This is a genomic window from Paraburkholderia sp. J94 (genome assembly GCF_905220285.1).
In the GTDB taxonomy this organism is placed as follows: Bacteria; Pseudomonadota; Gammaproteobacteria; order Burkholderiales; family Burkholderiaceae; genus Paraburkholderia; species Paraburkholderia tropica_A.
The window spans coordinates 173015-230685 of sequence record NZ_CAJMZH010000012.1 but is presented as its reverse complement, the minus strand read 5'-3'; the positions used below and the strand labels follow the sequence as shown (position 1 = coordinate 230685).

Annotated in this window: 50 protein-coding genes (2 of these 50 running past the window's edge); 18 read left to right on the top strand and 32 right to left on the bottom strand. The window is 66.7% G+C overall.

Annotated elements, in window-relative coordinates:
* Both U4Y88_RS25600 and U4Y88_RS25595 read left to right on the top strand, forming a co-directional pair.
* On the top strand, positions 1–378 hold the 3' end of the coding sequence (locus U4Y88_RS25600; protein ID WP_321787238.1) for an ABC transporter ATP-binding protein. It extends 549 nt beyond the left edge of the window; 378 of the gene's 927 nt are visible here — the last part of the coding sequence; its start codon lies beyond the left edge, outside the window; it ends in the stop codon at positions 376–378.
* Entirely contained in the window at positions 371–1159 is a 789-nt protein-coding gene (locus tag U4Y88_RS25595) for a metal ABC transporter permease (protein ID WP_205997702.1), read from the top strand. Before U4Y88_RS25600 ends, U4Y88_RS25595 begins: the two co-directional genes overlap by 8 nt.
* A 103-nt stretch (positions 1160–1262) precedes the next feature.
* Here the strand turns inward: U4Y88_RS25595 and U4Y88_RS25590 are convergent, their stop codons facing one another.
* The 5 genes from U4Y88_RS25590 to U4Y88_RS25570 all read right to left on the bottom strand — a co-directional run bounded on the left by U4Y88_RS25590 (position 1263) and on the right by U4Y88_RS25570 (position 5800).
* The gene (locus U4Y88_RS25590) at positions 1263–2264 is read right to left on the bottom strand and encodes a CBASS cGAMP-activated phospholipase (RefSeq protein ID WP_321787236.1); all 1002 of its coding nucleotides are present in this window, start codon (positions 2262–2264) and stop codon (positions 1263–1265) included.
* Positions 2265–2268: 4 nt separating this feature from the next.
* Positions 2269–2727: a hypothetical protein gene (locus tag U4Y88_RS25585; protein WP_224016392.1), complete on the bottom strand. Its 459-nt coding sequence runs from the start codon at positions 2725–2727 to the stop codon at positions 2269–2271.
* Positions 2728–2827: 100 nt separating this feature from the next.
* Complete coding sequence (locus U4Y88_RS25580) at positions 2828–3211, bottom strand: hypothetical protein (protein ID WP_224016394.1); 384 nt, start codon at positions 3209–3211, stop codon at positions 2828–2830.
* Between the two features lie 188 nt (positions 3212–3399).
* Complete coding sequence (gene fghA / locus U4Y88_RS25575; protein WP_321787234.1) at positions 3400–4245, bottom strand: S-formylglutathione hydrolase; 846 nt, start codon at positions 4243–4245, stop codon at positions 3400–3402.
* A 70-nt stretch (positions 4246–4315) separates the two neighbouring features.
* The gene (locus U4Y88_RS25570; RefSeq protein WP_321787232.1) at positions 4316–5800 is read right to left on the bottom strand and encodes a xylulokinase; all 1485 of its coding nucleotides are present in this window, start codon (positions 5798–5800) and stop codon (positions 4316–4318) included.
* Positions 5801–6398: 598 nt separating this feature from the next.
* Here U4Y88_RS25570 and U4Y88_RS25565 point away from each other — a divergent pair.
* Together U4Y88_RS25565 and yiaA are read left to right on the top strand one after the other, a co-directional pair.
* A complete protein-coding gene (locus U4Y88_RS25565) occupies positions 6399–7865 on the top strand; it encodes a nucleobase:cation symporter-2 family protein (protein WP_224016400.1) in 1467 nt (488 codons plus the stop codon).
* 373 nt (positions 7866–8238) lie between these two features.
* Complete coding sequence (gene yiaA, locus U4Y88_RS25560; protein WP_321787230.1) at positions 8239–8697, top strand: inner membrane protein YiaA; 459 nt, start codon at positions 8239–8241, stop codon at positions 8695–8697.
* A 107-nt stretch (positions 8698–8804) separates the two neighbouring features.
* On the opposite strand, the gene U4Y88_RS25555 is transcribed toward yiaA, so the two are convergent.
* Genes U4Y88_RS25555 through U4Y88_RS25545 form a run of 3 tightly spaced genes read right to left on the bottom strand, consistent with a single transcriptional unit; the run spans position 8805 to position 14886 of the window.
* Positions 8805–10367, bottom strand: coding sequence for an efflux transporter outer membrane subunit (locus U4Y88_RS25555; RefSeq protein WP_224016406.1), 1563 nt, complete (start codon positions 10365–10367; stop codon positions 8805–8807).
* A 1-nt stretch (position 10368) separates the two neighbouring features.
* Positions 10369–13614, bottom strand: coding sequence for an efflux RND transporter permease subunit (locus U4Y88_RS25550; protein ID WP_224016408.1), 3246 nt, complete (start codon positions 13612–13614; stop codon positions 10369–10371).
* Between the two features lie 15 nt (positions 13615–13629).
* Entirely contained in the window at positions 13630–14886 is a 1257-nt protein-coding gene (locus tag U4Y88_RS25545) for an efflux RND transporter periplasmic adaptor subunit (RefSeq protein ID WP_224016410.1), read from the bottom strand.
* A 504-nt stretch (positions 14887–15390) separates the two neighbouring features.
* Between U4Y88_RS25545 and U4Y88_RS25540 the strand changes: the two genes are divergently transcribed.
* The gene (locus U4Y88_RS25540; protein ID WP_310630194.1) at positions 15391–16056 is read left to right on the top strand and encodes a TetR family transcriptional regulator; all 666 of its coding nucleotides are present in this window, start codon (positions 15391–15393) and stop codon (positions 16054–16056) included.
* A 111-nt stretch (positions 16057–16167) separates the two neighbouring features.
* Here U4Y88_RS25540 and U4Y88_RS25535 read toward each other — a convergent pair whose 3' ends face one another.
* A complete protein-coding gene (locus tag U4Y88_RS25535; protein ID WP_321787228.1) occupies positions 16168–16803 on the bottom strand; it encodes a cysteine hydrolase family protein in 636 nt (211 codons plus the stop codon).
* A gap of 232 nt (positions 16804–17035) precedes the next feature.
* Between U4Y88_RS25535 and U4Y88_RS25530 the strand changes: the two genes are divergently transcribed.
* Positions 17036–18067, top strand: coding sequence for a helix-turn-helix domain-containing protein (locus U4Y88_RS25530; RefSeq protein ID WP_321787226.1), 1032 nt, complete (start codon positions 17036–17038; stop codon positions 18065–18067).
* 63 nt (positions 18068–18130) lie between these two features.
* On the opposite strand, the gene U4Y88_RS25525 is transcribed toward U4Y88_RS25530, so the two are convergent.
* The 6 genes from U4Y88_RS25525 to U4Y88_RS25500 all read right to left on the bottom strand — a co-directional run bounded on the left by U4Y88_RS25525 (position 18131) and on the right by U4Y88_RS25500 (position 24344).
* Positions 18131–18850 carry a CoxG family protein gene (locus U4Y88_RS25525; protein ID WP_224016418.1) on the bottom strand — a complete coding sequence of 240 codons (720 nt, stop codon included), beginning with the start codon at positions 18848–18850 and terminating at the stop codon, positions 18131–18133.
* A gap of 93 nt (positions 18851–18943) precedes the next feature.
* Complete coding sequence (locus tag U4Y88_RS25520; protein ID WP_310630197.1) at positions 18944–19309, bottom strand: DUF427 domain-containing protein; 366 nt, start codon at positions 19307–19309, stop codon at positions 18944–18946.
* 387 nt (positions 19310–19696) lie between these two features.
* Positions 19697–20239, bottom strand: coding sequence for a carboxypeptidase regulatory-like domain-containing protein (locus U4Y88_RS25515; RefSeq protein WP_224016422.1), 543 nt, complete (start codon positions 20237–20239; stop codon positions 19697–19699).
* A gap of 322 nt (positions 20240–20561) precedes the next feature.
* Complete coding sequence (locus tag U4Y88_RS25510; RefSeq protein ID WP_321787224.1) at positions 20562–22082, bottom strand: DegQ family serine endoprotease; 1521 nt, start codon at positions 22080–22082, stop codon at positions 20562–20564.
* 281 nt (positions 22083–22363) lie between these two features.
* Positions 22364–23665, bottom strand: coding sequence for an ATP-binding protein (locus tag U4Y88_RS25505; RefSeq protein ID WP_224016426.1), 1302 nt, complete (start codon positions 23663–23665; stop codon positions 22364–22366).
* Between the two features lie 16 nt (positions 23666–23681).
* Positions 23682–24344: a response regulator gene (locus tag U4Y88_RS25500; RefSeq protein ID WP_224016428.1), complete on the bottom strand. Its 663-nt coding sequence runs from the start codon at positions 24342–24344 to the stop codon at positions 23682–23684.
* Between the two features lie 88 nt (positions 24345–24432).
* On the opposite strand from U4Y88_RS25500, the gene U4Y88_RS25495 reads away from it, so the two are divergent.
* The 4 genes from U4Y88_RS25495 (at position 24433) to U4Y88_RS25480 (ending at position 29510) form a co-directional block, all read left to right on the top strand.
* Positions 24433–24738: a hypothetical protein gene (locus U4Y88_RS25495; RefSeq protein WP_321787222.1), complete on the top strand. Its 306-nt coding sequence runs from the start codon at positions 24433–24435 to the stop codon at positions 24736–24738.
* Positions 24739–24892: 154 nt separating this feature from the next.
* Positions 24893–26713: a D-alanyl-D-alanine carboxypeptidase/D-alanyl-D-alanine-endopeptidase gene (gene dacB, locus U4Y88_RS25490; protein ID WP_321787220.1), complete on the top strand. Its 1821-nt coding sequence runs from the start codon at positions 24893–24895 to the stop codon at positions 26711–26713.
* A gap of 505 nt (positions 26714–27218) precedes the next feature.
* Positions 27219–28136 (top strand): sterol desaturase family protein, encoded by a 918-nt coding sequence (locus tag U4Y88_RS25485; protein WP_321787218.1) that lies wholly within the window; start codon positions 27219–27221, stop codon positions 28134–28136.
* Positions 28137–28253: 117 nt separating this feature from the next.
* Positions 28254–29510, top strand: coding sequence for an SGNH/GDSL hydrolase family protein (locus U4Y88_RS25480; RefSeq protein ID WP_224016434.1), 1257 nt, complete (start codon positions 28254–28256; stop codon positions 29508–29510).
* Between the two features lie 91 nt (positions 29511–29601).
* Here U4Y88_RS25480 and U4Y88_RS25475 read toward each other — a convergent pair whose 3' ends face one another.
* From U4Y88_RS25475 to pyk, 7 genes are all read right to left on the bottom strand, one after another.
* On the bottom strand, positions 29602–30831 hold the full coding sequence (locus U4Y88_RS25475; RefSeq protein ID WP_321787216.1) for a Fic family protein: 1230 nt from the start codon (positions 30829–30831) through the stop codon (positions 29602–29604).
* Between the two features lie 139 nt (positions 30832–30970).
* Positions 30971–32032, bottom strand: coding sequence for an L-threonylcarbamoyladenylate synthase (locus U4Y88_RS25470; RefSeq protein ID WP_321787214.1), 1062 nt, complete (start codon positions 32030–32032; stop codon positions 30971–30973).
* Positions 32033–32046: 14 nt separating this feature from the next.
* On the bottom strand, positions 32047–33264 hold the full coding sequence (locus U4Y88_RS25465; protein ID WP_321787212.1) for a 5-(carboxyamino)imidazole ribonucleotide synthase: 1218 nt from the start codon (positions 33262–33264) through the stop codon (positions 32047–32049).
* 196 nt (positions 33265–33460) lie between these two features.
* Positions 33461–33979, bottom strand: coding sequence for a 5-(carboxyamino)imidazole ribonucleotide mutase (gene purE, locus U4Y88_RS25460; protein WP_224016444.1), 519 nt, complete (start codon positions 33977–33979; stop codon positions 33461–33463).
* A gap of 76 nt (positions 33980–34055) precedes the next feature.
* The gene (locus U4Y88_RS25455) at positions 34056–34946 is read right to left on the bottom strand and encodes a phosphoribosylaminoimidazolesuccinocarboxamide synthase (RefSeq protein ID WP_224016447.1); all 891 of its coding nucleotides are present in this window, start codon (positions 34944–34946) and stop codon (positions 34056–34058) included.
* 198 nt (positions 34947–35144) lie between these two features.
* Entirely contained in the window at positions 35145–36209 is a 1065-nt protein-coding gene (gene fba / locus U4Y88_RS25450) for a class II fructose-bisphosphate aldolase (protein WP_224016449.1), read from the bottom strand.
* Positions 36210–36676: 467 nt separating this feature from the next.
* Positions 36677–38113, bottom strand: coding sequence for a pyruvate kinase (gene pyk / locus U4Y88_RS25445; protein WP_224016454.1), 1437 nt, complete (start codon positions 38111–38113; stop codon positions 36677–36679).
* Here pyk and U4Y88_RS25440 point away from each other — a divergent pair.
* Positions 38112–38555, top strand: a complete 444-nt coding sequence (locus tag U4Y88_RS25440) for a hypothetical protein (RefSeq protein ID WP_321787210.1) — start codon at positions 38112–38114, stop codon at positions 38553–38555. The two genes, pyk and U4Y88_RS25440, sit on opposite strands and share 2 nt — an antisense overlap.
* Here U4Y88_RS25440 and U4Y88_RS25435 read toward each other — a convergent pair.
* Complete coding sequence (locus U4Y88_RS25435) at positions 38552–39751, bottom strand: phosphoglycerate kinase (RefSeq protein WP_321787208.1); 1200 nt, start codon at positions 39749–39751, stop codon at positions 38552–38554. The two genes, U4Y88_RS25440 and U4Y88_RS25435, sit on opposite strands and share 4 nt — an antisense overlap.
* 720 nt (positions 39752–40471) lie before the next feature.
* Here U4Y88_RS25435 and U4Y88_RS25430 point away from each other — a divergent pair.
* The 5 genes from U4Y88_RS25430 to U4Y88_RS25410 all read left to right on the top strand — a co-directional run bounded on the left by U4Y88_RS25430 (position 40472) and on the right by U4Y88_RS25410 (position 44687).
* A complete protein-coding gene (locus U4Y88_RS25430; RefSeq protein ID WP_224016465.1) occupies positions 40472–40666 on the top strand; it encodes a zinc-finger domain-containing protein in 195 nt (64 codons plus the stop codon).
* 359 nt (positions 40667–41025) lie between these two features.
* Positions 41026–42051, top strand: coding sequence for a lipopolysaccharide heptosyltransferase II (waaF, locus tag U4Y88_RS25425; protein ID WP_224016467.1), 1026 nt, complete (start codon positions 41026–41028; stop codon positions 42049–42051).
* A 230-nt stretch (positions 42052–42281) separates the two neighbouring features.
* Positions 42282–42728 carry a nuclear transport factor 2 family protein gene (locus U4Y88_RS25420; protein ID WP_224016470.1) on the top strand — a complete coding sequence of 149 codons (447 nt, stop codon included), beginning with the start codon at positions 42282–42284 and terminating at the stop codon, positions 42726–42728.
* 215 nt (positions 42729–42943) lie between these two features.
* Complete coding sequence (locus tag U4Y88_RS25415; RefSeq protein WP_405044949.1) at positions 42944–44059, top strand: hydrolase; 1116 nt, start codon at positions 42944–42946, stop codon at positions 44057–44059.
* A complete protein-coding gene (locus U4Y88_RS25410; protein ID WP_321787206.1) occupies positions 44052–44687 on the top strand; it encodes a DUF2946 family protein in 636 nt (211 codons plus the stop codon). The genes U4Y88_RS25415 and U4Y88_RS25410 overlap by 8 nt, the downstream gene beginning before the upstream one ends.
* A 10-nt stretch (positions 44688–44697) precedes the next feature.
* Here the strand turns inward: U4Y88_RS25410 and U4Y88_RS25405 are convergent, their stop codons facing one another.
* A complete protein-coding gene (locus U4Y88_RS25405; protein WP_415774498.1) occupies positions 44698–46734 on the bottom strand; it encodes a M48 family metalloprotease in 2037 nt (678 codons plus the stop codon).
* A gap of 280 nt (positions 46735–47014) precedes the next feature.
* Between U4Y88_RS25405 and moaC the strand changes: the two genes are divergently transcribed.
* Positions 47015–47503, top strand: a complete 489-nt coding sequence (gene moaC / locus U4Y88_RS25400) for a cyclic pyranopterin monophosphate synthase MoaC (protein ID WP_224016474.1) — start codon at positions 47015–47017, stop codon at positions 47501–47503.
* A 147-nt stretch (positions 47504–47650) separates the two neighbouring features.
* Here the strand turns inward: moaC and U4Y88_RS25395 are convergent, their stop codons facing one another.
* From U4Y88_RS25395 to recA, 8 genes are all read right to left on the bottom strand, one after another.
* Positions 47651–49453: a PglL family O-oligosaccharyltransferase gene (locus tag U4Y88_RS25395; RefSeq protein WP_321787204.1), complete on the bottom strand. Its 1803-nt coding sequence runs from the start codon at positions 49451–49453 to the stop codon at positions 47651–47653.
* Between the two features lie 229 nt (positions 49454–49682).
* Positions 49683–50168, bottom strand: coding sequence for a pilin (locus U4Y88_RS25390; RefSeq protein WP_253074438.1), 486 nt, complete (start codon positions 50166–50168; stop codon positions 49683–49685).
* A gap of 322 nt (positions 50169–50490) precedes the next feature.
* Entirely contained in the window at positions 50491–51201 is a 711-nt protein-coding gene (locus tag U4Y88_RS25385) for a TerC family protein (RefSeq protein WP_321787201.1), read from the bottom strand.
* A gap of 179 nt (positions 51202–51380) precedes the next feature.
* Positions 51381–52262, bottom strand: a complete 882-nt coding sequence (gene sucD, locus U4Y88_RS25380) for a succinate--CoA ligase subunit alpha (protein WP_065059314.1) — start codon at positions 52260–52262, stop codon at positions 51381–51383.
* A gap of 94 nt (positions 52263–52356) precedes the next feature.
* On the bottom strand, positions 52357–53523 hold the full coding sequence (sucC, locus tag U4Y88_RS25375) for an ADP-forming succinate--CoA ligase subunit beta (protein WP_224016485.1): 1167 nt from the start codon (positions 53521–53523) through the stop codon (positions 52357–52359).
* 51 nt (positions 53524–53574) lie between these two features.
* Complete coding sequence (locus U4Y88_RS25370) at positions 53575–54267, bottom strand: DUF2889 domain-containing protein (RefSeq protein WP_224016487.1); 693 nt, start codon at positions 54265–54267, stop codon at positions 53575–53577.
* Positions 54268–54406: 139 nt separating this feature from the next.
* Positions 54407–55321, bottom strand: coding sequence for a recombination regulator RecX (gene recX, locus U4Y88_RS25365; protein ID WP_321787199.1), 915 nt, complete (start codon positions 55319–55321; stop codon positions 54407–54409).
* Between the two features lie 341 nt (positions 55322–55662).
* On the bottom strand, positions 55663–56739 hold the full coding sequence (gene recA, locus U4Y88_RS25360) for a recombinase RecA (protein WP_224016492.1): 1077 nt from the start codon (positions 56737–56739) through the stop codon (positions 55663–55665).
* A gap of 283 nt (positions 56740–57022) precedes the next feature.
* Between recA and U4Y88_RS25355 the strand changes: the two genes are divergently transcribed.
* Positions 57023–57671, top strand: the 5' portion of a protein-coding gene (locus U4Y88_RS25355) for a response regulator transcription factor (protein WP_321787197.1). Its footprint extends 122 nt past the window's final position; only the first 649 of its 771 coding nucleotides appear in the window; the start codon lies at positions 57023–57025; the stop codon falls past the right edge of the window.

Sequence of the window (57671 nt, the reverse complement as noted above, 5' to 3'; positions counted from 1 at the left end):
CTCATCAGCCTCGATCCGCACCATCAGCGCGGCGTGGTCGAACTCGTGCGGCGCGTGCAGCGCGAACTCGGCATCGCCGTGCTGTTCTCGGCGCACGAACTCAATCCGCTCCTCAATGCACTCGACCGCGTGCTGTATCTCGGCAACGGCGTGGCGGCGCTCGGCAGCGTGGACGAAGTGATCACCGCGCCCGTGCTTTCGCGCCTCTACGGCTCGCCGATCGAGGTGATGCGCATGAAGGGCCGCATTTTCGTGATGTCCGGCGACGTGGAAGTCGAAAAGCACGATCACGAACACGAGCACGATCATGGCCACGACCACGGTCATTCGCACGCCCATAACAACAACGACGCACACGGCCACTCGCACGATGCTTGAATACGATTTCATGGTGAACGCCTTCGCGGCGTCGGGCATCGTCGCGGTGCTCGCGGGCATCGTCGGCTATTTTCTGGTGATGCGCGGACAGACCTTCGCGGGCCACGCGCTCTCGCACGTCGGCTTCACGGGCGCGACCGGCGCCGTGCTGCTGGGCGTCTCGCCGATGTGGGGCATGGTCGGCTTCACGCTCGCGGCAGGCGTCTCGATGGGCGCGCTCGGCGAAAAGCTCGCGGGCCGCGACGTGGCGATCGGCGTGATCCTCTCGCTCGCGCTCGGTTTCGGCCTGTTGTTCCTGCACTTCTTCACGTCCTACGCCACGCAGGTCACGGCGCTGCTGTTCGGCAACGTGCTCGGCGTGAACCGCGACACGCTCGGCGTGCTCGCCGCGCTCGCGGTGGCGAGCCTTGCAGCGCTCGCGGCGATCATGCGTCCGCTGCTGTTCGCCTCGCTGCAGCCGGAACTGGCCGAAGCGAAAGGCGTGTCGCTGCGCCTCGTGTCGGTGCTGTTTCTCGGCATCGCCGCGCTCGCGGTGGCCGCGTGCACGCAGATCGTCGGCGTGCTGCTGGTGTTCACGCTGATGGTCGGCCCGGCCGCCGCCGCGCAGAACCTCACGACGCGGCTCTCGGCGGGCCTCGTGCTGGCCGCGCTGCTCGCGCTCGCGCAGGCGTGGATCGGCGTCGCGCTCGCCTACTACACCGACTGGCCGACGAGCTTCTGGATCACCGCGCTCGCTGCGTTCGTCTACGGCGCGAGCCTGATCGGCAAGCGGCAGTCGTAAGCCGCTGTCGTCGGCGCTTCACGGCGCGTCGCCAACGAAAAAGGCGTTGTTCCCGCACGGGACAACGCCTTTTTTATCGCCTTCTTGCGCCCGCACGACGCGGTTAAACGCCCTCGCCGTCGCCCATGATGAAACGCAGCCGCCGCGACTCCTCGGCATCGGCGATCAGCGCCTCGAAACGCTGATCCGCGAGCCGCGTGAGCGCCGCGCTGGCGTCGGGCGTGGCGACATCGAGATCGCGCAGGATCTGCTGATCGCCGCCCGCCTCGCTGTTCAGATGCAGATAGCGCTCGCGCAGCTCGCGCGCGCAGGTCGCCCGCGCCATCCGCTCCTGCGCCTCCATGCTCAGATCGAGCGCGGGCTGCGCCCACGCGAAGCCGCGCAGCGGCAAGCGGCTCGGCACGCTCTTGTGGCGCACGCCCGTGGTGCCGACGCTCAGCATGCGCACCGGCGCGCCGCGACGCTGGGCCTGGACGAGCGCGTGCGCGTCGGGACAATTGGCGGCGAGGCCGCCGTCCACGTGCCAGTCGTCGTCGAGCATCACGGCGGGGAAATGCGCGGGCGCCGCCGAGGTCGCGCGCGCGGCGGCCAGCAGCGAGCAGGTATCGGCCTCGTCGCCCGCGAGACCACGGCTGCGCAGCAGACGGATCTCGCCGAGCGACCAGCTCACGGTCGTGAGCATCAGCGGCTTGTCGAGTTCGGAAAGCGGCGTGTGCGCGTGGCCGTCGAGACACGCGACGATCGCGCGTTCGAGCGGCTCGGCCGCGTACACCTTCTTGCTGAAGAGTTTCTGGAGCGTGCGCAGCGAGAGCTTCGGAAAGATCGACGGCCCCCACTGCGCGAGCATCGCGTGCAGCTCGCGCGCGCTCACGCCCGCCGCGAGGCCCGCCGCGAGAATGCCGCCCACCGAGGTACCCGCGATCAGGTCGAAACGCGCGCCGATCGGCCCGTCGCCGAACTTGCCGCTTTCCTCGATACGCGCGAGCAGGCGCGCCGTGTAGAGGCCGCGAAAGCCGCCGCCCGAGAGGCTCAGCACGCGGCAGCAGGCGGGCGCGGGCGTGAGGCGCCCGCCTGGCACGCGGAACTGGTCGTCCAGCGGGTCCAAGGGCTTATTCCTCGAGCAGCGACACCACGCTCAGCTGCAGCTTGCGCAGCTCGCGGTGGTACGCCTCTTCGGGCTCGACGAGCGTGCAGCCGTTCGCGACGGCCGTGGCGATCACCATGCGCGTATCCTGGCCGACCGCATGACGCTTGCCGCCCTTCTCGATTTCGAGCGGCTGATGGCCGCGCCACTGCTCCCACTCGGCGGCTTCGGCTTCGTCGAACGGCAGCAGCACCGAACCGTCGTCGACGAGCGCCGCCAGCCGCGCTTCGAGCGCCTTCCTGAAGGCGGCGCGGCGCGGCTCGCTGGTCTTGTGCTGCGCGATCACCTGGCGCGCGGCGGCCACGCTGATCACGCTGAGGTTGATGTCGCGCGCCTTCACGCCGCTTTCCATCCATTTGCGCGACGCGGTGTCTTCGATGCACATGTCGATGAGCGTATTCGTGCCCAGCAGGAATCTCGGCATGGACGGCCTTTGTCTTGTAATGCCCCGAATGTCGATCGGTTGTTGTTATGTGGCGCGGCCTGGTGCGATGCGCTGCGCTGCGATGAGAAACCGCGGCCGCTCAGCGCGGCACGCGGTAGTGATCCTCGGCGTCGATCGACGCGTCGCGCGGCAGCTTGCCCGTGGCCGGCACCGAAGGCAATCCGGCGAACACCTCGGCGACGGTGCGGTCGCTGACCGTGTTGGACATCAGCGCGACTGCCTGATCGAGACCGAGGATGATGAACGGCTCCTGGCCCTGGTTGACGATCTCCACCGAGCCCGACTTCACGCGCTTGAGCACGCTCGAATAATTGGTCTTGAACGCGGAGATGGGCGTGCCGGCCGCGTTGACGTCGGTGGCCCCGACGCGCGCGGCGATCGCCTTCACCGCCGCCTGGAAATCGACCATGCGTCGCTCGACGGTTTCCTTGCCGGCTTCCGGTTCGACTCGCAGTGCTCGCATGATGGTGACTCCCGATAACGATCAATAAGATCAACCTGACCAGATTCTAGTACCAACCTGACCAGATTTTCAAATTTCACGATGGGGTCGAATCCTCAGATGCCCACGCGTGAAAAAGGGCCGCGACGCGCTGCGTGACGGCCCTTCTGCCCTACGGCGAGTACGGCGACCAGGCGATGCCGCGCGGCTTACTTCAGCAGCACACGCGCGTGATGCGCGAGATGGTCCTCGATAAAGCTCTGGATGAAGAAGTAGCCGTGATCGTAGCCTTCGTGACGGCGCAGCGTGAGCGGCTGGCCCGCCGCCGCGCAGGCGGCTTCGAACACGTCCGGGTTCAACTGGTTCGCCAGAAACTGATCGGCGAGCCCCTGATCGACGAGAATGCCCGCCTCGAACTTGTGCGCGGCCTTCGCCACGAGTTCGCTCGCGTCGTACTGCTTCCACGCTTCGCGGTCGTCGCCGAGATAGCCGCTGAAGGCCTTCTCGCCCCACGGGCAGCGCGTGGGCGCGGCGATCGGCGCGAACGCCGACACCGAGCGATAGATCTCGGGATTGCGCAGCGCGAGCGTCAGCGCGCCGTGGCCGCCCATCGAGTGGCCGAAGATGCCGAGGCGCTCGCCGTCGATCGGCAGATGTTCCGTGACCGCCGCGCGCAACTCGTCGCGCACATACGAACCCATGCGCCAGTGTTTAGACCACGGCTCGCGCGTGGCGTCGAGATAGAAACCCGCGCCCACGCCGAAATCCCACGCATCGGCTTCGCCGGGCACGTTCGCGCCGCGCGGGCTCGTGTCGGGCGAAATCAGCGCGATGCCGTGCTGCGCGGCAAAGCGCTGCGCGCCCGCCTTGATCGGGAAGGTTTCCTCGGTGCAGGTCAGGCCCGCGAGATAGAACAGCGCGGGCACCTTCGCGTTGCGCGCCTGCGGCGGCAGATAGACGGAAAAGCGCATCGGCAGGCCGATGGTTTTCGAGTCGTGCTTGTAGATGCGTTGCACGCCGCCGTAGCAGGCGTGTTCTTCAATCAGGATCAGCATCCCGTTTTCCTCCGCTCTCAGTTCAGCCAATTCACTCAGCTAATTCACTCAGCCAATTCATTCAGCTCATTCAAGCAACGGGCGCGAACCAGCTTCGCACCCGGCCATATAAATCGATGAAGCGCGCGTAGCGCTGTGCGAGCGCGGCGTCCTCGCGCGGCTGCGCCACGCGCGTCGATGCGGGCGCGAGCGCCGCGAGTTCGTCCATGCGCCAGTGCCCGCAGGCCACGCCGCCGAGCAGCGCGGCGCCGCGCGTCGCCGCGTTCGGACAGTCGATGGCGTGCAGTTCGGCGCCGAGCGCATCGGCGAGCAGCTGCCGCCAGCGCGGATCGACCGACCCGCCGCCCGCGAGTTTGAGCGACGTGATCGGCGCGGGCGTCATCGCATCGTGCGGCGCCTGCGCTTCGCGCAAGGCGTCGAGCCCCGCACGCAACGCGAACGCCACGCCTTCGAACGCGGCGCGCATGAGCGTGCCGCGCGTGTCGCCGAGACCCGCGCCGAGCCAGCCGCCGCGCGCCGACGGATCGAGCCACGGCGAGCGCTCGCCGCTCAGATATGGCAGGAACGCGAGCGCGGACGACGCGGGCGCGGCAAACGCCTCGTCGTACGCGAGGCGCCAATCGTAGACCAGCCAGCCGCGCGCCGCTTCGAGCGCCACACCCACGTTCTGCATCGCGGCCATCGCATACCAGCCGCCCGTGGCCGACCGATAGCGATGAATGCCGCGCCGCGCGGGCGGCTCGCTGCGCGCGGTGACGAGAATCTGGCCGCCCGTGCCGGTGGTGACGAGCGCGTCGCCATCCTCGTGCAGGCCGCTGCCGAGCGCCGCGCACGGCGTGTCGCCCGCGCCGGTCGCGAGCACAATGCCTGCGGGCAGGCCGAGCACGCGCGCCGCGTCGGCGCTGAGCGTACCGCTCGCCGCGCCCGACGCCGCGAGCGGCGCGAACCAGCGCTGCGGCAAGCCCAGACGCTCGATCAGCGCGATGTCCCACTGGCCGTCGGGCGCGGCGAGCGCGGTCGCGCAGGCATCGGACGGATCGGCGACGAAGGCTTGCGGCGCGCCGCCCGCGAGCGCCGCGCGCAGCCAGTCCTTCGGCTGAAGCGCCCAGCGCGCGGCATCCGCGACGGCGCGCTCATGGCGCATCGTCCAGCGCAGCAGCGGACCCGCCATGCCGGGCGCGACGGGGTTCGGCTGCGGATGCGCTTCACTGTCCGGCCAAGCATCGAGCAGATCGTGCGCGCGCGTGTCGGGCCACAGCATCGCGGGACGCAGCGCCTGACCGCGCGCATCGGTGAGCACGACGCCGTGCATCTGCCCGGAAAACCCGATCGCCCGCACCGCCGCGCGCTCCGCTTCGGGCAGCTTCGCGCAGGCCTGCACGAGCGCGTCCCACCAGCGCGTCACGTCGATTTCGGCCCAGCCGGGCTGCGGCGTATCGAGCGCATACGCGACGCTCGCGACGCAACGCTCCGCGCCTTCGTCATCGACGATCGCGACTTTGAGGGAACCCGTGCCGAGGTCGATGCCGAGAAAACGCGCGGACGAAGCGTGCATGCGTAGCGTCTGGAAAGAAGAGGAAGGATGGGCGGCGAGACACGAAAACGACAAAAACACGGCCCGTGGAACTGGCCATGATACCGGCGCGATGGGCGCGCGGCGAGCCGCCGCGACATCCTGCGAAGTCATGCAAAACGCACGCGCTCGCGGGTTAACCCACCCGTGCGCGACGCGATGCAAAACGGCTCACATGTGAACAGCGAAATATAGATCATAACGACGCCGCCATGCGCCTGCGCACCCGACTGGCGTCTGCCGCGTCGCGACATCGCCGCTTATTGGGGGCGTGACCGCTCGCGGCACCGCGTGCGCCACACGCCTCACACACGCCGCCAAACGCCGCAAACCTCCTGAAATATGGGACGAACGGCATCTGCGCGCCTTCGCGACGACCGTTCGCGACGCGCCGCAGCATCGCCGAGCGAGCGCTCGCGTTCATGCGCCGCGCACGATCGCGCCCTCGTGGCGCGCGCCGCGCGGCCCGCGCGCATATCGTCACCGGAAAGCGCGGAATAGTCCCCAGTGGTCTTGTTGCATATTTTCGGCGCGCATACCTTGGAGGCCATATTCCTAAACGAAGACGGAGAGAGACGACATGCATCCCCAGGGTATGGAACGGGAGCAGGCCCAGTCCCGACAGCGTGGCGGCAACCAGGTTCATCCGTGCGACGAACGTCTGCCGTTCGGCCAGTTGCTCACGCTCGGCATCCAGCACGTGCTCGTGATGTACGCGGGCGCGGTGGCCGTGCCGCTCATCATCGGCGGCGCCATCGGTCTGCCGAAAGACCAGGTCGCGTTTCTGATCAGCGCCGACCTGTTCGCCTGCGGCATCGCCACGCTGATCCAGACGCTCGGCCTCTGGATCTTCGGCATCCGCCTGCCCGTCATCATGGGCTGCACGTTCGCCTCGGTCGGACCGATGATCGCCATCGGCACGAATCCGTCGCTCGGCATTCTCGATATCTTCGGCTCGACCATCGCGGCGGGCGCCATCGGCATCGTCATCTCACCGATGATCGGCAAGCTGCTGCGCTTCTTCCCGCCCGTCGTGGTGGGCACCGTGATCGCGGTGATCGGCCTCTCGCTGATGGAAGTGGGCATCAACTGGGCCGCCGGCGGCGTGGGCAATCCGCACTACGGCGACCCGGTCTATCTCGGCCTCTCGCTGCTCGTGCTGATGCTGATCCTGCTCATCAACAAGTTCGGCCGCGGCTTCATCGCCAATATCTCGGTGCTGCTCGGCATCGTGGCGGGCTTCTCGATCGCACTGGCGCTCGGCCGCGTGAACCTCGACGGCATCACGCACGCGCCGTGGGTCGGTTTCGTGATGCCGTTCCACTTCGGCATGCCGAAATTCCACGTGCTGCCGATCGCGACGATGGTCATCGTGATGTTCGTCACCTTCATCGAATCGACCGGCATGTTCCTCGCGGTCGGCGACATGGTCGAGCGTCCCGTCGATCAGGCGACGCTCGTGCGCGGCCTGCGCGTGGACGGCCTGGGCACGATGATCGGCGGCATCTTCAACTCGTTTCCGCACACGTCGTTCTCGCAGAACGTCGGGCTGATTGGCGTGACGGGCGTGAAAAGCCGCTTCGTGTGCGCGATGGGCGGCGTGATCCTCGTGCTGCTCGGCCTGTTTCCGAAGATGGCGCAGATGGTCGCCTCGGTGCCCGCCTTCGTGCTGGGCGGCGCGGGCATCGTGATGTTCGGCATGGTCGCCGCGAACGGCATCAAGGTGCTGTCGAAGGTGGACTTCGTGAAGAACCAGCACAACCTGTTCATCGTCGCGGTGAGCGTGGGTTTCGGGCTCGTGCCGGTGGTCTCGCCGCACTTCTTCGCACAGCTTCCGCCCGCGCTTTCGCCGATCCTGCATAGCGGCATCCTGCTCGCCTCGGTGTGCGCGGTGGTGCTCAACCTGATCTTCAACGGCGTGAAAAGCGAACGCGCCGCCGAGCGCGACATCCGCCGCGCCGGTCACGATTTCGACGGCAGCCACGCGCACGACGCGCCTGGCGGCCCGGAAGCCGGACACGAAATGCCGCGCACGGCGGCACACTGAGTCGACGCGAGAGGTGCTCCGGCCGCTTGTGCGCAAGCATAGGCCGGGGTCTTTTGCTGGTTTGGCGCCACGGGAGACCGTGGCGTTTTTTTGTTTGGAGCGGGCGCTGGAGCGGGCTTCTTCGTCGCGGCCCGGCACCTTGTCTTGCATGTCTGCGAAGGCGGTGTTTTTTAAATCAGGATGTCTAAATGTGATGGACGAATAATGCATCGCTCGATCATCAAAACCCCTACATTTACGCCAGTTTTTTCAGATAAGCACCGGATTGCCAATCTCATTAACAAGATTCGCCCTGCGCTATATTTGGCACGCCCATGGCGCTACCGCCACGGACATTCCGCCTAGAAAACCGCTCTGAATACCAGGATATCCGATGACCGATCACACCGCTCAACAACCCTCGTTCGCTTTCGTCGCCGCTTCGTGGGCCGCCTTGATCGCCGGCTTTTGCGCCTATCTGATCGGCTTGTGGAACGCAGGCATGCAGCTCAACGAAAAAGGCTATTACTTCACCGTGCTGCTGTTCGGGCTGTATTCGGCGGTGTCCCTGCAAAAGAGCGTGCGCGATCGCGCTGAAGGCATTCCCGTCACGGGCCTCTACTACTTCCTGAGCTGGACCGCGCTGACGATCGCGATCGTGCTGCTCGCGGTCGGCCTCTTCAACGCGACGCTCGCGCTCAGCGAGAAGGGCTTCTATGCGATGTCGTTCATCCTCTCGCTGTTCGGTGCGGTGACCGTGCAAAAGAACACGCGCGATATTCAGATCGCCAAGCCGGCTTACGTCGAACCCGCGACGCCGCTGCGCGAGCAGGACGCGGGAAACTCGCTGTGACCCGATTACACCCCGAGCAACGCCCATAAAAAAACGCCACGGTCACCCGTGGCGTTTTTCACTTCACGACTCGCTGAAGCGTCGTTAAAGCGTCGCTGAACCGTCGCTCAACCCGCCGACGCAGCCGGCGCCGAAGCCGCAGCCGGCGCGCTCGCCGAGCCGTAATCGGCCGGTGCATCCGGCTCGCGCGGCGTTTCGCCCGCGTGCTGGATCCAGCCGCCGCCGAGCGCGCGATACAGATCGACCAGGTTGGTCAAGCGTGCGAGGCGCGCGTTGATCAGCGTCTGCTGCGAGGTGTACAGGCTCGTCTGCGCGGTCAGGACCGGCAGATAGCTGTCCACGCCGTTCCGGTAGCGCAGCTCCGAGAGCGTCAGCGTACGCTGGTTCGCGAAGGCGTTGCGTTCGAGCGCCGCGATCTGCTGATCGTAGGTGCCGCGCGCGGCCAGCCCGTCCGCCACTTCGCGGAACGCCGACTGGATCGACTTCTCGTAGTTCGCGATCTCGATGCGCTTCTGCACGTTCGCGAGTTGCAGGTTCGCGATGTTCGAACCGCCCTCGAAGATCGGCAGCGTGACCTGCGGCACGAAACTCCATGCCGCCGTGCCCGCCTTGAACAGACCGCCGAGCGACAGGCTTTCGGTACCGAACGCCGCCGTCAGCGAGATCTTCGGGAAGAAGGCCGCGCGCGCCGCGCCGATGTTGGCGTTCGCGGCGAGCAGCGTCTGCTCCGCTTCCATGATGTCGGGACGGCGCGTGAGCATGTCCGAAGGCAGCCCCTCCGGGATGTCGGCGAGCAGATCCTGGCTGTCGAGCGGCAGGCCTTGCGGCATGTCCGCCGGCAGCGGCTCGCCGAGCAGCAGCACGAGCGCGTTCTCGGCCTGCGCGCGGGCGCGCAGTTGCGCCTGCAGGTTGGCCTGCGCCGACTCGACCACGGTCTGCGCCTGACGCAGATCGAGTTCGGTGCCGGTGCCGGTGTCGAACTGCGCCTTCGTGATGTTGTACGAGTCCTGCGCCGTCTTCAGCGTCTCCTGCGTGACCTTCAGCAGGTCGTCGTCGGAGAGCATCGTCAGGTACTGGTCCGCGACTTCCGACACCAGCGTGATTTCCGCCGCCTTGCGCGCATACGCCGTCGACAGATACTGCGCGAGCGCCTGGTCCTTCAGGCTGCGAATGCGGCCCCAGAAGTCGATTTCCCAGGACGCCTGCAGGCCCACGTTGTAGACGCTGTACGGATTGGTCGGATAGCTCGTCGCCAGTTGCTGCGGCAGGCGCGTGCGCGTGTCCGTGCCCACGGCGTTGACCGCCGGGAACAGCTCGGCGCGCGTGATCTGATACTGCGCGCGCGCCGCGTCCACGTTGAGCACCGAAACGCGCAGGTCGCGGTTGTTCTTCAGCGCGATCTCGACGAGCTGCTGCAGACGCGGATCGACGAAGAAGTCGCGCCAGCCAATGTCGGCCGCCGTCGCGCCATTGGCGCTGTGGCTGCTCTTTGCACTGGTGCCCTCGCCGCCTTCGCCGACCTGGCCGGCTTCGGTGCCGGGCTGCGTCGCGTAGACGCCGCCCTGCGGGAAGGTCTGCGACACCGGCGCGTCCGGCCGGTGGTACCACGGCGCCATCGTGCAACCTGCCAGTAGCGCAGCGGCCCCTGCAATTACGGATAGTTTATGCATCTCAATGTCCTTCCTTACCCGGGCCGCCGTTGTCGCCACCGCCGTTGCCACCCGTGCCGCCGGCGTTGCCGCCGTTGTCGTCGTCGTGGTCGTGCGCGTGGTGCTCCTCGTAGTGCTGGAGCGCGACGTCGGCGTCTTCCTTCTCGCCTGCGAACTTCGCGCGGATCACGACGAAGAACATCGGGATCATGAAGATCGCGAGGAACGTGGCCGTGACCATGCCGCCGATCACGCCCGTGCCGATCGCGTGCTGCGATGCCGAACCCGCGCCGTTACTGATCGCGAGCGGCAGCACGCCGAGAATGAACGCCATCGACGTCATCAGAATCGGACGCAGACGCAGTCGGGAGGCTTCGAGCGCCGCCTCGATCGGTCCCATCTTCCCGTCGGCCTGGAGGTCGCGGGCGAATTCCACGATCAGAATCGCGTTCTTCGCCGACAGACCCACGGTGGTCAACAGACCCACCTGGAAGAACACGTCGTTTTCCAGACCGCGCAGCGTGACCGCCAGCAGCGCGCCGAGCACGCCGAGCGGCACCACCATGATGACCGCGAACGGAATCGACCAGCTTTCGTACAGTGCCGCGAGACACAGGAACACGACGAGGATCGAGATGCCGTACAGGATCGGCGCCTGCGAACCCGACTGGCGTTCCTGGAACGACAGACCGGTCCACTCGTAGCCGATGCCCGCGGGCAGCTTCGCCGCGATCTGTTCCATGGCCGTCATGGCCTGGCCCGTCGACTTGCCCGTGCTCGCCTGACCCTGGATTTCCACCGCCGAGATGCCGTTGTAGCGTTCGAGCTTCGGCGAACCGTAGGTCCACTCACCGCTCGCGAACGAGTTGAACGGCACCATCCCGCCCGCGCTGTTACGCACGTACCAGGTGTTCAGATCGTTCGGCGTCATGCGGAACGGCGCGTCGGCCATCACGTAGACCTTCTTGATCCGGCCATCGATGTCGAGGAAGTTGTTCACGTACGACGAAGCCCAGCCGATCGAGAACGTCTGGTCGACCGATGCCGCCGTCACACCGAGCGCCTCAGCCTTCTCGCGGTCGATGTTGATCTTGTACTGCGGCGTGTCGTTCAGGCCGTTCGGACGCACGAGCGCCAGCGACGGATCCTTCGCGGCCATGCCGAGCAGCATGTTGCGCGCTTCGATCAGCTTTTCGTGGCCCACGCCGCCGCGATCCTGGAGTTCGAAGTCGAAGCCCGAGGCCGTGCCGAGTTCAGGAATCGACGGCGGATTCACCGGAATCACCATCGCGTCCTTGTAGCCCGCGTAGTGCGCGAACACGCGGCCCACCAGCGCCTGGACCTTCTGGTCCGCGTGCTGACGTTCCTTGTAGTCCTTCATGCGCACGAACACGAGACCCGAGTTCTGGCCGCGGCCCGCGAAGCTGAAGCCGTTCACCGTGAACGTCGACTCGACGATCGACTTCTCGTCGTTGAGCAGATAGTTCTGGATGTTGGCCAGCGTGCGTGCCGTGGTTTCCTGGGTCGAGCCCGACGGCGTCTGCACGATCACGAACATCGTGCCCTGATCTTCATCGGGCAGGAACGACTTCGGCAGGCGCACGAACAGCAGGCCGACCGCGACGATCACCGCGAGATAGATGATGAGCCAGCGGCCCGAGCGCTTGATGACGTGATAGACGCCGCTGTGGTACTTGTCGCGGCTCTTCTCGAACGTGCGGTTGAACCAGCCGAAGAAGCCCTTCTTCTCTTCGTGATGGCCCTTCGGGATCGGCTTGAGGATGGTCGCGCACAGTGCGGGCGTCAGAATCAACGCCACCAGCACGGACAGCACCATCGCGGCCACGATCGTCAGCGAGAACTGACGATAGATCGCGCCCACCGAACCGCCCGAGAACGCCACCGGCACGAACACGGCCGACAGCACGAGCGCCACGCCCACGAGTGCGCCGGTGATCTGGCCCATCGCCTTGCGGGTGGCTTCCTTCGGCCCGAGGCCCTCTTCCACCATCACCCGTTCGACGTTTTCCACCACCACGATCGCATCGTCCACCAGCAGACCGATTGCGAGCACGAGGCCGAACATCGACAGCGTGTTGATCGAGAAGCCCACCGCCGCCATGATCGCGAACGTACCCAGCAGCACCACCGGCACCGCGATCGTCGGAATCAACGTCGCGCGCAGGTTCTGCAGGAACAGGTACATCACGAGGAACACCAGCACGATGCCTTCCAGCAGCGTCTTGATCACTTCCTCGATCGACAGGCGCACGAACGGCGTCGTGTCGTACGGGTACTTCACGACGAGACCGTGCGGGAAGTACTTCGAGAGGTCGTCGATCTTCTGGCGCACCAGCTTCGCGGTTTGCAGCGCGTTGGCGCCCGTCGCGAGCTGAATACCCAGACCGGCGGTCGGCGCACCGTTGTACTTCGTGTCGAAGTTGTAGTTTTCGCCGCCCAGACCGATACGCGCCACGTCCTTCAGACGCACCTGCGAGCCGTCCTGGTTCACCTTCAGCAGGATGTTGCCGAACTCTTCAGGCGTGTGCAGCAGCGTCGATTCGGTGATGGTCGCCTGGAACGACTGACCCGCCACCGACGGCGTGCCGCCCAGCTGGCCGCCCGCGATCTGCACGTTCTGCGCGGTGATCGCGGCCGTCACGTCGCTTGGCGTGAGGCTGTAGTTGGTGAGCTTGTTCGGATCGAGCCAGACGCGCATCGCGTACTGCGAGCCGAACAGCGTGACCGTACCCACGCCGTCGATACGGCTGATCGGGTCCTGCACGTTCGACGCCACGTAGTTCGCGAGGTCGTACTTGGTCATGCTGCCGTCTTCGGAGACGAACGCCATCACCAGCAGGAAGCTGCTGCTCGACTTCGTGACCTTGATGCCGAGCTGCTGCACCACCTGCGGCAGAATCGGCGTGGCGAGCTGCAGCTTGTTCTGCACCTGCACCTGCGCGATGTCCGGGTTGGTGCCCGCCGCGAACGTCAGCGTGATCGTGGCCGTGCCCGAGTCATCGGACGTGGACGACAGATACAGCAAGTGGTCGAGACCGCTCATCTGCTGCTCGATCACCTGGGTGACCGTGTCTTCCACCGTCTTGGCCGACGCGCCCGGGTAGGTCGCGCTGATCTGGATGGACGGCGGCGCGATGGTCGGATACTGCGCGACCGGCAGCGTGAACACCGACGCCACACCCGCCAGCATCAGGATGATGGCGACCACCCAAGCAAAGATTGGGCGGTCGATAAAGAACTTTGCCATGAAGCAGGCTCCCTGTTATTGCGCGGCGGAAGCAGCGGGTGCGGAGGCAGCCGACGCGCCCGAAGCGGCGCTTGCGCTTCCATAGCCCGATGCCGTCGCCTGGTCGGCCGAAGGCGCGCCCGGCGGCGGCGGCGGCGGCAGATGCGCGTCGACCGGCTTGACCTCGGCGCCCGGCTTGACCTTCTCGGTGCCTTGCACGACCACGCGGTCGCCCGCGTTGATGCCGCTTTCGACGATCCAGTCCTGGCCCTGCGAGCCCGACGTGACGATCGGATGCAGTTCGACCTTGTTGTCCTTGTTGACGACGAGCACCGTCGCCTGACCCTTCTGGTCGTGCTGAACGCCGATCTGCGGCACGAGGAAGGCGCGCTCGTTGGTGCCTTCGTCGATGCGCGCGCGCACGAACATGCCCGGCAGCAGCACGCGGTCCGGGTTCGGGAACAGCGCGCGGATCGTGACCGAGCCCGTGGTCTGGTCGACCGTGACGTCGGTGAACTGGAGCTTGCCCTGCTGCGCGTAGGTGCGGCCGTCTTCGAGGACGAGCGAAACCTTGGCGGCGTCGGGGCCGTTGGTCTTCAGGCGGCCTTCCTGGATTTCGCGGCGCAGCTTCAGGCCGTCGAGGCTCGACTGCGTGAGGTCGACGTACATCGGGTCCATCTGCTGCACGGTCGACAGCAGCGTGGCGGCGCTCGCCTGCACGTACGCACCCGGCGTGACCTGCGAGATGCCGACCTTGCCGGTGATGGGCGAAACCACGTCCGTATAGCCGAGGTTGATCTGCGCGGTGTCGACCGCGGCCTTGCCCGCCGCGACGTCGGCGGCGGCCTGGCCCTGCGCGGACACGGCGTTGTCGTAATCCTGCTTGCTCACGGCGTTGGCCTGCACCAGCACCTTGTAGCGCGTGACGAGGGCGTTCTGCGTGACGAGGTTCGCCTGCGCCTTCGCGAGCGTGGCCTTGGCGTTATTGAGCGTGGCGATGTACGGCGCCGGATCGATCTTGTACAGGCGTTGACCCGCCTTCACGACGCTGCCTTCGGTGAACTCGCGGCGCAGCACGATGCCGTCGACCCGTGCGCGCACTTGCGCGACGAGGAAGGCATTGGTGCGGCCCGGCAGTTCGGACACGACCGGCACAGCGGTGGGCTGGAGGGTGACAACACCCACTTCGGGGGTTTGCGGCGGCGGCGCCGACTGCTTTTGCCCGCACGCTGCAAGCACGATGGCAGCCGTCGCGAAGCTGATTAGGCGGAATGGAACCCGTTCGACGCGCATGGAGCGACCTCTGTCTATAACTGACAATTAAAAGCGTGCGGCGTCCTCGCGAGCGGGAGCAAGCAGGAGGACGGCAGCGCACGCCAGCATCTGGCAATACCTGACGGATAACCGGGTACTTCAGGAAAAAGGCGCGATACCGGTCAGCTACATCCGTCCGGGCGATTCTTCGGCGCGCCGCCGCGTCGGGCGTCGTGCCTGGGGTTTCTACGACCACCAAAGGGCCAGTGACGGATATTACCGGACATCACCACTTGAGGTACCCAGGTGGTGGGGTGCTATTATAGATACATTCGCGAACGAATGTAAAAGAACGAATCATTCCCGATGAACGGTTCGTCAAGAGCGATTTACGCATGACATCCATATTACAAATCAATACGTTGCGGATCGCGCCCCTTTGTATCTCTTGCCGAATAGTCCTTCGCTTTTCGGGGCTTTTGTTCGCGTAAAGCGCCCTTATTAATCCCTTACCTCACTCCTTACGCCCGAATCCCACCGATCATGGCCCGACGCACGAAAGAGGAAGCGCTGGAGACGCGCAACCGCATTCTCGACGCCGCCGAACACGTCTTTTTTGACAAAGGCGTCTCGCGCACCTCGCTCGCTGACATAGCGCAAGCCGCTGGCGTGACGCGCGGCGCGATCTACTGGCACTTCGAGAACAAGGGCGATCTGTTCACGGCGATGTTCGACCGCGTGATCCTGCCGCTCGACGAACTCAAGGCCGCCTCGGTCGACCCCGGCGAGCCCGATCCGCTCGGCCGCATCAAGGATCTGTGCACGCTCTGCCTGTGCGACACGGCCACCGACGCGCGCCGCCGCCGCGTGTTCGAGATCCTGTTTCTGAAGTGCGAGTTCGTCGAGGAAATGGGCCCGGTGATGGCGCGCCATCAGGGCAATATGCGCGAGGGACTGATGCGCATCGAGGAAGGCTTGCGCAACGCGATGTCGAAAGGCCAGCTGCCCGCCGATCTCGACGCGGCGCGCGCCGCGCGCGTGCTGCATTCGTTCATCACGGGCGCGCTGCGCGACATGGCGATCCTGCCCGACGCGTTCGACGTGGCGAGCAACGCCGAGCGTCTCGTCGAAGCGGTGTTCGACGCGCTGCGCTTCAGCCCGGCGCTGCGGGTGGCGGCGGGTGTGGCCGGCGCGCCCGGCGAGGCGTGACGGCGCGCGGCTTTTTGCGCGATTTTCTACGCGGACGTTTTCGCTGAGATTGCATGGCGAGAGCGAACCGCGCCGCCCCCGCCCCCGCCCTCTTCTTCCCGTCTCAGAAACTCACGCGGCCACGCGCGCCTTGCGCGCCCGCTGATTCGACAGATAGATGTTGTCGCGCGGCAGCGGCGCACTTTCCGCCAGCGCCGCGAGCCACGCATCGGTGCTCGCGACGGCCGCGAAGCGCGACTGCATCACCACGCTGAACACGCGATGAATCTCCGCGGCGCTCGCCGCGCCCGCAGAATTCTCGTACGGCACCGAACCCGTCGCGTCCTCCAGAAACTCGACCGCGAGGCCCGCGTGCGTGGCGTCGAAGGCCGTCGAGGCGTCACAGTTGTGCGTCATATAGCCGACGATCGTGAGCGTGTCGATGCCGCGCGCGGCCAGCCACGCACCCAGATCGGTGCCCGCGAACGCGCTCGGCAGCGACTTCTCGACGTAGTGATCGCGCTCGCGCGAGGCCACCACGTCATGCAGTTCGGCGCCCACGCTGCCGCGTGCGAACAGCGGCGACTGCGCGGGCGCGAAGTTCTGCACGACGACGACCGGCACGCCCGCGGCGCGCGCGGCGTCCATGGCGCGCCCGATATTCGCGAGCGAGGTGTGGACATCGGGATATTCGATCGGCAGATCGCCGCTCACATATTCGTTCTGCACGTCGATGACGATGAGCGCGCGGCGCGGTTGTGCGGACATGGTGAGGCCTCCTGATTCGAGCAGGTTTCGGGATGGTTCGGAATGCTTTGGATACGGCGCAGGTGGAAATCGTCCGGCCTGGCGGCGTTCAGACGATGGCGCATTGTTGCGTGGCGGCGCGCACGCGCACAGTGGCCCAAATGACAAGTTTCGCTAGAATCGGGCCAAAACCTCACCCCGGGCCCCGCCCCGCCGCTAACTCCGAAACGCCCCCGAAAAAGCGAGTCCGCGAATGTCCACCGCCGCCGCCGTCCTGCCCGAGCCTTCCGCGCCATCCGCGCGTCCGCTCACACCCGCCACACCCGCCGCGCCCGCGCGCCGCATCGCCGTGATCGCCTTCGACCGCATCATTCCGTTCCACCTGTCGGTGCCCTGCATCGTGTTCGGCGAGGATCGCGCCGAAGGCGGCGTGCCGCCGTTCGAGTTGCGCGTGTGCGCGGCGGAAAGCGGTCCGCTCGCCACCACGGCGGGCTTCACGCTCGGCGCGACGCACGGCCTCGACGCGCTCGCCGACGCCGACGTCGTCATCGTGCCGAGCTGGCGCGACACCGAGGAAGCGCCGCCCGAGGCGCTCTGCGACGCCTTGCGCGACGCCCGCGCGCGCGGCGCGGTGCTGGTCGGCCTGTGCCTCGGCGCCTTCGTGCTCGCGCACGCGGGCCTGCTCGACGGCCGTCCGGCCACCACGCACTGGGCCGCCGCCGACGCCTTCGCGCGCCGCTTCCCGCGCGTGCGCTTCGACCCGCACGTGCTCTACGTCGACGACGGCGACATCCTCACGTCGGCGGGCACGGCAGCGGGACTCGACTGCTGCCTGCATCTGCTGCGCCGCCTCGCGGGCACCGACGCGGCCAATTACGTGGCGCGCCGTCTCGTGGTGCCGCCGCATCGGCAGGGCAATCAGGCGCAGTACGTGCAGCAGCCCGTCGCGGCGCGCGGACGCGGCGACCGGCTGTCGGGCCTGCTCGACTGGATCCGCGCGAATCTGGACGCGCCGCACACGCTCGACACGCTGGCCGAACGCGCGCTGATGAGCCGCCGCACCTTCACGCGCCAGTTCCGCCTGACGACGGGCGCGACCGTCGGCGCGTGGCTGCTCGGCGAGCGGCTCGCGCGCGCGCAGCAGCTGCTCGAAAGCACCGATCAGCCGATCGACGCCATCGCGCAACGCGCGGGCTTCGGCTCGGCGGCGTCGCTGCGCCAGCATTTCGTGCAGGCGTTCAGCACCTCGCCGTCGGCGTGGCGGCGCGAGTTTCGGGGGAAGTGAACGGAAAGTAAGCGGTGTGAAACGACGCGGCGTGCAAGCACCGCGTCGCCCGCCTCGGGAGGATCAGCCGCCCGTGAAGAAGCGCGCCACGTAGAGCAGCAGCGCGACGAAGAAGATCATCGCGGCCCATGCCCAGCTCGGCATCGCGTGCGGCGCGGGTTCGTGATGCAGCGTGCTCGCGGCGCGGCCCGAGAGCGTGCCGCCCGCGTGCGGCAGCGCGCGCCGTGCGACCGCCGCGAGATTGATCGGCCGCAGGAACACGTGCTGACGGCGCGGTTCCTTGCCGCGCGCGCGGTTCGGCGCACGGCCATGCTTGGCCGCGACCACGGCGCAGAACTCGGTGAAAAACTCGTCGGCGAGGTCGTGCAGCGCGTGCTCGATCTGGCGCGGCGGCAATTCGCCGAGCGGTCCGGTCAGCGTCGCCCACACCGAGTAGTCGATGCGCGTGCTCGGCGGCTTGCCCGCGGCCACCTCCTCCTCGCGCAGCGCCACGTCGATCTGGCCGCGCATCGAACCGATGCCGTCGGCGCGCGCGCGAAAACTCAGCACGCGACGCGGCGTCAGCGGCACCGTGGAGACGTCACTGGCGATATGGGCGCGCACCTCGTAGCGCGCGCGCAGCGGCCCGAGCGGCACGGTCAGCGTGAGCGCGTACTCGCCCGCGCCCAGTCGCCGGAACATCTCGCAATGCTCGAGACTCGCGCGCACGAGCGCGGCGTCCTGAAGCGCTTGCCAGACGGCAATCGGCTCGAGCGGAATCCTCAACGCGTCGTTCAGTTCCATGGCGGCTCCCCGGCAGTGGTTCGAGAAGGTCGTGTGTCGTAATCGTAAGAAGCGATGTCGTACGGTGTCTTGCTGTGTCGCAGGGCGCGCGGATCAGGACGTCTGATCGATGCGGTCGACGCGCCCGGCGTCGAAAGCCAGATAGCCCGCGATCTCGCGCACGGTGTCGGGCGGCGTCTCGTAACTCCAGGCGGCGTCGTCGATACGGCCGTCCTCGGTGCGCAGATGGTAGTAGACCGCCTCGCCCTTGTGCGGGCACGGCGTCGTGCGCGTGGAGCGTTCGAGGCGCGCCATGTTCACGTCGGCGCGCGGGAAATACCAGGTGTCGATGACGCCGGTCTCGGAGAGCGTGAGCGCGGCGAGCGTGTCGGCGATCGTGATGCCGCCGTGAATCACGCGCACGCGGTGACGATTTACGACGATCTCGATGCGATGGCCGGCATCCGGTTCGACCGTCATGGTCAGCTCCTGATCGATGGGCGGCGCAGCCAGTGCGGCGCGCGGCCTCTTCCGGCACGGCGTGCCGGTCGTTGTGGATTCCTTCTGGCTCCCTGAGGCTCGCGGCGCGGCGGGCCTTTCGCTTCATTATCGGCCAAACTTCGCGCGCATGCGCGACTTCGCGCACGACGGCGCCGCCAGGCTATGTCGGATGGCGCACATTGGCCTGGCGTCGGCGCAACAGTCGGGGCGTCCCGGATTGCGGCGCCGTCATGCCGCTGTCATGTCTTAAGGTCACGCGTCAAGATCATGCCTCAAGCCGCCCCCAACCGCGCCGCCGGGCGCAAAACGGCCCGCGCGGCAGCCGCGCGGGCCGTCTTGCTCACCGCGCCGGACCGTCTGCGGCCGTTACCAGACGAACGCGGCGCGCGCGCTGCCGTTCGAGCCGACGGTCACGGTGCTGGTCTTGTCGACGCCGCTATGGCTCACGTGCACCGTATAGCGGCCCGGGCGCACCCGCACCAGCATGTACGGCCCGCGCGAGGTGGTGTCGAGCACGTTCGCGCCGTGGGCGTCGGTGATCTGCACGCGCACGTCGGCGAGGAACTCGGCGTTGCGGCCCGTAAAGCGCAGCGCCAGCGGCCACGAGCGTTGCGCCGCTTGCAGCGCCTTCGACTCGTCCTGGCCGACGCCGCCCGAGACGAACGACACATTGCCCTGTTGCTGCACTTGCGGCATGCCGCCGCCGTTGGTGTTGCCGGCGCTCGTGTCGTCGGTCGACGAGCCGCCGACCGTGGCGTTGCCCTGCGTGCCGCTCATGTCGGCCGTGCCGGCGCTGCCGCCTTGCGGCATGGCCTGCTGCGCCGCCGCATTGCCCGCGTAGCCGAGCGCCAGGGTGGCCGCGAGCGCGGCGGCCGAAAGGACGGGGCGTGCGTTAGGGAACATCTTCATCGTGACGACTCCTTGGAAGTTTCTCCGGTGAGACGGATGGCGCAAGGCGCGTGCCCGTGCGCAGCCTGATCGGCTCTGAAACAGGTATAGGAGATCGTCCGATGGCGCGACGGAATGTGTGGCCTAAGCGAGGCCAAAACGTGGCCGAAGCGTGGCCGAAACGTGGCCAAAGCGCGCCGCCAAAACCGCGCGCACAAAAGAAAACTGCCGCCGGGCACAAGCCCCGGCGGCAGTGGAAAAGCGGTCCGGCAATCCCGGTAGACGAAGCGTAAAGCGCGTCGGACCGCTGGAGCGAATCGTGACGTGACGGCGGTTGCGTGGCCTAGCCGAGATCGACCGGCACGAAAATCTGCGCGTCGTCGCGCTGGATCAAGAGCGCGATGCTGTTGCCCGCCTGCGCGATCATCTGCTTGAGCTGGTCGGCGCTGCCCACCGGACGGCCGTTCACCGCGAGGATCACGTCGCCCGGCTGGATGCCCGCGTTTTCCGCCGCGCCGCCCGCCTGTTCGACGAGCAGGCCGTGATCGAGCGAGCTGTTGCTCTTCTCCTCCGGCGTGAGCGGACGCACGGCCACGCCGAGGCGCCCTTGCAGCTGCGACTGCGGCGTGTCGTTCGACGCGGTCTTCGTGTCGGAAAGCGTGCCGATAGTCGCGTTCAGATCCTTGGTGGTCTTGTCGCGCCAGATCTGGATATCGGCCTTCGTACCCGGCTTCATGCCCGCGATCAGCGAGGGCAGATCCGACGAATCGCCGATCTGCTCGCCGTTCACGGCCACGATCACGTCGCCGGGCTTCAGACCCGCCTTCGCGGCCGGGCCGTTCGCGTCCACCGAGCTGACGAGCGCGCCATGCGGTTTTTCCATGCCGAACGAATTGGCGAGCGTCTGGTTCATCGACTGCACCGCGACGCCGAGGCGTCCGCGGCTCACGTGGCCGGTCTTGACGAGGTCGTCCTTGACCTTCATCGCTTCGGTGATCGGGATCGCGAACGACAGGCCCTGGAAGCCGCCCGTCTGCGAGTAGATCATCGAGTTGATGCCAATCACTTCGCCCTGCAGATTAAACAGCGGGCCGCCCGAATTGCCGGGGTTCACCGGCACGTCGGTCTGGATGAACGGCGTGTAGTTCTCGTCGGGCAGCGAGCGCGATTTCGCGCTGATGATGCCCGAGGTCACGGTGTTGTCGAAGCCGTACGGCGAGCCGATCGCCACCACCCACTGGCCGACCTTGCTCTGGCGCGGATCGCCGATCTTCACGGTCGGCAGATCCTTGGCGTCGATCTTGAGCACGGCGACGTCGGACTGCTTGTCCGCGCCCACGACCTTCGCCTTGAACTCGCGCTTGTCGGTGAGCTTGACCGTCACCACGTTCGCGCCGTCCACGACGTGCGCGTTGGTGAGAATGTAGCCGTCCTGGCTGATGATGAAGCCCGAGCCGAGGCTCGTGCTCGGCGTGTCGGGCTGCGCGCCGCCACCGCCACCGCCACCGCCGTCGCCGCCCATGCCGGGCATGCCGCCGTAGAAGTGCTTGAAGAACTGGTAGAACGGATCGCTCGGATCGATCGGCAGCTGCTGCGCGCCGCCGCCACCACCGCCGCGCATCGCCATCTGCTTGACGACGTGCTTCGCGCTGATGTTGACGACGGCCGGACCGTAGGTTTCGAAGAGGCCCGAGAAGTCGGGAATGCCGGTCTTGGCCGCAGCCTCGGCGGGCATCATCGCGGCCTGCGCGGGCGTGATGACCTGCGGCGGCGGCACGTCGCGGCGCCCGGCCACGTAGCCCGCCGACAACGCGACGGCCACGGCGATCGCCACGGCACTGCGGGTAAAGACTTTGGTATTCATAGTGGACTCCTTGCGCGGGATGCTGTCACGACGTAACGAAGGTTAAGCGGCGTCGCTTAAAGGAGTCTTAATTTGGGAACTAATGCGAAAAGCCCCGTGTGGAGGGGCTTTGCGGGCATGCGGGGCGAATAAGGGCGCGTATTGAAAGCTGGACTGAAAGCTGAACTGAAAGCTAAATCGAAAGCTGAATTAAAGCTTGTTTGAAACTGCCATGCGCGCCCCGCTGCGCCCGAGCGGATTTTGATTGCGCGCGCATCGATCATCAAGCGATCCGCCAATGCTCAGAAGCGCACGTCGACCTGCAAACCGCCCGCGGGCGAGTCGCCGAGCGCGATGGCCGCGCCGTGCTGATCGGCGATCCGTCTGACGATCGCGAGCCCGAGCCCGGTGCCCGCGACATCGGTGCGCGCGCGGTTCGCGCCCGCGCCCACGCGATAGAAACGGTCGAACACGCGCGCGCGTTCGTCGACGGGAATGCCCGGCCCGCTGTCCGCGATACGCACGAGCGGATGGCCGTCGTCGACCAGCAGACTCACGTCCACGCGGCCGCCCGCAGGCGTGTATTTCGTGGCGTTGTCGAGCAGATTGTTGAACATCACGCGCAGCGCGTCGGCGTCGCCGTCCACGTGCGCATCGGCGCTTTCCTCGATGCCGAGATCCACGCCGCGCTGCTGCGCGAGCGGCGCGTAGTTGAGCACGCAATCGTCGAGGAGCGCGTGCAGATCGACGCTGCGCGCACGCGCATGGCCGTCCGGTTCCGACCGCGCGAGCGCGAGCAGTTGCTCCGCGAGACGCGTGGCGCGCGTGACACCCGCCTGCAGATCGCCGAGCGCTTCGCGGCGCGTGTCGTCGTCCTTCGCGCGCGCGACCAGTTGCGCCTGGATCTGCACGGCCGCGAGCGGCGTGCGCAGTTCGTGCGCGGCATCGGCGACAAAGGCCTTCTGCGTGTCGAGCGCGTGCGCGAGCCGTTCGAGCAGCGCATTGAGCGCGTGCACGAGCGGCATCACTTCACGCGGCAGCCGCTCCTCGGGCAGCGGATCGAGCGCCTCGGGATGACGCGTGTCGAGCGCGCGCGCGACGCGCGACAGCGGCTTGAGCCCGCGCCCCACCACCATCCACACGGCGAGGCCGAGAAACGGCAGCAGCACGATCAGCGGCCAGAGCGTGCGCAGCGCGACGTTCGCCGCGAGCCGGTTGCGCACCGAGACGGGCTGCGCGAGCTGCACAACGTTGTCGCCGACGATCGCACCATAGACGCGCCAGTCGCCGCGATCGGTCTTCTCGGTCGAGAAGCCCAGCTCCGCGCGCGGCGCGAGCGGCGCACGCGGATGCGAGTAGTACATCAGCACGCCGTTGCGATTCCAGATCTGCAGGACGATGCCTTCGGTGCCGGTATCGCGCGACGACAGAATCTCGTTGAAGGGCTCGGACGGCAGCGCCGAGGCGATTTCCTGCAGCTGGTAGTCGAACAGTTCGTTGGCTTCCGCGAGCGCCTGGCGGTAGATCAGCCAGCCCGCGAGGCTCACGCCCGCGACCACGATCGCGAGCAGCCAGAACAGCAGTTGTCGTCGAATCGAACTCATTGGTGCGCGTGTGTCCTTACGCGTCTTTCGCGATCATGTAGCCGAGGCCGCGCACGTTGCGGATGAGATCGGCGCCGAGCTTCTTGCGCAGCGCGTGGATATAGACCTCGACCGTGTTGCTGCCGATTTCCTCGCCCCAGCCGTACATTTTCTCTTCGAGCTGACTCTTCGAGAGCACCGCGCCGGGCCGCGCGAGCAGCGCTTCGAGCAGCGCGAATTCGCGCGCCGAGAGCGCCACGGGCGCGCCGTCCTGAGTGACCTGGTGCGAGGCCGGATCGAGCGTGATCGAGCCGTGACGAATGGTGGATTCGCTGCGCCCCGACTGACGGCGGATCAGCGCGCGCATGCGTGCGCCGAGTTCGTCGAGATCGAAGGGCTTGATGAGGTAATCGTCGGCGCCCGCGTCGAGACCCTTCACGCGGTCGGCGATGGCGTCGCGCGCCGTGAGGATCAGCACCGGCAGCGCCGTGCCGCGCGCGCGCAGCGTACGCAGCACGTCGAGGCCGTCGCGCTTGGGCAGCCCGAGATCGAGCAGCATCAGGTCGTAGCTTTCGCCACTCGCGGCCGAGAGCGCGGCTTCGCCGTCCTCGACCCAATCGACCGCAAAGCCCTCGCCGCGTAGCGCCTTGCGCACGCCCTCGGCGATCATGCGGTCATCTTCGACTAGCAGTATGCGCATCGTAGTGAAATAACGGTGCGGCGCGCGCGGCGCCGCGTTGCGGGATAACGATGGTGCATTCTAGCGCGGCGCCGACAGCACCACGCCGATGTGGCGTGCGATGGTTTCCCGATTGCATTGCGATTGCATCCCGATTGCATCCCGATTGTTTGCTGATGGCTCGTCGATCGCGTCCAGCGCGCACGGCGCGTTAACTGCTTGCATCTCGCCTGCTTCGTCATTACTTCCCGATGACAAGCGCGCGTATCGCGTTTTTATTGCGCCTTTCGCCCCTGCTTTCATCACTTTTGTCGCCGACGATGCGCGCACGCCGCGCGAGGTCTTTACAATGGGCGCTTTTGCGGCGCGCGGCGCCGCGATGCTGACGCGCTTTTCCGTCCGGCTCCGCGCCTAACCGTGCACCCGACGACGCAGGCGCGTGCATCGCAAACGCTTCGCGCCCCGGAATCCGCGTCCGCGCGCAACCCGGCGAAGCCGCCCTCGAAGGCGCTCGCCACGCGCGCGGCCCTGCACTGCCCGCCACTGCCTGCACTCGCCCAACGCATTTCATGCCGCCCGTTTCGTCGTCCCCGCGCTCTCTTCGCTCCGTTCGCTCCCTGAGCCGCTTCTGGCGCCTGCCGTCGCGCCAGGCCGCCAGCTTCAAATCCACAAGCACGCCCGCCCGCACGGCGAGCCGCACGCTGTCGCTCACGCTCGTCTGCGCCGCGCTGAGCGCCGCGTTCTGCGCCGCGCCCGCCGCCTGGGCGCAGCCCACCGAAGGGCGCACGCCGACCGTGAACGTCAGCACCGTGCTGCCGCCTTCGGTGATGGCGGGGCTCGAACGCGCGCACGTGCCGCTTTCGTCGGTGAGCGTGGTGATCGAAAAAGTCGGCGACCGTCAGCCGAGCCTGGCCGTCAACGCCGGCCAGCCGATGATGCCCGCCTCGACCATGAAGCTCGTCACCACCTGGAGCGGCCTCGCGATGCTGGGCGCCGACTACCGCTGGAAGACCTCGGCCTACACCGACGGCGACGTCGACGCGAGCGGCACGCTGCACGGCAATCTCTACATCAAGGGCACCGGCGATCCGAAGCTCGTGCCCGAAGAACTGATCGACCTCGTGCAGAAGATCCGCGCGGCGGGCATCACGCGCATCGACGGCGCGCTCGTGCTCGACAAGAGCGAGTTCGATCCGTCCACGCGCGACCTGCCCTCGTTCGACGGCGACGAAAGCGCGCCCTACAACGTCGGCCCCGATCCGCTGATGTACGCGTTCAAATCGGTGTCCTTCACGTTCTCGCCGTCGCGCGAAGGCGTGTCGATCGACGTGGTGCCGCCGGTCGCGCAATGGCAGATCGACAACCAGATCCACGAGCGCCCCGGCGCGTGCCGCGGCATCTTGCCGAGCCCGCAGGTCACGCCCGGCGCGAACGGCGTGGTCACCGCGAGCTTCGACGGCAGCTACGCGATGCGCTGCGGCGCGCGCACGCTCAACATGGCCGCGCCCGTCGATCACTCGACCTTCTTCGCGGACGGCTTCCTCGCGCTCTGGCAACAGGCGGGCGGCAGCTTCGCGGGCACGACGCACGAAGGCGTGGTCCCGCCGCGCGCGCGCCTGCTGGCCGTGCACCAGAGCCCGCCGCTCGGCGACGTCGTGCACGACATCAACAAATTCAGCAACAACGTGATGGCGCGCAATCTGTTCCTCACGCTCGGCGCCGTCGAGGGCAAGCCGCCTTCAACCACGGCGAAGGCCGCATCGGCGGTGACGAACTTCCTGCACCGCAACGGCCTCTCGATGCCGGAACTCGTGCTCGACAACGGCTGCGGCCTGTCGCGCGAGGAGCACATCAGCGCGCTCTCGCTCGCGAACCTGTTGCAGACGGCGAACGCGAGCCCGGTCGCGCAGGTCTTCATCGACTCGCTGCCGGTGGCGGGCGTCGACGGCACGATGCGCAACCGCCTCACCAACGCGGGCGTGGGCGGCAACGCGCACATCAAGACCGGCACGCTGCGCGACGTGCGCGCGATCGCGGGCTACGTGGCCGCCGAGAACGGTTCGAGCTGGATCGTCGTGAGCCTGATCAACGATCCGCGTGCGGAAGGCGCGCGCGCCGCTCACGATGCGCTGCTCGAATGGGTCTACAAGGGCATGCCCGAGGAGCATCCGGTGTATGTCGATCCGCATCCGCGCAAGGCGTCGAAGGCGTCGCGCGCGGGCCACGCCGTGAGAGGCGTGAAGGTCGAGCGCGTCAGCGAAACGGTGGGCCGCAAGACGTCCGATAAGGTCTCGGAAAAGGCGCCCGCGAAGGCTTCGGCGAAAGCGTCCGCGAAGACGTCGGCCAAAGCGTCCGGCAAGGCCGCGAAGAAGCACCACGCCGCGCAATAAGCGTGAGCTGAGCGCGCATCGGGCGCGCGCGGACGGCGCGCCGCCACGGCGTTCCGTCCGCTGTCCTGAGCACTTCTCTGAGCGCTTTCCCGAGCGCTCGCGCAACACTCGCAAACCGCTCGCATAACGCGCGCGCAAGCGGGCCGCAGCGCGGCTCGCGCCACGGTTCGCGACGTTGCGCCCCGTTTTCCTGCTCGCAAAAGCCGCCCTCGGCGCACGTCACGGCGGCATGCGGCATCCTCGTATCTCACGTTGCGACACGCGCCGCCCACGCCCCGCGCGGCGGCCTGCCTCGAAGATTTCCTCTAGCAAAGCCCCGAGCGTCGCGCGTCGCACGCGTGTACCCTGACGGGCAAAGTCCGGTAGCGCGTCAGTTGATGCGTCGCGCACCGGCGGCCGCGCGTACGCCCTCTTGCACCGGGAAGGGACCGCGACGGCTCTCTGGAGACGAGACACACAACAACGCGGCGCCAGCGCCGCACACGGGACCTGGAGGACGACGTTCGTGCAGTTCGACGCACAATGGCTGCTGCTCGCGCTCGCGCCCGTGTTTCTCGCCTGCATCGGCTGGGAAGCCTGGCATCTCGCCCGCTCGCGCCCCGGCGCGGCCCTCTACAGTTGGCCCGACACGCTCTGCAACGCCGCGCTCGCGCTCATGCACCAGGGTGCCGACAAGCTCGCGTGGCTCGTCGCGATTCCCGTCTACGCTTGGGTCTGGCGCCACTGGCGACTGACAGACTGGCATCCCGGCTGGCTCGCGTGGCTCGTGCTGTTCATCGCGCAGGACCTGCTCTACTACGTGTTTCACCGCGCGAGCCATCGCGTGCGCTGGCTGTGGGCCGCGCACGTCGTCCATCATTCGTCGGGGCGCCTCAATCTTTCCACCGCCTTCCGCCAGAGCCTGATGTATCCCGTCGCGGGCATGTGGATTTTCTGGATTCCGCTCGCCGTGATCGGCTTCACGCCGATGCAGATCGTCAGCATCGTGCTCGTCAATCTCGCGTTCCAGTTTTTCGTGCATACGCAGGCCATCGGGAAACTCGGCTGGCTCGAATACGTGTTCAACACGCCGTCGATGCATCGCGTCCATCACGCGCGCAACGAGCGCTATATCGACCGCAATTACGCCGGCGTGCTGGCGATCTGGGACCGGCTGTTCGGCAGCTACGTCGAGGAAGATGCGCACGAGCCGCCCGTCTACGGCATCGTCAAGCCGCTCGACACCGATAACCCGCTGAAGGCGAGCTTTCACGAATGGATCGCAATGGCGCGCGACTGCGCGCGCATGCCGGACTGGCGCACGCGGCTTGCTGCGCTGTTCGCGCCGCCCGACTGGTGCGCGCGCCACGATCTCGCGCTCGCCGCGCAAAGCGCCGCGATGGACCACACCAGCGGGCGTGAGCGCGAGCCGCGCGAGCCTTAGGAGATTGCGCAGGCTGCCGGACAGGGAACGGGGAACGAAGCACAGAAGCCAGATTCGACCGGCAGTTTGCATTGAAGCAGTGGCCATCAAGCCACAAAACACGGAGATGAAGTGAATATGAAGCACCAAGGAACGAGACACCGTACGCTGCTGCGCGCCACCCAGATCGCTCTCGCGAGCGCCGCTTTCGCCCTGCTCGCCGCGTGCGGCGGCGGCGGTGGCGACGACAACAGCAGCAGCGCGAGCACGACGCCGGCGGGCGGCGTGAAACTGCAGGTCGTGTCGTTCGGCGACAGCCTCTCCGACGTCGGCACCTACTCGCCGCAAATCCTGCCGGGCTTCGGCGGCGGCAAGTTCACGACGAACCCGGGCGAGATCTGGGTGCAGAAGATCGCGGAATACTACGGCGGCACCATCACGCCGGCCTACGAAGGCGGCTTCGGCCTGCCGCTCACGGCCACGGGCGGCCTGGGCTACGCGCAGGGCGGCTCGGACGTGAGCGCGGCCTTCCCCGAAGGCGAAGGCTGGGCGGCGAACAACGCGGCAGCGACGACCGTGCCGGTCGAGACGCAGGTGAGCAACTACCTGAGCACCTACAAGAGCTTCAACGACGGCCAGCTCGTGCTGATCAACGGCGGCGCGAACGACATCTTCCAGTACGCGACGACGGCGAATCTGACGGCGCTGGCCACGGCGCTGCAAACCGACTACCCGACCTACGTTGCAGCCGGCAAGCTGCCGAACACGCAGGCGGGCCAGGTGCAGTACATCGCCGCCTACCTGCAGAAGAACAACGCGCAGGTCTACCAGGCGGCCGTCGCGATGGTCACGCAGATTCAGACCATCCTGCAGGCGGGCGGCAAGCACGTCGTCTTCATGACCGTGCCCGATATCGGCCAGACGCCGCTCGGCGTGGCCGCGAACGCGAAGTCCGCCGGCGCGGCCGCGCTGCTGACCGGCATCACGGCGGCGTACAACGGCATCGTCGAGACGGCGCTCGCCTCGGCGCTCAGCTCGAACGCGGTGATCCTCGCCGATGCGTTCACGTGGCTCGACACCGTCGTGCTGCCGAACGCCCAGGCGAATGGCTTCACGGTCACCAACACCGGCACGGCCTGTAACCTGACGCTGATGGCGCAGAACGCCACGGCCTACGCGCAGAAGTATCCGCAAGTGCTGCAAAACGGCATGACGGCCGCGGAGTACGGCGAGCAATTCCAGTCGTCGCTGTTCTGCTCGCCGCAGAGCTACACGGTGGCGAACGCGGACCAGACCTATGTGTTCGCCGACACGGTCCACCCGAGCACGCATACGCATGCGCTGTTCGCGCAATACGTCGAGCAGACGATTGCGAGCAAGGGGCTTGGGAAGTAAGTTCGACGCCCTGCATTGTTTGAGGGCGAAAAAAAGCCCGGCTTGGAAAGCCGGGCTTTTTGTTTGGGCAGGCATAGGCAGCGATGCAGGCTCAAGTCCCGGTGGCCTCCGCTTCGGGCCACAAACGCGGAAACAACCAGCGGAAAAGCGAGAGCGGTAGTGCCAGTTCGAGCGGGCCGCGTGGGCTGGGCGAATCGAGGATCCCGATCTTGAGCAGCTCCGCCAGCAAGCGGTCAGCGGTGCGGGGCGCGAGGCCGGTCATGGCTTTGAAACGCGCGCGATCGATGGAATCGACCGTACCGAGCATGGCGAGCGGCATCGCCGCTTCCGTGCGGAGGAAACGCGTGTCGGCGCTCTGGGCGAGCGCTGCCAGCATCTGTGCGAGCCGCATCTCGAACGCACCCAGGTCGAGCATGCCGCGCATGAAGCCAATCTGATCGAGACAGATATCGAGAAAATAGTCGATGAACTGGACGAGCCCGGCTTCGCTCAGATTGCCTCGCCCATCCAGATCGCCCTTGCGCGGCTGATCGGCTCCGACAAGCGCCGCGTAGTACTGCGGCTGCGAGCGCGCAAAACCGCGCATCGGCGACCACAAGCCATGCGTCAAGCCAAGTCCGGCAAGCCCGATATGCGTATGTAGCCGCGCAACCCGGCCGTTGCCATCGAGGAAAGGGTGGATCCACGTCAAACGGTGATGCGCGGCTCCCAAGGCAATCAGCGCCGTTTCGCCGGCGCGCGCGTACTGGTAACCGGCCTGCCATGCGTCCATAAAGGCAGGAATCGCAGCGGGATCGGGCGGGATATGACGTCCGACCTGAACGCCGCGCGTCCGCCACTCTCCCGGATCGACAGCAATCATGCGGTCTTCGTCGTCCTTTTGCTGCAAATCGTCGGGACGAAGCTGGGCGTGCAAATGGCGATGGATGTCGCGAACGGTGACGGGAGCGAAGTGGCTCGCGGAATCGAACTGCGGCCATGCCGCCTCGCTCCAGCGTTCGGTTTCGATATGGGCAAGCGCGATACGTTGTCGGCGCGCCTCGTCCGGCTGGCTGGAAAAGTCGCGCTGCAACGCCTGTTCGATCAGCAGCGGCTCGGTATGCTGCCCTTCGATCTTGTTGGTGTAGTAGGAATTCATCGGCCGCAGCGCCTCGCGCAACAAGGTGCGCAAGCGCGGCATGCCTTGCGCGGCCAGTTGCCCCGACTCGGCGACGACTTGCGCCGCGCGCGGGCGCAATACATCCAGACGATGCTCGCCGGGCATTAGCGGCTGCATCTGGTGAGGCTGGTCGTAAGCGTAGCGACTTGCGGTCGGATGCATGGAGCGGAGCCCGGATCTGGCGCGTGCGGTGGCGGCTAGGAAATTTGCATTCTATCCGCGATTTCCCTTTCCTCACATAGAGATAGCTCAACCATGGCGACAGCCATGGCGACTAAATCCGTGACAGCCGAAGCCCACCCTACTCCTGCGCCTCAAACGCCGCCGCCGCGCGCCCGAGTCGATCATTCACAGCGATCCACTCGATCGTTTCCGGCAGCTTCTCGATCAGAATGCGCGTGACATTCGCCCGATCGAGCGCGCGCAGCAAGCCATACAACTCGCGCGCATACGCCTGCGGTTCTTCCGGCGCGGCCACGAAATGCACGTTGGCCGCCTGCGCCCACGCACCCGCGCGCGAAGCCCGCGCCACCAGCGCGACCGTCTCGCCCGCGTCGCGCGCGGCCGCGAGTTGCGGCTCCAGCGCCTCGAACGGCTGCAACGCCAGCGGCGTGCGCGGCGCGTAGTGCGCCTTGAGCGTGCCCGAGGCGCGCGGCGCCGTGGCGTCCGAACCATCGGGCAGACGCGGCGCCTCGCCCAGCACGCGCGCGATATCGTGCGGGCTCACGTGGCCAGGACGCAGCAGCGCCGGGAAGCCGCGCGACAGATCGAGAATCGTCGATTCGATGCCCACGTCGCACGCGCCGCCGTCGAGCACATGCACCGCCGCGCCGAACTCGTCGCGCACGTGCTGCGCCGTGGTCGGGCTCACATGGCCGAAGCGGTTCGCCGACGGCGCCGCGACGCCGCCATGTCCGCCCCGCCGCGCCGAAAACGCCGCCAGCAGCTTCTGCGCGACCGGATGCGACGGGCAGCGCAGCCCCACCGAATCCTGCCCGCCGCTCACCGCATCGGGAATGCGCGCGTGGCGCTTGACGATCAGCGTGAGCGGGCCGGGCCAGAACGCGTCGACGAGCTTCTGCGCGGCTTCCGGCCATTCGGCGGCCCAATACTGCGGATCGCCGCCCGGCGGCAGATGCACGATCACCGGATGGTTGGCGGGACGCCCCTTCGCGGCATAGATGCGCGCGACGGCTTCGGGACTCGCCGCATCGCCACCGAGGCCGTAGACGGTCTCGGTCGGAAACGCGACCAGTTCGCCCGCATCGAGCAGCGCGGCGGCGTGCTCGATATCGGCATCGGTCAATGTCGAAACTGCGGACGAAACCGCGGAAGAAGCGGCGGAATGCGGCTGGTCGGACATGATGCGCAGCGTCCTCAGCTCGTGACGATATGCAGCAGACGCGCGCAATCGCGTGCGGCCGTGCGGGCTTCGTCGAGCGTCGGCGCGGTGAAGTTCACGTGGCCCATCTTGCGGCCCGGACGCGCGTCTTCCTTGCCGTACAGATGCAGGCGCGCAGCGGGCATCGCCGCGACCTGGTCCCACGGCGGCGTGACGGGCGCGGCGCCCTTCTGCGCCTTCGCCTCGCCGGCGCCGGCCGGGAACCACACATCGCCGAGAATATTGAGCATCACGGCCGGCGAGTGCTGGCGCGTGTCGCCGAGCGGCATGCCCGTCATCGCGCGCACCTGCTGCTCGAACTGGCTCGTCGCGCAGGCATCGGTCGTGTAGTGGCCGGAGTTGTGCGGACGGGGCGCCATTTCGTTGGCGACCAGCGAACCGTCTTCGAGGATGAAGAACTCCACGCACAGCACGCCCACGTAGCCGAGCTTCGCCGCGATCTGCAGCGCTGCCTGCTGCGCCTGCTTGACGAGCGCCTCGCTCGCGTCGGGCGCGGGCACGATCGTGTGCGACAGCACGCCGTTGCGGTGCGTGTTCTGCGCGAGCGGATAGACCACGGCCGCGCCGTTCGCGCCACGCGCGATTAGCGCGCTGACTTCGAACTTCAGCGGCAGACGCTTTTCGAGCACGCACGGCACGCCGCCGAGCGACGCATGCGCCTCGCGCACTTCATCGGCGTTCGTCACACGGATCTGGCCCTTGCCGTCGTAGCCCATGCGCGCCGTTTTCAGGATGCCGGGCAGCACGGCGGCGATCGTCGCGTCGTCGATACCGGCGAGCGCCTGCGACGACTCGATCACCACGTGCGGCGCGACCGGCACGCCCGACGCCGCGATAAAGCGCTTCTCGGCGATGCGGTCCTGCGCGACGGCCACGCAGCGTCCGGCCGGGCTCACGAAGGTCGATTTGGCGAGCGCGTCGAGGCTCGCGGCGGGCACGTTCTCGAACTCGGTCGAGATCGCGGCGCACAGGCGCGCGAGTTCGGTCAGCGCGGCTTCATCGTCGTAGGCGGCGCAAATATGGCGGTCGGCGACCGCGCCTGCGGGGCTGGTCGAGTCCGGGTCGAGCACGGCGACGCGATAGCCCATCGCCTGAGCGGCAAAGCAGAACATGCGGCCGAGCTGGCCGCCACCCACCATGCCCAGCCAGGCGCCGGGCAGGATCGGTGAAACCGGAGAATTGTCAGGAGTCATCTTCGTGGTCGGTCGCGGCTGGCCGCGGCGCGTGGGGTACGTCGCGCGGTCCAGTCCGGGGGTTTAACGTCGAAGGCCGGACGCGATGCCGGCCTTCGACGGTGTCACTTCAGGCGGCGCCCGATGGAGCAACAAGACTTCAAATGACGTCAAATCACATCGATCTGCGCCAATTTCAGCACTTAAGGCACGACGCTCAGAGCGCCGGCAGCACCATCGCATGCGCCGCTTCGTTCTGGCGCACGCGGAACGCCGCGAGCTTGTTCGCGTATTCCGGGTCGGTCACGCTCAGCATCGAGATGGCGAACAGCGCCGCATTGGCCGCGCCCGCCTCGCCGATGGCGAAGGTCGCGACCGGCACGCCCTTGGGCATCTGCACGATCGAATGGAGCGAGTCCACGCCCTTCAGATACTTGCTGACCGCCGGCACGCCGAGCACCGGCACCGTGGTCTTGGCCGCCAGCATGCCCGGCAGATGCGCCGCGCCGCCCGCGCCCGCGATGATCGCGCGCAGGCCGCGCTCGCGCGCTTTCTCCGCGTACTCGAACATCTCGTCGGGCATGCGGTGCGCCGAGACGACCTTGGCTTCGTACGCCACGCCGAACTCCTGCAGGATCGCGACCGCGTGCTTCATCGTTTCCCAGTCGGAGCTGGAACCCATCAACACGCCGACGAGGGGTGCCGCATGCTGGTGAGCCGTCTGAACTTCGCTCATTGTGCTTCCTTCTTCCTTCTATTCACTGCGATGGCGGCCTCAAGCGACCGCCATCCGCGTACATCAGCCTTAGGCCTCAGGCCAGCTTCTGGCCCGTGAGGCGCTCGAGCGCTTCCTGATACTTGGCCGAGGTCTTTTCGACGACGTCTTCCGGCAGCTTCGGTGCCGGCGGCTCCTTCGCCCAGTCCTGGGTTTCGAGCCAGTCGCGCACGAACTGCTTGTCGAACGACGGCGGGTTCGAGCCCACCTGATACTGGTCGGCGGGCCAGAAGCGCGACGAGTCGGCGGTGAGCGCCTCGTCCATCAGGAACAGCTGGCCGTGGTTGTCCAGACCGAATTCGAACTTGGTGTCGGCGATGATGATGCCGCGCGTCGCCGCGTAGTCGGCGGCTTCCTTGTACAGCTTGATGGAGATCTCTTTGATCGTGCGCGAGAGTTCGGTGCCGATGCGGCGCTCCATCTCGTCGTACGTGATGTTCTCGTCGTGATGGCCCATTTCGGCCTTCGCGGCGGGCGTGAAGATCGGCTCGGGCAGCTTCTGCGCGTTTTGCAGGCCCGGCGGCAGCTCGACGCCGCACACGGCGCCCGTTGCCTGATAGTCCTTCCAGCCGCTGCCGGCCAGATAGCCGCGCACCACGGCTTCGACGAGGATCGGTTCGAGGCGCTTCACCACGACGGCGCGGCCCTTGACCTGCTCGACTTCGTCGGCGGCCACCACGGTTTCGGGCGCGACGCCCGTGAGGTGGTTCGGCACGACGTGCTTGAGCTTCTCGAACCAGAAGTCAGCCATCTGGTTGAGCACCTCGCCCTTGCGCGGAATCGGCTCGCCCATGATGACGTCGAACGCCGACAGACGGTCGGTGGTGACGATCAGCAGCTTGTCGTCGCCCACGGCGTAGTTGTCGCGGACCTTGCCGCGGCCCAGAAGCGGCAGCGAGCGGAGCGTGGATTCGTAGAGGGTAGACATCGTCGTGATTCGCTAAAAGAACAATCGAAACGGAAGCGGGACCGGCGCGGACGGCCGGAATCCGGAAAGTAATGCGAGGGTAAACTAAAAACCGCTAAAAAGCTCATCGCCGTTCCCCCGAAACTGGCGGAAACGGCGACGTTGCAACTCGCTGCGGGCGCGCGCCGGACTGGCTGGCGCGCCCCGCGCGACCACCGCTTAGCGGACGATCTGCGCGAGTTCGCCCGACTTGTACTTCGCGGCGATCGCATCCAGCGAGACCGGCTTGATCTTGCCAGCCTGGCCTTCGCAGCCGAACGCGAGGAAGCGGTCCACGCAAACCTTCTTGGCGGCTTCGCGAGCCGGCTTCAGGTAGTCGCGCGGGTCGAACTTCGACGGATTTTCGTACATATAGCGACGGATCGCGCCCGTAATCGCCAGACGCAGGTCGGTGTCGATGTTGATCTTGCGCACGCCGTGACGAATGCCTTCCTGGATCTCCTCCACCGGCACGCCGTACGTTTCCTTCATGTCGCCGCCGAATTCGCGGATCTCGGCCAGCAGTTCCTGCGGCACCGACGACGAACCGTGCATCACGAGGTGCGTGTTCGGAATGCGCGCGTGGATTTCCTTGATGCGCTGGATCGACAGGATGTCGCCCGTGGGCTTCTTGGAGAACTTGTACGCGCCATGCGAGGTGCCGATGGCGATCGCCAGCGCGTCGCACTGCGTGAGCTTCACGAAGTCGGCGGCCTGCTCCGGATCGGTCAGGAGCTGCTCGCGCGTCATCGTGCCTTCGGCGCCGTGACCGTCTTCCTTGTCGCCCTTCATGGTTTCCAGCGAACCGAGCACGCCCAGTTCCGCTTCCACCGTGACGCCGATCGAGTGCGCCATTTCCACGACTTTACGCGACACATCGACGTTGTATTCGTACGATGCAACCGTCTTGCCGTCGGCTTCGAGCGAGCCGTCCATCATCACGCTGGTGAAACCGCTGCGGATCGCTGCCATGCAGACCGCCGGCGACTGGCCGTGATCCTGGTGCATCACGACCGGAATATGCGGAAACGACTCGACCGCGGCTTCGATCAGGTGACGCAGGAACGGTTCACCTGCGTATTTGCGCGCGCCTGCCGAGGCTTGCATGATCACCGGCGAGCCGACCTGGTTCGCCGCTTCCATGATCGCCTGAACCTGCTCCAGGTTGTTCACGTTGAACGCCGGCAAGCCGTAGCCGTTCTCGGCCGCGTGGTCGAGCAGTTGACGCATTGAAACGAGAGGCATTGTGCTACTCCTTTGATTTGAAACGAATTGCTTCGTGCCGCCGGCCGTCTTGCGCAGCCGGTCGTGGGCGGCCTGGCAGCCGCCGCCCCGCGTGTCGCGACGCGGGCTCAATGCCGTGATTTTATCGCGAAGCCACTGCAATTCCCGCGCCGATCGCGTAACTGGCATGAAATTGGCGTATCGGAACGTCAGATCGGCGAGAAGATGCAAAAAGAATTGACAGCCCGCGCGCCGCCTCATCTGCGCGCAGACTGCAATTTCGGGGAAAATGCGGGGATTTTGCTGCGATTTAGCGCCTATCCAGCACCTATCTAACGCCGATCTGATACCAATGTGATACCAGTCGGCGCACGCCGGATTTTTTTATTTTTCGCGCTTCGAGACGCACGCCGGATCGGCAAAAACCGGCAAAAAACCGCCGAAAAGCGCGCAGTCTCGAAAATAAAGCGAAAAAAATCGCGGCGGATTTACAGCACGTCGCCGACGCGGACGATCTTCAGCGTGTTCGTGCCGCCCGGCTGGCCCATCGGCTCGCCGACCGTCAGCACGACCATGTCGCCGCGCGACGCATAGCCCTTGCTGACGACCACTTCGATCGCCTGCTGGAGCGCCGTGTCGCGGTCGCTGCTGGTGTCCAGATGCAGCGGCGTGACGTTACGGTAGAGCGACATCGCGCGCTCGCTGCCCACGCGCGGCGTGAGCGCGAAGATCGGCACATGGGTCCAGTGACGCGACATCCACAGCGCGGTCGAGCCCGATTCCGTGAGCGCGACGATGGCCTTCGCGCCCAGATGGTAGGCCGTGAACAGCGCGCCCATGGCGATCGACTGGTCGATGCGCGTGAAGGTGCGGTCGAGGAAATCCTTGTCCAGCTCGCTGTGCTCCGACTTCTCGGCTTCCAGACAGATCGCGGCCATCGTTTCGATCGTCTGCACCGGATACTTGCCCGCCGCCGATTCGGCCGAGAGCATCACCGCATCGGTGCCGTCGAGCACGGCGTTGGCGACGTCCGAGACTTCGGCGCGCGTGGGCACCGGCGCGTGGATCATCGACTCCATCATCTGCGTGGCGGTGATCACGAGCTTGTTCGACTCGCGCGCCATGCGGATCATGCGCTTTTGCAGCGCCGGCACCGCGGCGTTGCCGACTTCCACGGCCAGATCGCCGCGCGCGACCATGATGCCGTCCGACGAATCGAGAATCTCCTGCAGCGCCGGAATGGCTTCGGCGCGCTCGATCTTCGCGATCATCTTCGGCTTCACGCCGTAGGGCGCACCCGCGATGTTCGCGAGCTGGCGCGCCATTTCCATGTCGGTGGCGTTCTTCGGGAACGACACGGCGACGAAATCCACCGCCAGCGACATCGCCGTGCGGATATCTTCCATGTCCTTCGCCGTCAGCGCGGGCGCCGTGAGGCCGCCGCCCTGGCGGTTGATGCCCTTGTTGTTCGACAGGTCGCCGCCGATCTTCACGATCGTGTGGATCTCGCTGCCGATCACGCGCGCGACATCGAGCACGATCAGGCCGTCGTTGAGCAGCAGCACGTCGCCCGGCTTCAGGTCGCGCGGCAGGTCTTTATAGTCGAGACCGACACGCTCGTCGTTGCCGAGTTCGCATTCGGCGTCGAGGATGAAGGGCTGACCCGGCTCGAGCGTCGTCTTGCCGTTCTCGAACTTGCCGACGCGAATCTTCGGGCCTTGCAGATCGGCCATGATCGCGACTTCACGGCCGGCCTGACGGGCGCACTCCCGCACGGTTTCGGCACGCTGACGGTGGTCGTCGGCGGTGCCGTGCGAGAAGTTGAGGCGCACCACGTCCAATCCTGCGCGGATCATTTTCAGCAGGATGTCCGGCGTGCTGGAAGCCGGACCGATGGTGGCGACAATCTTGGTGGCGCGATGCATGAGTCTCCTCGTCTGGAAAGGATCGCTGGGAAAACCGTTGCTGCGAGAAGGGCTGGCCGGCTGCGCCGCAGAGGCGGACGCGCCGGAACGCGCACCGGTCATGGCCGGCGTCGCTTTCTTGGAGGACGCCGCTGCCGTCTGGATGACGGTGGCGGCGCGATTCATGTTGGTTTGCCCGGCGGACGTGGCTATGCGTCCGGCGGGGGAATTCGGTTCGCTCACCGGCGTCGCGCGCGATTCAGCGGTCGGCGCTGACGTCGGTTCAAGAGCGGCATCGGCTGCGGGCGTCGCGCCCGCCCGCACCGTGCCTGCGAGGGGCGTGCCCCCCGCTTTCGTCGGTTTCTGCCTGGCGGCGGCCCCGGTTGCCACGCGCGGCTTCTGCGCGTTGGCACGAGGAAGCTTGTTGGTGGCCTTCCCGGCCGGGGCGCGCGGCGCCATTTAGCCGGCCGCCCGGGTTTCGAGCACTTCCACCGCCGGCAGCTTCTTGCCTTCCAGGAATTCGAGGAAGGCGCCGCCGCCGGTCGAGATGTAGCTGACCTTGTCGGCGATGTTGTACTTCGCGATGGCCGCGAGCGTGTCGCCGCCGCCGGCGATCGAGAACGCGCCCGAGCTGGCGATAGCATCCGCGAGCGTCTTCGTGCCGTTGCCGAACTGGTCGAACTCGAACACGCCGACCGGGCCGTTCCAGACGATCGTGCCGGCCTGGGCGAGCTGCGCGGCGAGCGCGTTGGCCGTGACCGGGCCGATGTCGAGGATCATGTCGTCGTCGGCGACATCCGCCACGTTCTTCGTTTCGGCCTTGGCCGTCGGCGAGAATTCCTTGGCCGTCACGACGTCGGTCGGGATCGGCACCGAGGCGCCACGGGCGCGCGCGGCGTCGATGATCGCCTTGGCGTCGTCGAGGAGATCGACTTCGGCCAGCGACTTGCCGATCTTCAGGCCCGCGGCCAGCATGAACGTGTTGGCGATGCCGCCGCCGACGATCAGCTGATCGACCTTGTCGGCCAGCGACTTGAGGATGGTGAGCTTGGTCGAGACCTTCGAACCGGCGACGATCGCCACCAGCGGGCGCTTGGGCGCGCCGAGCGCCTTGCCGAGCGCGTCGAGTTCGGCGGCCAGCAGCGGGCCGGCGCAGGCGATGCCCGCGTACTTCGCGATGCCGTAGGTGGTCGCTTCGGCGCGGTGCGCGGTGCCGAACGCGTCGTTCACGTAGATATCGCAGAGCTTCGCCATCGTTTGCGACAGCTCGTCCGAATTCTTCTTCTCGCCCTTGTTGACGCGGCAGTTTTCGAGCAGCACGACGTTGCCCGGCTCGACGTTCACGCCGTTTTCAACCCAGTTCGCGACCAGCGGCACGTCGCGGCCGAGCAGTTCGGCCAGACGCTTCGCGACCGGCGCGAGCGAGTCTTCGGGCTTGAATTCGCCTTCGGTCGGGCGGCCCAGGTGGGACGTGACCATGACGGCGGCGCCCGCATCCAGCGCGGCCTTGATGGCCGGCACGGAGGCGCGCACGCGGGTGTCTTCGGTGATGTTGCCGTGGTCGTCCTGCGGCACGTTCAGGTCGGCGCGGATGAACACCCGCTTGCCCTTGAGCTTGCCTTCGGAGATCAGATCGGAAAGACGCAGAACCTTGTTCATGGACATGTCATCTTGATGGTGGGAAGGCGGTGACAAGACGATGCAGGTCCGCGGGCCGCCGAAACGTTGCTTCGGGCAGCCAGGCGGCTAAGGCGCGACGGGCGCGGCGCGGGATCCGCGCGGCTGCCGTCTCCAGGCGCCGCCGCGGGTCGCTTGCTCGGCGCTCGGCGCGAGCCGGCATCGAATTGCGAGATCGGTATTTTAGCCGATAGCCAGGATGATCCGGGACGTGCATCGGCGAATCTCGCGTATTTGGGAGAACGCTGAGCGCGCCGTCATGGCGGACGGGTCCGCGCATTGGCAGAGCACGCAAGGCATCGGCGGATGCTGCGACGCAACATTCGCTGTCGAATGAATTTCTTCGCGCAATATTGTTCGGATCTTTCGCCAATCCCGGCTGAAACCGGGGCGACATCGCGCCGAAAGCCCGTCGCAAGCGCCCGCGGCCGCGCTGGAGGGCGTCAAATGACGTTAAAATAAATCTCTTTGCCTCCCGCCTGCCTCGTGCGCGCGGAGCACGGTGCGCGACACGGTCATCACGCTGGCGCGCGGCATGGGCACAACGACGATCAAGACGCTGAGATCGGGTTACAGCCGGCGTGCTTCGACGGGGTTTCCGGCAAGAACGAGAATTACGCGCACGGGCTCGCGCAGGTCTGACGGTTTCGCGCCAGATCCCCACGAACCCGCGCCCCCACTGCTACACAGAGAATCATCCTCATGAGCGAACTCAAGGAAATGCCGCTGGTCGAGCTGAAAGCCAAGGACCTGCCGGCCTATTGCCCGAATCCGTCGATGCCGCGCTGGAGCAATCATCCGCGCGTCTTTATCGACGTCACGCATGGCGAAGCGAAGTGCCCGTATTGCAGCACGCGCTACAAGCTGAAGGACGGCGAGGTCGTGCACGGCCACTGAGGCCGGCGCATTCTGGCGGCGCTGACGCGGCTCGGGCCGCGTTCGCCTTGACGCACGCGGCCGACGTTTGGGATTCCTCGCGGTTTTGCCGCGGCATCCCTCGGCGACCTCCGCGCGGTTTCATCGCGATTGGCCCGGCGATCCGGCACCGCTCGCCGCCAGCCCCCGTCTTATCGCACAATGAAGCCTGACCGCCCCGTGCGCCCTTGCGGCGTGCCCGGGCGTGCCGGCGTTCACACTCATCGACGCGCTCGACGCGTCGTTTTTTTAACCGCGCTACGCGCGCCTGGCCTGTCTGCCGATTTCGATCCGCACGGCCCGCGCTCGCAGCCTTTGTAATTCCTGGACCCTGACTCCCGATGCGCCGCGCGCTGGTAATCGCACCGAACTGGATCGGTGACGCACTGATGGCGCAGCCGCTTTTTTCGCGGCTCGTAAAACTGCATCCGCGCATTCAGATCGATGCGCTTGCGCCTACCTGGGTTGCGCCCGTTCTCGAGCGCATGCCCGAGATCCGCGACGTCTACGCCACCGACCTCGCCCACGGCAAGCTGCAACTGCTGCGCCGCTGGCAGCTCGCGGGCGATCTGCGCGCCGAGCGCTACGACGCCGTCTATGTGCTGCCGAATTCGCTCAAATCCGCGCTGATCCCGTGGCTCGCCAGCATTCCGCTGCGCATCGGCTACACGGGCGAGAGCCGCTACGGCCTGCTGAACGTGCGCCACGCGAATCCGCCCAAGGACACGCGTCCGCCGATGGTCAAGCACTACGCGGCGCTCGCCTACGCGCCCGGCGCGAATCCGCCCGATGACCTGCCGCTGCCGCGTCTGGAATCGGATCCGAACGAAGCCTCGCGGGTCTCCGCGCGCTTCAATCTGGATACGCGCGTGCCGCTGCTGGTGTTCTGCCCCGGCGCGGAATTCGGCCCCGCCAAGCGCTGGCCGCCCGAGCATTTCGCGGCGCTCGCGCGCATGGTCGGCCAGTCGTTCCCGTACACGCAGATCATCGCGCTCGGGTCGCCCAAGGACTCGCCGCTCGCTCAGGCGATCGCCGACCAGGCGCCGAATGTCCGCAATCTGTGCGGCCAGACGGCGCTCGGCGAGGCCTGCGCGCTGATCTCGCGCGCGAGCGCCGTGGTCACCAACGATTCGGGCCTGATGCACGTGGCCGCCGCGCTGCGCCGCCCGCTGGTGGCGATCTACGGTTCGACGGATCCGCGCCACACGCCGCCCTTGTCCGAGCTTGCAAAGGTACAATGGCTGCATCTCGATTGCAGCCCCTGCTTTGCGCGCGAGTGTCCGCTCGGGCATCTGAACTGCCTGCGCGAACTGAGCCCCGAACAGGTCTTCGACGATTTGCGCGGCATGCTGGTCGCCCAGCGCTGAACGCCGTACCGCGCGCCGCGTTCGCCACCTGCGCAACGCGAGCGCGTGTGTGCGGCACGCCACCGACGCCGCGCCCTGCCGGCGCGCCCAATTCAGGTATCGCGCAGGCGCAGCGCGTCACAGGCCTGTCTCGCGAGGGCCGCATGCTCGCGGCTGCGACACGAAACGGCGCGCGCGGCGCGTCGAAGCCAACGCCAACCCGCGCGTGAAGCGCATCAGATCAACGAGCCATGCCACGTTTTGCCCACATCTTCGAAGCCGCCGCGGACACTCTCAACGCCTACTATCAGGCCGTCGCTGAGGTCAACATCGACGCGTTGATGGGCCTGTGGATCGACGAGGAATTCGTCAGCTGCATCACCGCCGAGGGCGCGCATCTGCACGGTCTGCCGGACATCCGCGCGGGCCTCGCGACGGAGCTCGAAGCCGCGCCGGTGTCGATCGAACCGCTCGACATCCGCGTCTACGACAGCCTGGGCACGGTGGTCTACGCGATCGTGGAAGCACATCGGCCGGTCGATCCGAATGCGATCCCGGCGATGGTCTTCACGACCTACGTGATGGTTCATGAACGCGGCGAGTGGCGCATCGCGCACATTCACGCGAGCCGTATGCCCGACGACGCCGCCAGCCAGTTCTCCGCGAAACTGCGCCACGGCCAGGGCGCGCTGCACTGACGCGAACCGGCCGGAACAGGCCGGGACAGCCTGGTGGCGCGGTGGATTGAGTTGGGCGTGGTTGAAGCGAAGCGGATCACCCACGCGAAGCAACGCGCGGCTTGAACGACAACCGGCGTCACGACCGGCAGGGCAGCCAGATAAACAGACAAAAGCGGCAAAGAAGCGGCAAAGAAGCGACGAAAGAAAGCAGCAGTCGAAAGAAGGGGAAGGCCATGAGCACGACCGGCGATGAAGCGGCGAACTACGACGCGGCCAGCAAGGCGGCCGTCACAGCCCTTGACGGCATGTCGGACGCGCGCGGTGCGCCCGGCTCCTTTCCCTCCAGTTACCGTGCGCCGTTCTGGCTCGCGGGCCCGCATATCGAAACCATCATCCCCGCGCTGTTCTCGCGCCTGCCCACGCCGGCTTACCGGCGCGAGCGCTGGGACACGCCCGACGGCGACTTCATCGAACTCGACTGGTTCGACGCGCCCGCCGACGCCCGCGCCAACGCCCCGCTTTTCGTGTTGTTCCACGGCCTCGAAGGCGGCTCCGGCTCGCATTACGCGCGCGCGCTCGCGGCCGAAGCCCACGCGCGCGGCTGGCACGCCGTGATCCCGCACTTTCGCAGCTGCAGCGGGCCGATGAACCTGCTGCCGCGCTTCTACCATCTCGCCGACGCCGCCGAAGTCGACTGGGTCCTGCGCCGCCTCGCCGCGCGACACACGGGACCGCTCGTGGCGGCGGGCGTCTCGCTCGGCGGCAACGTGCTGCTGCACTGGCTCGCCCAGCAGCGCGAGGACGCGCGGCGCGTCGTTCGCGCGGCCGCCGCTATCTCCGCGCCGCTCGATGTGCACGCGGGCGGCAAGATGCTCGCGAGCGGCTTCGGCCTCATCTACACGCGCAGCTTCCTCAAGACGCTCAAGGTGAAATCGCTGCAGAAGCTCGACCAGTTTCCGGGCCTGTTCGACGCCGACGCCGTGCTCGCCTGCCGCAACATGTACGAATTCGACAACGTGGTCACCGCGCCGCTGCACGGCTTTCGCGACGCGCACGACTACTGGACCCAGGCGACGGTGCGCCCGAAGCTCGGCGAAATCACCGTGCCGACGCTGCTGCTCAACGCGCGCAACGATCCGTTCCTGCCCGGCCACGTGCTGCCCGCGCGCCACGAGGTCAGCGACGCCGTCGAACTCGAACAGCCCGAACGCGGCGGCCACGTCGGCTTCATGACGGGGCCGTTTCCGGGCCGCAGCGAGTGGCTCGCGCAGCGCGTGACCGGCTATCTCTCGCCGTTTCTGCCAACCTCGCCGTCAATCTCGCAGTCAGGCTCCCGCATTTATGGATGACATCGTCAAACAGGCGCTCGCGCGCTGGCCCAACGTTCCCAGCTGCACCGGCTGGCTGCGCCTCGATGCGCGCGGCCACTGGCGTCTGCGCGACGAAGCCGATCAGGCCGCCGGCGCGCCCGGCACGCCGATCCGCCACGAAGCGCTGATCGCCTTCATCAACCGCAATTACGAGCGCGACGACCAGGGCCAGTGGTTCTTCCAGAACGGCCCGCAATGCGTCTACGTCGAGCTCGAATACGCGCCGTGGGTCGTGCGCCTCGCGAATGTGCCCCGCGCGCCCAGCGTGGATGGCGTGGACGGCGCACTCGCGCTCACCGATCACACCGGCCATGCGTTCGAGCCGGTGGCGGCGTTCATCGACGAAAGCGGCAGCGTGCTGTTCGCCGATGCGGGCGGCCTGGGCCACGTGCCGCGCGTGGCGCTGCTGCACGATCACGATCTCGGCCTGTTCGCCGAACACGCGACGCTCGCCGACGACGGCCAGAGCGGCACCTTCCACTGGCGCACCGATGCGCCGCTGCCGCTGCAAACCCTCGCGCGCGCCGACGTGCCGTCGCGCTTCGCCTTCGTGCCCAGTCCCGAGCACGCGGAAAAAGCCGCGAAGGCCACAAACGCCGCGCAATAAGCCCGCGCGCTCAGATCTTGCTGTCCTTCTCCTCCGCGCGCTCCTGCTTGTAGCGCGCCTCGAAGTCGTGCAGGCGCGCGTCGATCGTCGACAGATCGTAGAAGCCCACCGATTTCATATCGCGCGCCTCCTTCAGCTGCCGGATCGCCGATGGCCACGCGCCGTCGAGCGCGAACTTCTCGGCCAGCGCGCGGCGCTGCGTCAGCGCATCGCCACAGCCCGCGCTCGCCTGCGCGAGGTACTGCCACCACGCGGGCTGACGCGGCTCGCCTTGCGTTGCGTCGCGCGCGAGCGTCTGCGCCTCCTTGAATCGTCGCGCCGCGAGCAGCGCCTGGAGCAAGCCGTCGGTGGCCGCGTGCGACGCGGGCCATGCGGCATGGGCGTCCTGCGCGAGGCGGATCGCGTCGTCGGCGCGGCCCGCGCGGCGCGCGATCTCGGCGGCGAGCACGTCGAGACTCGGCGTGCTGCGCGATTTGGCGGACGTCTTGCCGCCAGTCGCGGTGACATTCCCCGAGCGAGTCGTCGCGCGAGTCGCCGGGCCGCTCACCAAACCACTCGCCCGGCCACGCTCGCCATCGTCGGCGGCCTCGAAGCGGGCGAACGCCGCGCGCGCCGTGGCGAGCGACTGGGCCGCATCGTCGTAGTTTTCCATCAGCGTCTGCGCAACCGCGATCCCGTACCAGTTCGCGGCCACGTTGAGCGCCGTGCGGTCGTCGATTTCGGCGCGCAGACGCGTGATTTCATCGAGATACTCGTGACGCGAGCGGTTCTGCAGCACGCGCACGCGCGCCCGCACGAAACCGTACTCGGGCGCCTGGTGCGGCTGACGATAGGCCGCGCGGCGCGCGCGCTCCTGCATATCGGCGATGCGCTCGCCGGTCAGCGGATGAGTGCGCGCGTAGGCGGGCACGCCCGCGTCGCCCATCGACCCGCGTTCGAGCCGCTCGAAGAACGCCACCATGCCCCACGGGTCGTAGCCCGCGCCCGCGAGCAGCTGAAAACCGACGCGGTCCGCCTCGTGCTCGGCCGCGCGCGAAAAACGCAGCTGGCTGTCGACGGCGTAGGCCTGGCCGCCGAGCGCGATCGCGCTGCCGAGGTCGCCGCTATGCGCGAGCACGCCCGCGAGAATGCCGAGCAGCACGCCCGCGAGCGCCGCGTAGCCGCTGTGCTCGCTCTGCGTGAGCATGCGCGCGATGTGCCGCTGCAACACGTGACCCATCTCGTGGCCGAGCACGGAAGCCAGCTCGGACTCGGTCTGCGTCGCGATGATCAAGCCCGAGTTCACGCCGATGAAACCGCCCGGCAGCGAGAACGCGTTGATCTGATAGTCGCGCATCGCGAAGATTTCGAAGTCGGGCCGATACGCGCCGATGAACTGCGCCGACGCCGACGCGGCGAGCCGCTCCGCGACCGCGTTCAGATAGTCGAGCACGAGCCAGTCGCCGATGTAGTCGGGGTCGCGCCGGATGTCGCGCATGACGCGCAGGCCGACGCGCCGCTCGGCTTGCGGCGTGAGTGTGCCGCCCGAGCCGTCGCCGAGGTCGGGCAATTGCGGCACCCAGGCGCTCGCGCGCGCACCGGAACCGCCGTAGACGCCCGCGCCCGGCGGATGCGCGGATTCGACTTCGCCCAGACGCGACTGCGCGCCGCCGTAGGTGCCGAAGACGCCTTGCGCGATGGAGGCCGGCAAGGCGACGTCGCCGACCTCGTCGAGCGGGCCGTTGACGAGCGCCGGCGCGTTGGGCGCCAGCGTGACGTTGCTTAAGGCGTGCGATGTCGATGGCGAGGATGCGCCCGAAGCGTTGGCAGCAAGGGAAGTACCGGCGGGCGTGGTGGACGTGGCGGGCGTGGCGGGCGCGGTGGAACGCGCGAGATCGGCTGCGCGCAGATCGAGCACGGCGGCGGGAGGCGCCGCGTTTATCGTGTTTGCCACGCTTGTCGTGTTTGCCGTGTTCGTTGCCGACGCTTGCGCACCCGACGCCGACACCTGCGGCGGGACCGCAAGCGAGACGCACAACCAGACAGCAAGGAGCCGTTTCAGGGGCATCGATGTCGGGAACGCAGAGCAAGTCGGGCAAATCGCAAAGCGGACGCTGGCGCGGCAGCCAGCCACGCGCCGATTGTAGCCCGGCAGTCGCCCGGCACGGCGCGCGATCCCGCCCTCGAAGCCGCTTTCATGGTGGCGCATCATGCTGCGCCCGCGCTGCTAAGATAAGCGCCCTTCTCGCGCGCACGTCTGCGTGCGCGACTGAGTTTGCGTTTTAGCGCACATTATCGGCAAGCCGCGTCGGCGCACGTCGTCGGCGCCATTCAGCCAGGAGCCCACCATGCCCGAACTCACGCATTTCGACGCCGCAGGCGACGCACACATGGTCGACGTCGGCGGCAAGGCCGAAACCCAACGCATCGCCGTGGCCAGCGGCACGATTCGCATGCTGCCCGCGACGTTCGCACTCGTGCGCGACGGCAACGCCAAAAAGGGCGACGTAATCGGCGTTGCGCGCATCGCCGCGATCCAGGGCGCAAAGCGCACCGCCGATCTGATTCCGCTGTGCCATCCGCTCGCGATCACACGCGTCAAGGTGGATTTCGCGCTCGACGAGACGCTGCCCGGCGTGCACTGCACGGCGCAGGTCGAAACCTTCGGCCGCACCGGCGTGGAGATGGAAGCGCTGACCGCTGTGCAGGTCGGCCTGCTGACGGTCTACGACATGTGCAAGGCCGTCGATCGCGGCATGACGATCACCGATGTGCGCGTGATGGAAAAGCACGGCGGGAAGTCGGGGGATTGGGTCGCGGAACCGCTGACGCGCTGATCCGCTGATCCGCTGATCCGCCGATTCACGCGGAACCTGTTTGGCGCGGGCCAAAGCCGAAGCGCAAAGCCATAGCGCAAAAATCCGCACGAAAAAAACGGCGAACCTCGGTTCGCCGTTTTTCACTCCCGCTGTCGATCCAGTCGATTAATCGTCCGAATCGTCGTCATCCTCTTCGGCGGACGCCGGCGGCTTGCCGTACTTCTTCAGCAGATCGGCCTTGAAGCCGTCGAGCGTGGGCTCGTTCTCGCAGAGGCTGTAGAGCGCCGCGAGCTGCGTCGGCCAGTCGTGCAGTTCCTGCGCGAAAATCTTCAGGCGCTCGACCGTGTCGAACGCGCCTTCCGTATTGCCGTCGAGCGCCTGCAGCACCGCATAGCGGCGCAGCACCGTTTCGCCCGGCAGCAGCGCAATCGCGCGCTGATGCGCGGCGAGCTTGGCGGGCAGATTGGCGGCGTTCATCGGCATCAGCGTGGCCATGCCGTAGTCGCCCCACGCGCTGAACAGCAACGACGGTTCATCGGCGTATTGCTGCGCCGGATGCGAGCCGTAGTAAAGCACTTCGGCGCGGTTGTAGTCGCGCATCACCGGCCACAGCGACGCGATACCGCCGAACACCACCACTGCGTACACGCCCATCACGACCGTCGGCGGCACGATGCGCAGCCGCTTCGTTTCGAACAGGCCGAACACGAACATCGCGGGCAGCAGGAAGAACATGTACTGCTGCGGATATTCGACGAGCGCATGCATGACGAGCGCGCCGGTCAGCATGAAGCCGAAGATGCGCTCCGGCGTATGCGGCGCGAGCAGCGAGCGCACGAACCACGCGAGCAGCCCGATCACGACGATCCCGCAGCCGACCACGCCGGTCTTGGCCAGCAGGTCGATGAAGATATCGTGCGAGTTGTTGGCGATCTCGACGCCGCCGAGCGTGCGCGCGAGTTCGAACTGGTGGATCGGGAAATCGCCCCAGCCCACGCCCAGCAGCGGATGCGCCTTGAACATCGCAAGACCGTAGTGCCACAGCGCGAGGCGCGGCGCGATCTGGCTCGCGTCCTTCATGCGGTCGGCGGCCGACTGGTCGAGCTGAAGCTGATAGTGCACGTTGGCCCAGCGCACGAACGCGTTCATGCCGAAGAAGATCACCGCCAGCACGACCGGCACGATCCACGCGCGCGCCCCGCCCTTCATGCTCGCCGCGCCGTCCTCGGCACGCACGCCGCGCTGCGCCGACAACGCCATCCAGAGCCCCGCCACGACGATCACCGCCATCTGCAGCCACGGTCCGCGCGACACGGTGAGCGCGAGGCCGCCCGCATAGATCGCCGACAGCACGCCCCAGAGCAGCACGTTCAGACGGCGCGTCTGCACGAGATAGAGCGCCGCCGCCATCGCGAAGGCGATGTAGGTTGCGAGGTGGTTCGCCTGCGCCATATTGCCGAACGGCCGGCGCTGGAACTGCACGTTATAGGCGACGACGAGCGGCGTGACCTTGGTTTCCAGATGCAGCAACTGGATGACCTGGCAGAACACCGAGAACAGGCCGCCGATCACGAGCGCCCACGAACCCCACACCACGGCGGTGCGCACGAGCCCGACGCGGGCGATGCTGTAACCGGCGAGCACGGCCATCAAGGCCGCCAGCAGATAACCGGCGCCGAGCCAGTTCATCGACGGCTGCGCGACGTGCAGCACCGCGGTCTGCACGACGAGCAGCAAGCCGAAGCCGAACGGCACCAGCGCGACCGCGGGCACGGCAAAGTCGACGACAGGCCGCGCGGAGCGCACCAGCATCCAGACGCCCGCGCCCACCAGCAGGTAGAGCGCCAGCGCGGTGAATTCGGCGTAGAACGTCGGGATCGGATAGGTGTGGTTGACGACCGCATAAGGCAGCGTCAACGCAAGAGCCAGCAAGACGAACGTAAGGTAGCGCGCAAATGGAGAAGGCATGGGGATCGGGGGCGTCAGCAACGGCGCACTATACAAAACTTTTCCGTCCCTGTGCGGGCGGCGGCGAAGCAAATGCCGCCCGCACACTCGCCAGCTTCCGCTCAGTTGCCGCTCAGCTGCCGTTTTTGCGCGGGCTTGGTGCATTTTGTTCATGCGCCTCGCTCGCGCATCGGGCTCAGGCGCGCTGCTCACGTGAAGGGCTCACACCATAGCCTCACCGGCGCACGCCTCACGCGCGGCACTCCGGCGGCGCGAGCTTGGCGGGCAGCGTGGCCGCATCGGCCGGTGCCGGACCCGCACCCGGCGCGCCGAGCGACGAAGCCGTCTTGCCGCCCGCGAAGCATTCCCACGTGAGCGTGCCGCCCTGCACCGCGCCCTGCGCGAGCGCGACGCGCGCGGTAGGCGCATCGGCGTTGTCCGGCACCGATGGCACGAGCACGAGCGTGTTGCTGCCCTCGGGCGCGATGCGCGCGGTGAAGCTCACGGTGATCTGCCCGGTTGCGTCGTCCACGAGCACCGACGTCACGTTGCGCGTGCCCGGCGGCGCGCTGTAGCCCGCGTCGAAGGCATTGCCGCTCGCGGCGTTCTCCGCCACCGCAAGGCGCGCCGAAGCGGCAAGCGCCAGGCCCTCGCCCACGCGGCTGCGCGCGAGATAGTCCTGATAGGCAGGGATGGCATAGGCCGCGATCACGCCGACGATCGCGAGCACGATCATCAGCTCGATGAGGGTGAAGCCGCGCGCGGCGCACGCCCGCACGAAGCGGACAAAGCGTAGAACATGCGCGAACCGCGCGACCGGGGCGAATCGATGTGCGGCCAGCGCGTTGCGCGCGAAGGCCGTCGAGGCAAGCAGGGAAACGATCATCGTCAGGGCTCCTGAAACGGGAAACGCCTGCCACCGGAGGGTGAGCAGGCGTTTCGATCGTATTGGCGAGCGCTCGCGCGCGGCAGTCGGCCGGATGGCTTAGGCGCGGCGCTGTCGGCGTGTGCCGTCAGATTCAGCGCGCCCTATCCTGCGCGTGCCGGCATTCAGGCGCTCAATGCGAGCCCTGCGCGCGCCGCGCGTTGCGGCGTCTGAGCAGATGGCCGGCCAGCACCACGAACATCGCGCCCGCCACGCACATGCCGTATTCGGCAACCGGCGTATCGAGCAGCGGCCAGCGGTCGCCGGCGGGATCGTTGATGATCAGGCCGCCCGCGATCCAGCCGAGCAGCGCCGCGCCCAGCGTGACGATCACCGGATAGCGGTCGAGCAGTTTCAGCACGAGCTGGCTGCCCCAGACGATCAGCGGAATGCTGACCATCAGCCCGAAGATCACGAGCGCAATGCGATGACGCGGATCGGCTGCCTCGGCCGCGCCCGCGATGGCCACGACGTTGTCGAGGCTCATCACCGCATCGGCGACGATGATGGTCTTGATCGCGCCCAGCAGCTTGTCCGAGGGCTTCACGTCGGCGTGTTCGAGATGCGACGGCGCGAGCAGGCGCACGCCGATCCACAGCAGCAACAGCCCGCCCGTGAACTTGAGCAGCGGCACGTTGAGCAGCACGACGGCGAACGCGATCAGCACGACGCGCAGCGCGATCGCGCCCACAGTGCCCCACAGGATGCCGCGCAGGCGCTGCTGCGCCGGCAGATCGCGGCAGGCCAGCGCGATCACGACGGCGTTGTCGCCACCGAGCAGAATGTCGATGACGATGATCTGGATGACAGCGCCCCAGTGGAGCGTCGCGAAGAACTCAAGCATGAATGCGGGAAGTTAGGCTGCGCGCGCGGAAAAAACGCGCGCCAAATAAAAAAGCGAGGCTGCCATGACTGGCTCCCTCGCTTTTGTTCGGAAACCTCGTGAAAGGATTCCGCAAGCATAGCAAAAAACGCCGACGCCCCGCGCATACGTGATGCGCGCGGCGCCGCGCTATCTGCAAATTACAGCACCGACTTCAGCAGACGGCCCATTTCCGACGGGTTGCGCGTGACCTTGATGCCGCACGCGTCCATGATTTCCAGCTTCGCTTCGGCCGTGTCCGCACCGCCCGAGATCAGCGCGCCGGCGTGGCCCATGCGCTTGCCCGGAGGCGCCGTGACGCCCGCGATGAAGCCGACGACCGGCTTCTTCATGTTGCCCTTGATCCACTCGGCTGCCGTGGCTTCGTCCGGGCCGCCGATTTCGCCGATCATGATCACGGCGTCCGTATCCGGATCGTCGTTGAACATCTTCATGACGTCGATGTGCTTCAGACCGTTGATCGGGTCGCCGCCGATACCGACTGCCGACGACTGGCCGAGGCCGAGTGCCGTCAGCTGGGCAACTGCTTCATACGTCAGCGTGCCCGAACGCGACACGACGCCGATGCGGCCCTTGCGGTGGATGTGACCCGGCATGATGCCGATCTTCAGCTCGTCCGGCGTGATCGTGCCGGGGCAGTTCGGGCCGAGGAGCAGCGTCTTGCGGCCTTCGCGGCGCATACGGTCCTTGACTTCGATCATGTCGCGGACGGGGATGCCTTCCGTGATGCAGATCGCGAGATCGAGGTCGGCCTCGACGGCTTCCCAGATCGCTGCGGCTGCGCCTGCGGGCGGCACGTAGATGACCGACACGGTCGCGCCGGTGGCTTCCTTCGCATCACGCACGTTCGCGTAGATAGGAATGCCTTCGAAGTCTTCGCCGGCCTTCTTCGGGTTCACGCCCGCGACGAATGCTTCGCGGCCGTTGGCGTATTCACGGCAGGCGCGGGTGTGGAACTGACCGGTCTTGCCGGTGATGCCCTGCGTGATGACCTTGGTGTCTTTGTTGATCAGAATCGACATGTATTGACCTCTGTTCGCTTGGCGCGCTGCGTCGCGTCTCCCGCACGGATGCGGAATTCGCGCCGTCACGCACGCCATTCGTATCCGGTGAAAATTACTTGCCTTCGGCAGCCGCGACGACCTTCTGCGCAGCCTCTTCCATGCTGTCCGCCGAGATGATCGGCAGGCCCGAATCGGCCAGCATCTTCTTGCCGAGGTCCTCGTTCGTGCCCTTCATGCGCACGACGAGCGGCACCTTCAGGTCAACGGCCTTCGACGCCGCGATCACGCCTTCCGCGATCACGTCGCAGCGCATGATGCCGCCGAAGATGTTCACGAGGATCGCCTTCAGGCCCGGATTCGTCAGCATGAGCTTGAACGCTTCCGTGACCTTCTCGGTCGTCGCGCCGCCGCCCACGTCGAGGAAGTTCGCCGGTTCGCCGCCGAACAGCTTGATGGTGTCCATCGTCGCCATGGCGAGGCCCGCGCCGTTCACCAGACAGCCGATGTTGCCGTCGAGCGAGATGTACGCGAGGTCGAACTTCGACGCTTCGATTTCAGCCGGATCTTCTTCGTCCAGATCGCGGTACGCGACGATTTCCGGGTGACGGAACAGCGCGTTCGAGTCGAAGTTGAACTTCGCGTCGAGTGCGGTGACCGTGCCGTTGCTCGACACGTTCAGCGGGTTGATTTCGGCCAGCGACGCGTCGGTTTCCCAGAATGCCTTGTACAGGCCTTGCAGGATCACGCGAGCTTGCGGAATCGAAGCAGCCGGCACGCCGATCTTCGCGGCGAGGTCGTCGGCTTGCGCGTCGAGCAGGCCCGTGTTCGGATCGACGATGACCTTGTGGATCAGCTCGGGATGCTTTTCAGCGACTTCCTCGATGTCCATGCCGCCTTCACTCGAACCCATCAGCACGATCTTCTGCGAGACGCGGTCGACGACGAGGCTGACATACAGTTCCTGCTTGATGTCGGCGCCTTCTTCGATCAGCAGACGGTTCACCTTCTGGCCTTCCGGACCAGTCTGGTGCGTGACCAGTTGCATGCCGAGGATCTGGTTCGCGTATTCGCGCACTTGATCCAACGTCTTGGCAACCTTCACACCGCCACCCTTGCCGCGGCCGCCCGCGTGAATCTGGGCCTTGACGACCCACACCGGACCGCCCAGCTCTTCAGCGGCCTTGACCGCGTCATCCACCGAGAAAACCGGCGTGCCGCGCGGTACCGCGACACCGAATTTCCGGAGGATTTCCTTACCCTGGTACTCGTGAATCTTCATGCGTGATTCCCTTCAGTCTGAGAGTTGGAGTGAACTTCGTTTCCGCTGTTGTTATTCATGCGCGACGGCGTCGGCCTTGCCCTCTCGGCCCGGGCCCAGGTCTTCGCGCACGCTGGCGACATCCGCGCCACGCTCTTTCGAACGCGGCACGTGTCCGTACCAGCGCGGATAAAACTGCTTGACCGTCTCGCCGTCGAACCGCAGCGCGTGGCAGCGGCCGAGCTGGAAAGGCGGTTTCTCGCCGGCGGCTTCGCCGTCGGCGGTCTTGCCGAATTCCGGTCCTGACGCTTCGCCCGGAGAACCGCTAGACGAATCCCACACTGCTCCGACAAACGCCTGGATAGCGGCCGTCGGCAACACGCCCAACATTTCGGTGAGGTGCGTGCAGCCAGCCGTGCCGGCGAGGAGCCGGCCCGCTTCGCGGCGAAAGTTCTGGAGGAGATTGAGCCCGATAAGGGCCCGATAGGCGGGATTGGCGTTCTGGCACTGACCGTCGTAAGGCACCCAGTCGGACGACGCGTGAGCGTCGACGACGTTGAGCTTGCGATCGATCGTGATGCGGAGCCAGAGTTCATGGATCGGCAAACCGTTGGGCCGGATACCCGATGCGAGCGGCACGTCGCGTGGCTTATGGTCAGTCAGGCACGCGTCGATGTCCCACAGGCCGTCCTCGCGCTCATAGGCGACCGCCCTGATCGCGCGCTGATGACGCAACTGACGGGGCGCTGGCGGGGGAAGCGGCATGCGTTGGTAAGACCGGATTGGAAAACTTCCCGAGTTTAGCATACCGGGTATTTGAGACAGCACCGATCTCGCCAGCCCTATGCGCTCCGGTTATTAAGCTATTTTTGAGCCAAGTGGATCAAATTTACAGATTTTCCGACTACTCGCCGTCGAAGCCGTCTTCGTAGCTGTCTTCGATGCCTTTGAGAATCTTGCCGATGATCGACATCGAAAAACCACGCGCGGCAAGAAAACGCGCCTGACGCGCGCGCTCGGCGGGCGTCTCGGGCAACTGGCCGTACTTCTTCTTCCAGACGGCGAGGGCGCGCGTAAGTTCCGTCTCGCGCAACTGCGTGCTCACTTCCTCGATGAGCGCTTCGCCCACCGCATGACGTTTGAGTTCGCTGACGATGCGCCCTGCTCCAACGCGCGCGGCGCGGCGATAGACGACGCTTTCGGCGAAGCGCGCGTCGGAGAGCCAGCCGTCGCGTTCAAGCGTGTCGAGTAAAGCCTCTAGTTCGTCGGCGTTGTCGGTGAACGCCATGAGCTTGCGCGAGAGTTCCGCGCGGCTGTACTCGCGACGCGAGAGGTAGCCGAGCGCGCGGCCCTTGAGCGAGCGCTCGGGGCGTTGCCGGTTCGCGGATGCCGCGTTGGCCTTGCGCGCCGCGCGCATCGTCGACGTGCGTTCGTAACCGTCGCCGCCGTCTTCGATCGCTTTTTCGGCGGCGCGCGCCATGTCGTGCGCGTCGAACGATTCGTACTCGTCGAAATCGTCGCGTCGGCTGGACGGGCGGGCGAAAGACTGCGTGGCGGCAGGCGACGCGCGGCGCGATTCGGATGGACGCGTGCGAGCAGGCGCGCGTGGCGATTCGCGGTTAGCGGCGGTCGATGCCGGCGTTGGCGAAGACGATGATGCTGCGGCGCTGTTGGTGCCGGCGTCGCTGCCGGTACTTGCGTCGCCGGTATCGCTGGCGTCGTTAGCGAGATCGGCTGACGCGTCGAAGAACGCCTCGAACGGCACTTCGAACACGGCACCGCCTTCGTCGTCGAGATCGGGCGTGGAGGATTGGGACAAAAGCTGAGGCTCGGAATGCACAAAGCCGCGATCGCCCGAATGGGCGTCGCGGCTTTGCGAGGTAGTACCAGATGAAACTCGGGCCGAACGCCGGGGCGAAACACCGGACTGATCAGAAGCAGCAGCGTCAGATGCAGCGGCAGAAGCAGCGGATGCGCCGCCGGAAAAAGCAGAGCGCCGATTCACGCCCCGCGCCCCGCTGCGGGCTTCATGCAGAAGCTCCGCCTCGCTCGAAGTCGAGGACGAAGCCTTCGCGGCCTCAGGCGGCACTGAGACGAACCCACGCTTGCGCATCACAGTCGTGCCACCTCGTGCCACCCTTCGCGGGCCCGATTCAGAACTTATTCTTCGTCTGCGATTTCGACTTCGCCGGTGTCGGCAACACCGTCCGGCATGACGTTCACGCCGAGCGATTCGCGGATGCGGTTTTCGATTTCGCGGGCGATATCTGCGTTTTCGCGCAGGAATTCGCGTGCGTTGTCCTTGCCCTGGCCAATGCGTTCGCCGTTATAGCTGTACCACGCACCTGCCTTGTCGACGATCTTGGCCTGCACGCCCAGGTCGATGATTTCGCCCTGACGCGAGATGCCTTCGCCGTAGAGGATGTCGAACACGGCTTCGCGGAACGGCGGCGAGACCTTGTTCTTGACGACCTTCACGCGCGTTTCGCTGCCGATGACTTCGTCGTTCTTCTTGATCGAACCGATACGGCGAATGTCCAGACGCACCGACGAGTAGAACTTCAGCGCGTTACCACCCGTGGTGGTTTCCGGGTTGCCGAACATCACGCCGATCTTCATACGAATCTGGTTAATGAAGATCACCATGCAGTTCGTCTTCTTGATCGTGCCGGTGAGCTTGCGCAGCGCCTGCGACATCAGACGTGCCTGCAGACCCGGCAGCGAGTCGCCCATTTCGCCTTCGATTTCAGCCTTCGGCACCAGTGCCGCGACCGAGTCGATCACGATCATGTCGATCGAGCCCGAGCGCACCAGCGCGTCGGTGATTTCGAGCGCCTGTTCGCCCGTGTCCGGCTGCGAGATGAGCAGTTCCGGCACGTTCACGCCGAGCTTGGACGCGTACTGCACGTCGAGCGCGTGTTCCGCGTCGATGAACGCCGCCGTGCCGCCGAGCTTTTGCAGCTCCGCGATCACTTGCAGCGTGAGCGTGGTCTTACCCGACGATTCAGGACCGTAGATTTCGACCACGCGGCCGCGCGGCAGGCCGCCGACGCCGAGCGCGATGTCGAGACCGAGCGAGCCGGTGGACACCACCTGAATGTTTTCGACCGCATCGCCGTCGCCGAGTCGCATGATCGACCCTTTGCCGAACTGCTTTTCGATCTGCGCGAGCGCGGCAGCCAGCGCCTTGCCCTTTTCAGCAGTCAGCCCAGCCGAGCCTTTCTTGCTATCTTCCATGAATCGTCCTTTGCTATGATGAACGGCGTCTCGTGACGATGCGGGCGTGCTTTTGCACACACACGCATGAACGCAGACACTGTATAAAAAAACAGTGGTTTTGGCAAGCGCGTTTTTCGCACGCTTTTTCGTACGCGCCCGCCAGAACCGCGAATTTTTCGGGAGACCGCCGCGCGCCGCCCGCCCTACGTGCGGTATGGCGCAGGCGCGACGAGGCCTGACTCGACGTCGATCGGCTCAAAGCCAGAGTCACAGTCCGCCTCGAAGGCGACGCAGGCGCATCATGCGAATTCTCATTGCCGAAGACGACAGCATACTCGCGGACGGTCTGGTCCGATCACTCCGCCAATCGGGCTATGCCGTCGATCACGTGCCCACCGGCGTGGACGCCGATACAGCCTTGTCGATGCAGTCGTTCGACCTGCTGATCCTCGACCTCGGCCTGCCCAGAATGACGGGCCTCGAAGTGCTGCGCCGCTTGCGCGCGCGCAACTCCAACCTCCCCGTGCTGATCCTCACCGCCGCCGACAGCGTCGACGAACGCGTGAAAGGACTCGACCTCGGCGCCGACGACTACATGGCCAAGCCCTTCGCGCTCAACGAGCTCGAAGCGCGCGTGCGCGCGCTCACGCGGCGCGGCGCGGGCGGCGGCCCGACCGTCGTGCGCCACGGCGCGCTCGCGTTCGACCAGGTCGGGCGCGTCGCGCACATCAACGAGCAGGTGCTCGATCTGTCGGCGCGCGAACTCGGCGTGCTCGAAGTGCTGCTGCAGCGGATCGGGCGGCTCGTCTCGAAGGAGCAGCTCGTCGATCACCTGTGCGAATGGGGCGAGGAAGTCAGCAACAACGCCATCGAGGTCTATGTGCACCGCCTGCGCAAGAAACTCGAAGCGGGCGGCGTGCGCATCGTGACCGTGCGCGGCCTCGGCTACT

Coding starts and splice junctions, on each gene's coding strand:
- U4Y88_RS25520 (WP_310630197.1), bottom strand. CDS start 19,309: ATGACGGTCGAACCGGATGCCGGCCATCGCATCGAGATCGTCGTAAAT.
- yiaA (WP_321787230.1), top strand. CDS start 8,239: ATGACCGATCACACCGCTCAACAACCCTCGTTCGCTTTCGTCGCCGCT.
- U4Y88_RS25510 (WP_321787224.1), bottom strand. CDS start 22,082: ATGAATACCAAAGTCTTTACCCGCAGTGCCGTGGCGATCGCCGTGGCC.
- U4Y88_RS25555 (WP_224016406.1), bottom strand. CDS start 10,367: ATGCATAAACTATCCGTAATTGCAGGGGCCGCTGCGCTACTGGCAGGT.
- recA (WP_224016492.1), bottom strand. CDS start 56,739: ATGGAAGATAGCAAGAAAGGCTCGGCTGGGCTGACTGCTGAAAAGGGC.
- U4Y88_RS25475 (WP_321787216.1), bottom strand. CDS start 30,831: ATGCATCCGACCGCAAGTCGCTACGCTTACGACCAGCCTCACCAGATG.
- sucD (WP_065059314.1), bottom strand. CDS start 52,262: ATGTCGATTCTGATCAACAAAGACACCAAGGTCATCACGCAGGGCATC.
- dacB (WP_321787220.1), top strand. CDS start 24,893: ATGCCGCCCGTTTCGTCGTCCCCGCGCTCTCTTCGCTCCGTTCGCTCC.
- U4Y88_RS25410 (WP_321787206.1), top strand. CDS start 44,052: ATGGATGACATCGTCAAACAGGCGCTCGCGCGCTGGCCCAACGTTCCC.
- U4Y88_RS25565 (WP_224016400.1), top strand. CDS start 6,399: ATGCATCCCCAGGGTATGGAACGGGAGCAGGCCCAGTCCCGACAGCGT.
- U4Y88_RS25545 (WP_224016410.1), bottom strand. CDS start 14,886: ATGCGCGTCGAACGGGTTCCATTCCGCCTAATCAGCTTCGCGACGGCT.
- U4Y88_RS25535 (WP_321787228.1), bottom strand. CDS start 16,803: ATGTCCGCACAACCGCGCCGCGCGCTCATCGTCATCGACGTGCAGAAC.
- U4Y88_RS25435 (WP_321787208.1), bottom strand. CDS start 39,751: ATGAACAAGGTTCTGCGTCTTTCCGATCTGATCTCCGAAGGCAAGCTC.
- pyk (WP_224016454.1), bottom strand. CDS start 38,113: ATGCATCGCGCCACCAAGATTGTCGCCACCATCGGTCCGGCTTCCAGC.
- U4Y88_RS25495 (WP_321787222.1), top strand. CDS start 24,433: ATGTGGCGTGCGATGGTTTCCCGATTGCATTGCGATTGCATCCCGATT.
- U4Y88_RS25370 (WP_224016487.1), bottom strand. CDS start 54,267: ATGCCGCTTCCCCCGCCAGCGCCCCGTCAGTTGCGTCATCAGCGCGCG.
- U4Y88_RS25525 (WP_224016418.1), bottom strand. CDS start 18,850: ATGGAACTGAACGACGCGTTGAGGATTCCGCTCGAGCCGATTGCCGTC.
- U4Y88_RS25420 (WP_224016470.1), top strand. CDS start 42,282: ATGCCACGTTTTGCCCACATCTTCGAAGCCGCCGCGGACACTCTCAAC.
- U4Y88_RS25515 (WP_224016422.1), bottom strand. CDS start 20,239: ATGAAGATGTTCCCTAACGCACGCCCCGTCCTTTCGGCCGCCGCGCTC.
- U4Y88_RS25465 (WP_321787212.1), bottom strand. CDS start 33,264: ATGACTCCTGACAATTCTCCGGTTTCACCGATCCTGCCCGGCGCCTGG.
- U4Y88_RS25595 (WP_205997702.1), top strand. CDS start 371: ATGCTTGAATACGATTTCATGGTGAACGCCTTCGCGGCGTCGGGCATC.
- sucC (WP_224016485.1), bottom strand. CDS start 53,523: ATGAAGATTCACGAGTACCAGGGTAAGGAAATCCTCCGGAAATTCGGT.
- fghA (WP_321787234.1), bottom strand. CDS start 4,245: ATGCTGATCCTGATTGAAGAACACGCCTGCTACGGCGGCGTGCAACGC.
- waaF (WP_224016467.1), top strand. CDS start 41,026: ATGCGCCGCGCGCTGGTAATCGCACCGAACTGGATCGGTGACGCACTG.
- U4Y88_RS25470 (WP_321787214.1), bottom strand. CDS start 32,032: ATGTCCGACCAGCCGCATTCCGCCGCTTCTTCCGCGGTTTCGTCCGCA.
- U4Y88_RS25395 (WP_321787204.1), bottom strand. CDS start 49,453: ATGCCTTCTCCATTTGCGCGCTACCTTACGTTCGTCTTGCTGGCTCTT.
- U4Y88_RS25500 (WP_224016428.1), bottom strand. CDS start 24,344: ATGCGCATACTGCTAGTCGAAGATGACCGCATGATCGCCGAGGGCGTG.
- fba (WP_224016449.1), bottom strand. CDS start 36,209: ATGCCTCTCGTTTCAATGCGTCAACTGCTCGACCACGCGGCCGAGAAC.
- U4Y88_RS25480 (WP_224016434.1), top strand. CDS start 28,254: ATGAAGCACCAAGGAACGAGACACCGTACGCTGCTGCGCGCCACCCAG.
- U4Y88_RS25405 (WP_415774498.1), bottom strand. CDS start 46,734: ATGCCCCTGAAACGGCTCCTTGCTGTCTGGTTGTGCGTCTCGCTTGCG.
- U4Y88_RS25540 (WP_310630194.1), top strand. CDS start 15,391: ATGGCCCGACGCACGAAAGAGGAAGCGCTGGAGACGCGCAACCGCATT.
- U4Y88_RS25580 (WP_224016394.1), bottom strand. CDS start 3,211: ATGCGAGCACTGCGAGTCGAACCGGAAGCCGGCAAGGAAACCGTCGAG.
- U4Y88_RS25570 (WP_321787232.1), bottom strand. CDS start 5,800: ATGCACGCTTCGTCCGCGCGTTTTCTCGGCATCGACCTCGGCACGGGT.
- moaC (WP_224016474.1), top strand. CDS start 47,015: ATGCCCGAACTCACGCATTTCGACGCCGCAGGCGACGCACACATGGTC.
- purE (WP_224016444.1), bottom strand. CDS start 33,979: ATGAGCGAAGTTCAGACGGCTCACCAGCATGCGGCACCCCTCGTCGGC.
- U4Y88_RS25415 (WP_405044949.1), top strand. CDS start 42,944: ATGAGCACGACCGGCGATGAAGCGGCGAACTACGACGCGGCCAGCAAG.
- U4Y88_RS25505 (WP_224016426.1), bottom strand. CDS start 23,665: ATGAGTTCGATTCGACGACAACTGCTGTTCTGGCTGCTCGCGATCGTG.
- U4Y88_RS25440 (WP_321787210.1), top strand. CDS start 38,112: ATGAGTCTCCTCGTCTGGAAAGGATCGCTGGGAAAACCGTTGCTGCGA.
- U4Y88_RS25455 (WP_224016447.1), bottom strand. CDS start 34,946: ATGTCTACCCTCTACGAATCCACGCTCCGCTCGCTGCCGCTTCTGGGC.
- U4Y88_RS25530 (WP_321787226.1), top strand. CDS start 17,036: ATGTCCACCGCCGCCGCCGTCCTGCCCGAGCCTTCCGCGCCATCCGCG.
- U4Y88_RS25550 (WP_224016408.1), bottom strand. CDS start 13,614: ATGGCAAAGTTCTTTATCGACCGCCCAATCTTTGCTTGGGTGGTCGCC.
- U4Y88_RS25385 (WP_321787201.1), bottom strand. CDS start 51,201: ATGCTTGAGTTCTTCGCGACGCTCCACTGGGGCGCTGTCATCCAGATC.
- U4Y88_RS25390 (WP_253074438.1), bottom strand. CDS start 50,168: ATGATCGTGCTCGCGATCGTCGGCGTGATCGCGGCCTATGCCATCCCT.
- U4Y88_RS25585 (WP_224016392.1), bottom strand. CDS start 2,727: ATGCCGAGATTCCTGCTGGGCACGAATACGCTCATCGACATGTGCATC.
- U4Y88_RS25430 (WP_224016465.1), top strand. CDS start 40,472: ATGAGCGAACTCAAGGAAATGCCGCTGGTCGAGCTGAAAGCCAAGGAC.